Source organism: Brevibacillus centrosporus (assembly GCF_003710815.1).
GTDB classification, from domain to species: domain Bacteria; phylum Bacillota; class Bacilli; order Brevibacillales; family Brevibacillaceae; genus Brevibacillus; species Brevibacillus centrosporus.
This window is the reverse complement of record NZ_RHHP01000041.1, coordinates 1-55,738: the sequence shown is the minus strand read 5'-3', so window position 1 is coordinate 55,738 and position 55,738 is coordinate 1. Positions and strand designations below refer to the sequence as shown.

Genomic DNA, 55,738 nt, shown 5'->3' with positions numbered 1-55,738 from the left:
TGCAGCCGGATAAAGACGTGACCATCATTTCGGCTGGAGCATCGCCTGCTCGCTTGGCAGCTTTGAAAACGGGGCAGGTAGCCGTCACGCTCATCGCTACACCCTCTGATGTGGAAGCAGAGAAAGCAGGTATGAAGGAAATCGCGGTAATCAAGGACGAGTTAAAGGGGCTTAACCATGACGTCATTACAGCAAGCGGCAAAATGATCCGTGAAAAACCGGAAGTCCTGAAAGCGTTTATGGCTGCGATGGTGGAATCGATTCAATTTGTGAAAGACCCTAAGAATCTGGATGAGGTCGTGAAAATTGGTGTGAAGGAACTGGGCTTTAGCGAGGAGGTTACACGCAAAGGCTTGGAATTCGTACTGCCCACCATTCCAGATGATGCAAAATTCAATAAAGACGGCATTGAGTTCTCACTCAAAATCGCGAAGGACATCGGGATCATCGATGATAGCCTTACGATCGACAAAGTAATCGACGAAAGCTTTTATCCGAATTGACAGCGAGAGGAGTTGGAGGAAGATGGCGCAGGCAGTTCCCGTATTGGATTTTCATCAGCTCAATGTCATTTACAACGAGGGCGAGCCCAATCAGGTTCACGCTTTAAATAACGTGTCAGCAAAGGTCTATCCCGGAGAATTCATCTCTATCATTGGGCCGAGTGGATGCGGAAAGAGCACGCTTTTGCATACACTCGATGGTTTAAATCGGCCCAGTGCCGGAAAAATCTACATCGATGGTGTGGAAGTCAACGGTCCTGGCGGAGATCGCGCGATGGTATTCCAGGATTTCGCCCTGATGCCCTGGCATACGGTATTCGACAACATTGCTTTTGGATTGCGGCTAGAGAGAAAAAGCAAAAGTGAAATCCAGGAGAAAGTCATGCATTACATTCGCATGGTGGGATTGGATGGCTTCGAGTCCAAGTATCCGCATCAGCTATCCGGCGGGATGAAGCAGCGTGTGGGAATTGCTCGTGCCTTTGCTGTGGAGCCGAAGATTCTGCTCATGGACGAACCGTTTTCCGCCATTGATGAACAGACGAGGGAAATCATGCAGGAGGAAGTCCTGAAGCTGATGCTTCACGAAAAGAAGACGGTTATCTTCATTACGCACTCGATAGACGAGGCTGTGTTTCTCTCAAACCGGATTTTCCTCATGTCAGTTCGTCCCGGCAGGATCGTGGAGGAGCTGACGATTGACATTCCTTACCCGCGTACCTTGGAGACAAAGCTATTGCCTGAATACCAAGACTACAAATCGCAAGTCTGGAACCATTTAAAAGGCGAAGTCAAAAGACAGTATCAAAGGGGGGAAGCTTGATGTCCGAGCTCAGCAAAGCGGTGACGACAGGCAGTACATCCATCCCTGCGAAAAAGAAGAGAAAAAGCATGATCTCTCCAGCCGTAACGTACCCTGTCATTACTGTAGTCATCATTTTGGGGATCTGGGAAATTTTTGGCCAAATCGGGATGATCGATACGTTTATCTTCAACTGGCCGAGTAATATTATCGCAAGCATCTGGCAGTTCATGGCAAACGGCGCTGTCTTCGAGCATTTATTGACCAGCTTCATCGAGCTCGCCATCGGATTTGCTCTGGCACTTATCGGCATTCCCATCGGTCTCGCTCTCGGATACTGGAGAAAGCTTGACTATGCGTTTGATCCGATTATCATCGCTTTGTACACGACACCTGTGATCGCACTGACGCCGCTCTTCATTCTGTGGTTTGGGCTGGGCCTGTTGTCCAAAATCATGATGGTCTTTACGATGTCGATCTTTCCGATCCTCATTAATACAACAGCAGGAGTGAAGACGACAGATACTTCCCTGATCAAGGCAGCGCGTTCCTATGGTGCCACGGAGCTGCAACTGTTTAAAGAGGTCATTTTCCCGTCCTCGATGTCCTACATCGTAACCGGGATCCGATTGGCGATTGGACGCGCTATGATTGCGGTCGTAGTAGCTGAGATGCTCGCTTCCACCCAAGGGATTGGCTATGCAATCAGGCATGCATCCGAGCTGTTTAAGACAGGGGAGTATCTAGGGTATGTAGCCGTACTTATGGTGATTTCGGTCGTTTTGAATCAGCTGCTGAAAGTGCTGGAGCGCAAAATTGCCCCTTGGCGCTTTTGAGCAGAAGCCGCATAGCTTCACAAAAGAAAAGGCGTGTAGGAACCAATGGGTTCCACACGCCTTTTTGCAGTGAGTATTACGCGCTTTTCTTTTGAACAGTCTGTGCAGGCATCAGAATCTGCTTCCATTTGATCTGGGGCATGCCGATCGCTGCGAGGATCATCAGGACCCCGCCCCATTGCGACAGCGACACCGACTCACGCAGGACGAAGCTGGACAGGAGAACGACCGCTGGCAGTTCCGCTGCACTGAGAATGGTCGCCAGTCCGTTGCCAATGCGAGGCACGCCCACCGACAAACAAAAGATCGGAATGACGGAACCGAAGAGAGCGACGAGCAGTCCGAATGGCAGCAAGCCTTCCAGTAAGCGTCCATTTATCAGAAAAGCGGGAGGATAGACGATCGAAATCATTACCGACGCCAAGCTAATTGAAATGGCACTTCGCAGGTACGGATTCATGTCCGCCAGAATCCGGCCGCTAAAAAAGATGACAAAGGCAAAGGTCGCTCCTGACAGAAGTCCGCATGCGAGTCCCGTCAAGCTGATGGTCTGCCATCCTGACTCTCCGAGGCCACTCGCAAAGACGGTTCCGATCCCGAGCATCACGATCGATACCCATTTAGCAGGAGATGGCCACTTGCGCTGCGCGACAGATTCCAAAAGGACCCCGATCCAGGTGAACTGAAAGAAAAAAACGATAGCGAGTGATGCAGACATTTGACTGACGGCTTGATGGTAAAAGAAACTGGACGATGCCATCATCAAGCTGACAGGAATGAGCTTTTGCACATATTTCCATTGGAAGCGCTGCTTGGAAAAGAACAGAGCCATGATGGACATGATCAGTCCGCCTAAGATCAATTGACTACTGCTCATCTCATAAGGGGTGAATCCAGCCTGAAAGGATAGCTTCATAAATAAGGACAGAACTCCGTAGCTGCAAGCACCCAGCAAAACCAATAGCACCGATTTCCAGTATGTCATAGGTGAAATTCCCTTCTGAAATAGTGAACTTTTATGAATAAAACCTATTGTACTACAGGTGATTTATTGGTACAATGAAAAATTGCGACTCGCTTTATCTGGTTACTATGGTAGCAAAATGCTCTGCTGCTTTGTTACCACAGCAGTGGACTAAAAGGTGAACTTCGGTACGTATGCTCGCTGTTAATACATAGCGATCTACCAGTAATTCCGTTACACTACTACCATAAGTCTGGCATACGTGGAGGCACAGAGATGAAACAAGGGGTCTTGTACGGGATTGTGGCGTACTTGGCTTGGGGAATGCTTCCGTTTTACTGGAAGCTATTTCAAAGCATGGGGTCATTGGAAATTTTGGCCCACCGAATAGTATGGTCACTCATTTTTGTTCTTTTCATTATTGTCATTACGAAGCGTTGGAAGCCGTTATGGGCGGCGGCGCCCGGAGCGAAGCTAAAGGGAGCGCTGTTCCTGTGCTCCATGCTAATCAGTGCCAACTGGCTGCTGTACATTTGGGCTGTTACCAATGATCACGTGATGGAAGCGAGTCTCGGCTATTACATGAACCCTTTGATCAGCGTATTGCTGGGTGTCATCTTTTTGAAAGAAAAGCTCGGCATCGGACAGTGGGTGGCACTGGGAATGGCTGCACTTGGGGTTATTTTCATCACGGTCGAGTATGGTCAGGTGCCGTGGGTGGCTCTATCGCTCGCTTTGACCTTTGCCTTTTATGGATTGGCGAAAAAGCTGGTCAATCTCGAGGCGATGTTCGGTCTGGCATGGGAAACCGTTTTTGTAACGCCGCTTTCGCTTATCTACCTGTTTATCATTGAAATGAACGGCACAGGTACCGCGTTTGCACTGGAGTGGTGGAAATTCGTTTTGCTTCTACTTGCAGGAGTAGGGACTGCCATGCCGTTGTACTGGTTTGCGCAAGCGACCAAGCGCCTGCCATTGTCGACGTTGGGCTTTATTCAATATTTGTCGCCGACCATCCAGCTGTTGAGCGCTGTTTTCTTGTTTGGGGAAGCGTTCACGACTACGCATTTCATATCGTTCTCCCTGATCTGGGGAGCGATCATCGTCTTTACCCTTAGCTCCATGAAAAAGAAAACGGTGAACGTACCGTTGAAAACGGATCAAGCCGTAAAAGAGCAAGCGTGATCAGAAAAAGAAAACTCCTGAACCACCGGCATTTTGCCTGGCGAATCAGGAGTTTTTTTATGAAATGGAAAAGGGATGACGGCTTACGCCTGCTTGGAACGGCGATAAGCCCCGTGGTTTGTCGGTCCCACGTATTGATTGAGTGCAAACGAATGTCGGATGGCTTCTGTGATAAAGTCCTTGGCAACATTCACGGCTTCGCGAACGGAATTTCCTTTCGCCAGCTCCGCACAGATTGCAGCGGAATACGTGCAGCCTGCACCGTGAGTGAAGGTAGTGTCGAAGCGCTCCGATTCCAGCACCTCAACGGATTGTCCATCATAGTAAACGTCAACAGCATTTCCATGTTGCAGCTTGCTGCCGCCTTTTACCACTACATAGGAAGTTCCGAAGTCGTGAATGCGTTTCGCGGCTTCTTTCATATCTTCTACGCTTTTCAGTGCGCCCAGTCCGCTCAGGATTCCGGCTTCAAAAAGGTTTGGCGTCGCTACGGTTGCGCGAGGCAGCAAAACTTCGCGCAGGCTGATCGCGATCTCTGGATGGAGGGCTTCGTCAGCACCTTTGCAAATCATGACTGGATCGACTACGACGTTTTTCAGTTGGAATTGCTCGATTTTGCGGGCAGCCAGCTCAACCAGCTCAGTCGTTCCCAGCATGCCGGTTTTCGTCGCGTCTACGCCGATCCCTGCGAGTACGGTTTCCAGCTGTTTTTCGAGCACGGCTACATCAATCGGGAACACATCATGATGCCAGCCATTGTGAGGGTCTTGTGCAACGATAACGGTGAGAGCGGTCATTCCGAATACGCCAAGCTCCTGAAAGGTTTTGAGGTCAGCCTGTTGGCCAGCTCCGCCGCTCGTATCGGAACCGGCGATTGTGAGTGCTTTACGCATGGTCATTTTTCTTATCTCCCTTTGTAGTTGAGTAGGAATGTACGATTCCCGTTCGGTGACGGACTTACGCACTGTACTGGACTGTTTTGTTATATCTCTATTGAAAAGGAAAAATACGGCGGTGTCAATAATATTCCCGTAAATGCAAAAAAACCGCTCTCCGGTTTTGCGGATAAGCGGTCGTCTTCGAATGGGTATCTTTTATTTTATGGAAGCAGCGTGATGAAAAGAGAAGCTGATGGACGTAGACATGGATTTCGCGCGTGCAGATGCCAGCTGTTTCGCTTGCTTCGCTGCTTCAAACATGCTCGGTGCCTTGATGATCTCAACCCATTTGCGTGTGGCGGTTTCAAACATAAATCGATAGATGGTCATCTTTATCTGCCCTCTCGTGTTTTCTTCACATCCTTAGTGTATCAGTGATAAGTACGAAAAAGGTTATGGGTTTGTTACATTATTTTGAAGAACATGTTGCATCCATGTGAACTTGAAAAATATTGGCAGTTGCCTGTTACGTTTTTACCGCTCTCACGTCTATAAATGTGTACCCAAATTTTCCATTTTGAGCAAGTGATGAGGGGCGTAGCAGAGATGAAAAATGCAGCAGGAGAGCTGACAGTGACAGGAGTGAATCACAGCTACGGGACAGGAAAGATAAAAGTTCCCGTACTGTTCGATATCAATCTGCACATTAGTAAAGGGGAGTTCGTTGCCCTGTGCGGTTCCTCGGGATCTGGCAAATCGACATTACTGAATTTGCTGGCAGGGTTAACCAAACCGGATGAGGGCAGTGTAATGGTCAGTGGGGAGGAAATATCGCGCTACAGTGAGAATGAGCTGTGCTTGTTCCGGCGTAAGAGCATGGGCTTTATTTTTCAATCCTACAATTTGCTTCCCAATTTGACGGCGCTGGAAAACGTCGAGCTTCCGTTGATTTTTGCAGGGGAAAGTGTCCGCAAGCGACGAGCGCGAGCGCAAGAGATCCTCGAGCATGTGGGCTTGACCGGAAGACTGGACCACAAGCCCAATGAATTGAGCGGTGGACAGCAGCAGCGTGTCAGTATTGCACGGGCATTGGTTAATCAGCCGAGTATCATTCTGGCAGACGAGCCTACGGGGAACTTGGACAGCAAAACCGAGCAGGAGATTCTGACACTCATGCGGCAAATGAACAAGGAAAACAAAACGACGTTCATCATCGTTACCCATGAGCAAGAGGTAGCTGAACAATCCGACAGGGTCATCTATTTGCAGGACGGACGTGTCGTACAAAAAAGGACAAGACCAGCGTAGATGCGGGTATGAGGTGAACGTTTGTGAAAGTAATGGATTCTTTTCGCATTGTTTGGCGAAATCTGTGGCGCATGAAATTGCGTACTGCCCTCACTTCGGTCGGGGTCATGATCGGAACTGCGGCGATCGTCGCGATGATTGCTTTGAGTCTCGGGTTGAAAGAGAATGCTGTCAAAAGCTTGGAGAATTTCGGCAATTTGACTGAGATGGACGTAGAGCCGATGTATTACATACCGGAAGAGGATCGAGTCATTCCGGATGATGAACGAAAGAAGCTGAATTTCGAAGCGGTTCAGGAATTGAAGAAAATTCCCGGTATTGCGGCAGTCATGCCGGTAAAGCGCCTCCAGGAGCAGGCAAAGCTGAAGGTGGGTCGCCGGGAAGGTTATGTGGAGCTGATCGGGGTCGATGTCAACGAGTCAGCAGCCTACCGCAAAAACGATGTAGAAAAGGGTACCTATTTATCGGGTTCTCCGCAAGAGGTCGTCATCGCCTACGATGTGCCGCGAGAAATGCGCGATGTGGAAAAGGAAAAACGGGAGGCGCGCCGCAGTAATGTCGATGCGAGAAAAAATGGCCCTTCCGCGATGCCTCCGCCGGATATGGGGGGAGGGGCCCCGACTGCGCTCAATCTCGTGGATAAGGCAGCCACGATTGTCCTGTCGCGGGAGTACCGTGTTGATGATGAGCCCAAGTACGAAAAGAAAGAGATGCGCGTAAGGGTGGTTGGACAATTGCAAAAGTCTGACAACCAGCGTTATTCCACAGCCGTCTACGTACCGATCAGCGTCGTCAAGGAGTTGAACGATTGGGTCAACCGGGGCAGGGGTGACGAGATGGCGGAAGGCTCCACACGCCGTACTCGCGAAGAAGCCAAGCAGGACCACTTTGAGTTTGATCAGCTGACGGTAAAGGTCGAGTCTCGTGAGAAGGTAGAGAGCGTTGTAAAAGCGCTAAAGGAAAAGGGCTATGAAGTGTGGTCCCCTGCCCGGGAGCTGGAGACGATCAACAAGTTTTTCTTTGTCATTCAGCTCGTATTGGGTGGTATCGCAGCTATTTCCCTTCTGGTCGCGACGATTGGTATCGTCAATACGATGATTATGTCCATTCTGGAGCGTACCAAAGAGATCGGAATTATGAAAGTAATCGGAGCTACTGTTCTCAATATTCGCTGGCTGTTTCTGATGGAGTCTGGCTTCATCGGACTGATCGGCGGATTGACGGGGCTTGGACTGGCATGGGGAGCCGTCGAGGTGGTCAACTACTTCGGCTCAGCAGGTGGACTCATGGACAATTTGAACATGGGCTACGGCAGGGGCGCCGAAGGAGAAGCCGCCGCGAAGCTCGCCGTTATTCCGGGGTGGTTAGCCCTGTTTGCCATCGGTTTTTCTTTTGTTATCGGTTTATTGGCAGGTATTTTCCCTGCGATTAGGGCTTCGCGTTTGAGTGCCCTGCAGGCGATCCGATCTGAATAAGGAAATGTGAGGAACGAGAGAATGAACAAGAAGAAGTGGATCATTATCGGGGCAGTCGTAGCTGTATTAGGTGGAGGCGGCTACTATGGATACACCGCCATGAAGGCAAAGGATGTGGCAACGGAAGAGCAGCCGCAGGAGCAGCCATCTTTTCCTACAGCGATGGTCGACGTAGGGGAAGTCAAAAAGACGATTTTTGCATCCGGTACCGTTGAGGCAAAAGCACGGGAAGAAGTAAAACCGGAGATCAGCGGCAAGGTCGAGCGCCTGCTGGTCAGCGAAGGGCAGTCCGTGAAAAAAGGGGACGTGCTGTTTACGGTAGACAGCACGGATGCACAGCTGGAGCTCCAAAAACAGGAGCTGAGCATACTCCGTGCCCAGAAGGAACTGGATGAGCTCAAGCAAAAGAAAGATCGAATCCTGGCAGATAAGATGGGGAAGGTCAAGGAAGTGCTGGTAAAGGAAGGCGATGTGGTCACGCCGGATTCCGTGGTTGCCAAGCTGACGAACACCGACTATTTGAAAATAACAGGGAAGTTTAGCGCATATGAAGCGGAGCAATTCCGGATTGGTCAAAAGGTAAAGGTATTCGTTACCGCCTCTTTGTATTACGTGGACGGGACGATAACCGATATCGATCTGGTGGGACAAAAAGAAAAAGGAATCGGCGGCGTGCACAATGTGGAAGTGCAGGTGAAAAAACCGGGTGCCCTTTATGTCGGGGACATGGGGGAAGTCCAGTTCACCGATGCCAAGGGTGTACTGTACGCGAGCCAGATGGCTACGCCGTTTGAGCTGCCTGACGAAATGGAGCTTTTGGCAGGGACTCATGGAAAGATTGGAAAGGTCGAGGTGGAGAAGGACGACGAGATCAAGGTCGGACAACTTTTGTTTAAAATGGATATGACGTCATCCGAGCTGGAGCTGCGGGAAAAAGAACTCGCACTCAAAGAATCGCTTCTGACGATGGAACAGAAGAAGCGCGAGATCGCGAAAAAGCAAGTGGAGGCGCCAATCAACGGAGTCATTACCAAGCTGAATGTAAAGGAAGGGGAGACCCCAACCTCAGGAGAGCCTGCTGTAGTGATCATGGATGCGACATCTGTCTATTTTCTTGCCGCGGTGGATGAGATTGATATTCCGGCGATCAAGATGGGACAGAGCGTGGATGTGTACGTAACTGCATTTGGCAATCGTCCATTTAAAGGCAAGGTAATCGAAATCCCGAAAGAAGGCACCAAGGAAGACAAATCGGTACGGTTCGCTGTGAAGGTCGAATTGAGTGAAACCAGTGAAATGAAGCATGGCATGACGGGTGACTGCGATATTTACGTGGAGCAGAAGGACCAGGTAAAACGGCTTCCTTTGAATGCCGTTGAGGTAATGGAAGAAGGCAAAGGCACAGTCATGATCAAGGATCCTTCAACAGGTCAGCCGTCTCCAAAAGAAGTAGAGATTGGTGTGGAGGGCTCGGACTTTATCGAGATCAAGAGCGGGTTGGAAGAAGGGGCAGAGGTACTGGTGACCAATGTCTGATCCATAATGGCATAGAAGTCACAAAAACATCCTCGGGCTGCATGTTTGCTGCATGCATAGCACGAGGATGTTTTTTTATCGAACTTCTTTTTTTAAAAGGAAGCAGGGGATAAGGGCAGCGTTTGAACCATTTTCTTCGTCAAACTCTGTAGGGGATCGGAGATGAAGATACCTTTCTCCTGACGAAATTGGCGTGCGGCGGGAGCCATGGACAGCTGGGCTGCCGACAGGATGGAATCCTCCTCGGATAGGGCTAGCATGGTTTCCCAGAGGATCTCCTGGTAAGCTTGCTGCTTGTTCTCCATGATCAGGGAAAATGCTCCATCAATCAAATGAATGCTGATCTGGGGAGTGCATCTGTGCAGAGCTGCCTGCTGCCATAATCGGTCCATGGTGGGTTTGACAGTGGCAGGATTGGTGAACAGGATGGTTTGCTTGCCTGAACGTCTGGCAGCTTCTTCTAAAAAGGGTCCATCGATGGTAAAGATCGGGATGTCTCGTTCAGATTCGTGCTCGGATGTCAGCGTGGCTGCGTATTGCGTGCATGTGATGACGATGGCGTCCGGCGTGCTCGCTTGCATCCAGGAGAGCTGACTGTCCAGCTTCGCTTCGGCTTCCGCGCGCGTTGGCGGCTGACTGTTGGCCGATTGCAAAAGCAATCCGGGATCGACGTAGTGGGCAAGCTCTACCTTCCATTGCGAAAAAGCATCATCCACAAGCGCGATATTCGAATGATGACCGTGCAGGCAAGCGACCTTTTTCATACATGTGCCTCCATATTACTTGGCTTGTGGGCAATTACACGGATGCGCTTGTAGTCGACATACCACTGACCATTCTGATAGAGCACAGGACGCAAAAGCTCGCTGATCTCGGTGCAAACCTCATCAATTTCTGCGGCGGTCAGGCCCGTGAAAAAAGGACTGCAAAACGAATCCAGCCAATGCCGCAATCCTCGGTCGCCGTCTGGCATGAGAGTGGGTCTGTCAAAATGAGAGGAGAGAACGACCCGAAACCCTTGACGTTCTAAGAGTGTCGTATATTCACCGATGCTAGGGAAGTACCAGGGAAAGCGATCGTCGGAAGAAATCCCTCTCGCACCAAGAGCGGTATGCAGGGCATCGGTAACCTGCTTGCAGTTGTCTTTTCCACCGAACTCTGCCACGAATCGTCCGCCGGGTTTCAGAGCCAGCCAAACGGATTCCACGACAGATTCCGGACGCTTCATCCAGTGCAGGGCGGCATTGGAAAAGACTGCATCGTACTGTTTGGACGAGCGGAATGTATGAGCATCAGCGATCTGAAACGACAGACCAGGGTACTTCGTACGAGCAGCTTCGATCATGGCAGGGGAAAAGTCGGTCCCCTCTACATGCGCCCCACTTTCGGCCAGCTGGGCAGTCAGATCTCCAGTCCCGCACCCGATATCCAAAATGCTTTCTCCGGAAACCGGTTGTAGCCAGTCAATCAATCCTCTGCCATAATGAGAAACGAAGTTCATTTTTTCATCGTAGTGGGTTGCGTTCCATTGGTTGGTTTGCGTCACGAGAATCCCTCCTTGACCTAGTTTTACCAGCTAGGTAGGTATTCGTCAAATCTATATAAATTATCATGTTTATAGTATTTTCCTATATCTAGGCGGCGGTAGTTGAGCGAAGGAGATGGAGGGAAGTTTTCCCTGTCAAGAAACAAAAAGGAGAAAAGGCTGAATTTGTCGAATGGTAACCAGTAGAATATGAAGTAGAGAAAGTGAGAGGACATCAATTGAAAAAATGGGTTGTATCAGCGCTTTTAGTGTGTCTGGCTACTGGCAGCCTTCTGTCAGGTGCAACGGTTTCGCCAGCCATGGGGGCGACTACAACGATGAAGCGGACCAGCCAGGCACCTGCGCCTGTGCAAAAGCCGATTCATGACATGATCGTTTTTAATGATTTTCAGGTCGCTGGCTTGTCGGCTGGTGGATGGAATTGGGTGAAAAATGACGAGTTTATCCTTCCCCCCGATACCCCGCTAGATATTGACGTGACGCAAACGACCTATGGAAGTGGAACAAATGTAAGCAGGAGCGAAGTATTCCTGGATGGTACGGAATTGACGGCCTTCCAGAATGAAAAGACAGCAGCGCAAGCTTCTTTGAAGTGGCAGATCCCTCGATTTACAATCCCTTCTGCGCAGCTATCTCCTGGCATACATACGCTGACCTTTGTCGTGACCGATGCGAAAGGGCAAAAAAGCACGGTGCATATACGGTTTCGTGTAGAAGAGCAGAATTATCCGTACATCTATGAAGGAGAAAAGGCGACAGGCGATGCTATTCCTTCCGGGGATACAGTTGCTATTTTTGGTTTGTTTGGTTCAAAGGTTTTCTCCAGTAAGATTGCTGGAACGTGGAGCTTGTCAAACAAAACGACCAATACGGAAATGAGGTCTGTGAAGGGAAGCGTGTTTTCCTCGGGTTCACTTAAAGGCGGGAAATACGAGGTGGTATTCACACCAGATGACGGCGCACTAACACCATGGATGGTCAATCTTCAAGTTGGTCCAGCGGAAGTATATATGGGGACAAATGAAACTGGACAGAAGCTATCTCCCAATCAGAAAATTAGCGCTACCAAAGCACCGGACACCATTTCGTTGTATGCCCCTTTTCCGGGGAAATGGTGGGTGAACGGTACTGGACAGACACTGACGGACTCGCAGCATTTCGATGTTGTCATCCCAGAAACGTTGGCGGGCTTGACGATTAGTGTGACATACGAGCCAAATACAGGGAAAGACGAACAGGCAATACAGATGGATACAAGCTCTACTATTCAAATCCAGGTCCCTGGTACGCCTGCGGTGTGTGAACCTACTACGGCTACTGCCAATATGGACGTATTGATGCAAAATAATGATAAATCGTCCCTGATGGTGGAACGCCGAAATTTGTATTCTACGAGTGCTACCGTAAGGCTGTATCAAAATCCCGTTCATCTCATTTGGCTTGCGACTGCTGCTGCTCATGTAGAGTTTGGAAGCGAAGAAGATGATGATGAGGGACCAGGCGTTTGGGCAGTGGATAATGTAGTAGTTGACGCATCCAAACTAAACGGGGATCACACAGCTCTCAAGCTTTCCAGTTTTAATCCGGGACGCTATAAGGTCAATTATTACAGTAAACGTGAGCCCCATCAGTCCTGGTGCGGTTACATTCAAGTCATAGAAAGTTCTCGTCCTATTTCTTCTGCACCGTCTTGTGATATTGGGGACTCTGGAGCAATCCCTTACCCGACTCCATTGAGATTGGTTTCGAAAAAAGGTCAACAGTATCAAGATGGTGACCATATTGTAGTGGACTCGAAAAGCGATTTGAACGATCTCGAAGAGTTAGTACTCATGTCGACTCATGTTGTGAATAAAGGGACGAAACGAATCATTCTGAACGCAAGTAGTAGGACGGACAGGCGTTACGTCCACGTTCCTGATCTGGTTTGGGAGGACGGGGCAACATCGCTCGGGTCGGGACAAGAGAGTAGCGGTGCGACGATACAATCCAGTAATGAAGTAAAGATCATTTATAATGACAAAGTACTCACTACGATTAAACCGTCCCGCTCTACAAGAGATGATGACAGATCAGATGATACAGGCGTCGATTCATTAAACGTCAAGCAACTTATCGATTTTCAGGATGGTAAGCCCGGCGTCTATTCGATCGAAGTGACCAACACTATGGAATATCTTACGTGCCAGGTCACATATGGCGGAAAATCCTACACGAAGGATACCGACCTATTAGAAAAGAAACAGAAAATGACTCTGAAGATCGAAGTCAAATAAACTTGTACGGAACCCTCTGCCCAGCAGGGGGTTTTTCCAATAGGAGGGTACCTTCATGACCGAGGAACAGCTAGCGGTCCTAGAGAAGTTTGGTTTTCGTGTAGAAGGAGAACAGCTGAAACATTTTAAACTGGGAATCGTAAGAGAAAAAGAGGAGTTTGCCCGATTTTCTTCGACGGAAGAGCTGCAGGCATACGTAAAGCAGATCCTTCGAAATCAATGCTTGTGGAAACGGCAGGAGTAACATAAGGAACACGATGATTTTTCCCAAGGAGGCTACAGATGGAGATAGAGACAAAGGATCAATTACTTCAGGGATTAAAAGAAGTGGAGAAATGGGAGAGCGAGCAAAAGGATCTCTGGTTTTGGGAAAAGCTTGGACGCCTACCTTTCGTTCTTCTAGATCGAATCACGCCGAATTTCGTCCGGGAAAAGCTAGGAACAGCCGTTGACGAGATGGCTGTCTTTTTGGAGACAGGCGGATCGTATCTGGTTCAAGATGAAGCGGTGTACAGCAGGTTTCGCTCGCGAATGGCAGGAGCAGGACAGCCCTCAGGTGAGGTGGCTTATGTGGCAGCACAAGCTCCAGTAAAACTGATGGATGATGTAGCACGTGAGCTGAGTGAGTCACGCTCTACGTTTGCTACCGTACAGGGGGCCACTACGGGGATTGGCGGCATTTTCACGCTTGCTCTGGATATACCGCTTTTGCTGGGTACTTCGTTGAAGGTCTTGCAGGAGATGGCGCTCAGCTACGGCTATCGTCCTGAGGAGAAGCGGGAGCGTTTGTTTGTCGTGAAATGTCTGCAGTTTGCTTCTTCTGATATCGTAGGAAAAAAGGCGATTCTCGAAGAGCTTTCGCAGTTTGACAATCCGGCGGCACAAAAGGATGTGATGGCCCAGCTGCAGGGATGGCGAGAGGTCGTGGTGACCTATACGGAGAATTTCGGATGGAAGAAGCTGTTTCAGCTGGTTCCAATCGCAGGTATCCTTTTTGGTGCCTACCTCAATCGCTCCACCGTTCAGGATGTCGCCGAAGCGGGGATGATGCTGTACCGCAAGAGGCGCATCCTGGAGCGGTTGAGACAGGCCAAAGAGCCTGTGGACGTTACAAAGTCCACTCTTCAGCCGTAATGGCATACATGTTATGGTCTTCCCAGGCACCGTTGATTTTCAGGTACCGTAAAGATTTTCCTTCATAGCGGAACCCGTTCTTTTCCAGCACGCGGATTGAGCCTGCGTTATGAGGCATCACGCCAGCCTGAACACGGTGCAATTGGGCTTTAGTAAAAGCGAATTGCAAGGCGAGCCTTACAGCCTGTGTCGTGTACCCTTTGCCATTGTGCGATTGATCGAGGAAGTAGCCCAATGTAGCGTTCTGCCATACCCCTCGCACTACGTTGGATAAAGCGACCCTTCCGATCATTTGCTCGTTTTCTTGCAAAAAAACACCGAAGGCAAAGCCGCGATCATTGGCAAAATCCCGAATAGACTGCTCGATTTGCTCCTGCTGACCTTCGCGGGTATGGAAGGAAGCAGGGCGAATCGGCTCAAAAGGCTGAAGAAACGGATGATTTCGTACACGCAGTTCGAGTAGTTCATCTACGTCTTTTTCTTGCAGAGGGCGCAAATAAATGGAATCCGTATGTAGTTGCAAGGGTTCTTCCTCCTCAAACAAAAAATGTGGGAGGAAAATTTTATCATATGCGCTTTCTGCTGTAAAGGATAGGGTCGTTGGAGCTAGCCGAGGAGCTCAACAAAGGATACGCCAAAGGCTTTGCAAACCTCGACTTCCTTAGGTGTCGGGGCGAGCTCGATTTTCAAACCCTCCAAAGGTGTTTCCGCACCGCATTCACGTGCTTTTTGCAAGAAAATGTCTACAGCGGCACCGACATGCTCATATGCGGAGTCGCATGAACCGAAAGCGGCGACTTTTTTGCCGGCAAGACTGATGGTATCCATGCCGTCATAAAAATCCATGCACTCATCCGGAAGCTCTCCATCTCCCCACGTATATGCCCCAAGTAGAATCGCGTCGTACGATTCCATCTCCTGTGCCGTTGCGTCAAATACTTCTTTTATTTCGAGCGTAGCGCCCGTGGAACGAACGCCTTCTGCGATTGCTTCCGCGATTTCTTGCGTGTTTCCTGACATGCTTGCGTAAACCATCAAAATGTTTGCCATAAAATTCAATGTCCTCCAATCAGATAATGAAAATCATTCTCAGATACAAATTAATGAAAATGATTCTCTTTGTCAATACGGATTTTTTCTTTCTCAGAAACTGTTGCCACACCGATGCGATTTTGGTAGAGTTAAGTGAAATTATCAATAAAGTTAGTCTAAATAGAGGTGCGCTGAGGAAGAGTACATCTTTTCGCAATCTGTCCGGGGGCAGGGAAGGAAGGAAAGGCTAAGGCGCCGAAGCTTTTGTTATTCCCCTGAATAACAAGGGTTGGGGTGCTCGTAAAAAATGATCATCCTGTCACGAGAGCAGAACGGCTCTTGTGGAGCGCTATTTACGATTTGCTGCCGAGATATCGAAAGCAATGAGTTGGCGCATGCACTCATTGCTTTTTTTCGTCTTCGGAAAACTTGTTTTGGAAGTGGTTTTTTAGTAAATAAGGATGTATGTGGCATGCTTATTTACATCAGGCAAACGATGCGCCCCTATGTTTCGGGAAGCGGCCTTTGCCATACATTTTTCAAATGGTTTTGACTAAAAGGAGGATCTACCTGTGAACATGATGGATGCGAATGAAATTATCTCGTTTATTCAAAAAAGCGAAAAGAAAACCCCTGTGAAACTATACGTAAAAGGAAATTTGGAAGGCATCGATTTTGGGGCGAGTGCAAAAGCATTCATTACAGGTAATACCGGCGTAGTGTTTGGTGAGTGGAAAGAAATCGAGCCGGTACTCGCTCAAAACGCTGAGAAAATCGAAGACTATGTAGTTGAAAGTGACCGTCGCAATTCCGCGATTCCATTGCTGGATACCAAAGGCATTCAAGCCCGCATCGAGCCAGGTGCCATCATCCGCGACCAAGTAACCATCGGAAACAACGCAGTTATTATGATGGGGGCATCGATCAATATTGGTGCAGTGATCGGTGAAGGCACCATGATCGATATGAACGTTGTAGTAGGCGGCCGTGGCACAATCGGAAAAAACTGCCATATTGGAGCAGGCTCTGTCATTGCAGGCGTAATCGAACCACCATCTGCACAGCCAGTTGTGGTTGAAGACGATGTTCTCATCGGCGCGAATGCAGTCATCCTCGAGGGAATCCGCGTAGGAAAAGGCGCAGTTGTAGCAGCAGGTGCAGTCGTGATCGAAGACGTACCGCCGTACACAGTAGTAGCGGGTACACCAGCGCGTGTGATCAAGCAAATCGACGAAAAAACTCGTTCCAAGACAGAAATCAAGCAGGAGCTACGTCAGCTGTAAGGGGTGCAGGAACATGGATTGGCGCTCACTCGATGAACAATACATTGTATCCACATACAAACGGTTGCCTATTGCGATTGCAAAAGGCGAAGGCAACTACCTGTACGACACCAATGGCAAAAGCTATCTTGACTTGTTTACCGGCCTTGCGGTCAATGTGCTCGGACATTCCCATCCCCGTGTTTTGAGAGCTTTGCATGAGCAGGGCGATCTGTTTTTGCATATCTCCAACGTGTTTCTCAACCAGCCAGCCATTCGATTGGCCAAGCGATTGGTTGAGAACACCATTGCGGGTAAAGTCTTTTTCACCAATTCGGGAGCAGAGGCGACTGAATCGGCGATTAAACTGATCCACAAATGGACGAAAACGGATGGGGCAGGTCGCGAAGGAATTGTTGTCCTGCGCAACAGCTTCCACGGCCGCACGCTTGGAGCGGTTCGTCTGACCAGACAAGCCCATGTCTATCAGGATTTCCCGCAACCAGCATTCCCGGTATATGAGCTGGATGCAGAAGATACAGAGGGGCTTCGAGCCATCTGTCGCGAAGCCAAACCTGCAGCTGTCTTGATGGAGCCCGTGCTTGGATCCGGTGGTGTAGTTCCCCTCACGGAATCGTTCCTGCGCGAGGTAGAAACGATTTGCCGAGAAGAAGGCATGTTGTTTGCCATGGACGAAATTCAAACAGGCATGGGTCGCACCGGTAAGCTTTTTGCTTATCAGCATGCAGGAGTGACTCCAGACCTGATTCTCTTCGCCAAAGGCGTCGGTGGCGGATTGCCTCTCGGTGGGGTGATCGCTGGAACGAAGCTGATGAACCAGTTCAAGCCAGGTGATCACGGTACGACATTTGCTCCATCGCCACTTTCAGCTGCACTTGGGAATGCAGTGATGGATGAACTGCTTGACCCGGATTTTTCCTCTTCTGTTGCTGAGGTGATTGAGTATCTGTGGTCTGGCTTGGAGGATTTGCGTTCAAGGCTTCCCGAGCAGCTTCAAGCATTGCGCGGAAAGGGCATGATGGTTGGGATCCCGCTATCTGTCACGCCTGAAGAAGCAAGCCGTCTGCAGAGCAATTTGCTCGAAGAAGGAATCTTGGTCGACGTTACGCAAAAGACGATCGTTCGATTGCTGCCGCCGCTCACACTCACCAAAGAAGATGTGGATCACTTCCTTGCCGTGTTTGCGCGCCAGCTGAAAACGTCAAGTCCGGCACAGGAGGCGTAGGCAAATGGCTACATCTACGTTTGTACAGATTCGGCGTGACCTCCATCAAATACCGGAGCCAGGGTTTCAAGAAGTGAAAACCCAGCAATATTTGCTCCGCTATTTGGAAGGCCTGCCACAGGACCGTGTTCAGATTCAGACGTGGCGTACAGGGATTCTCGTAAGAATTCCAGGGACTGATCCAAAGCGCACGATTGCATGGCGTACAGATATGGACGGGCTCCCGATAGCTGAGGAGACGTCCTATCCTTTCCGTTCCTTGCATGAAGGCTTTATGCACGCTTGCGGTCATGACATGCACATGTCGATTGCCCTTGGATTAGTGACGCATTTTGTTCATCATCCGATTGCGGACAATTTGCTGTTTCTCTTTCAGCCTGCAGAAGAAGGCCCTGGTGGCGCTTTGCCGATGATGCAGAGTGAAGAGTTTGCTCTTTGGAAACCCGATTGCATTTTTGCCCTGCACATCGCGCCAGAGTATCCGGTGGGACAGATCGCGACGAAGCCGGGCATTCTGTTTGCCAATACGTCCGAATTGTTTGTGGATCTGGTGGGAAAAGGCGGACATGCGGCGTTCCCTCATCAGGCGAATGACATGGTCGTAGCTGGTAGCCATCTGTTGACGCAGCTGCAATCGATCGTTTCCCGGAATATCGACCCTCTAGATTCGGCTGTCATCACAGTCGGTAAAATCGAGAGCGGAACGAAGCAAAATATTATCGCAGAGCGGGCCAGACTCGAAGGTACCATCCGTACGTTCTCGATGGAATCCATGGCTCGGGTAAAAAGTCGCATCGAGGCACTGGTCAAGGGGATAGAAGCGGGCTTTGCGTGCACGGCTACCATCGACTATGGCTGCGGCTATTGCCAGGTTTATAATGAAGAGGCATTGACGGAGGAGTTCATGCAATGGGTTTCCGAGGAATGCCCAGACGTGACCCTGATTCATTGCAAGGAAGCGATGACCGGAGAAGACTTCGGATACTTCCTCAGTGAAATTCCTGGCTTCTTGTTCTGGCTTGGAGTCAATACCCCGTACGGCCTGCATCATTCCAAGATCGAGCCTAGTGAAGATGCCATCGAGGTGGCGATCCATCTCGTCTCACGTTACTTCACCAAGCTGTCTGAGAGACCATAACCTGTTTTTCCATACGAAGGAGCAGCTTAGTAGAGGCTGCTCCTTTTGTTGTCAAGGGTACTTCCTTCTTATTCACACCTCTTGTGCATAAGTCTTTCCTCCTGATTGTTTTGAACTTGTGGATACTGTGGATATTGTTGAAAAAAGTTCGAGCAAGACCACAACTTTTTGCTTGTTTAGGCGTATAAACTAGTAAGAAAAAATTCGGAATAACAAGCGCTGCCGCGCAAACATACAGGAGGACTAAGACATGAAAAAAGCATGGTTGTCGGCCTTGTTGTCGTTGACTGTTGTGGCTGGAGTAGGAAGCACTGCTTTGGGCGAGGGCTCCATGAGAGTATTCATGGGCGGAGAACGTATCGTGAACAGTATGGGATCGTCCAATGCCAATTCGGTGGAGGATTTGGTCAATAAAATGGGCGGGTTCGCCAATTACGATCAAGGCTCCGGGAAAATGGAAATTATTAAGCCAAACGTGAATATTCTGGTGTTAGAGGGGATTCAGCAAACGCGGAATAAAACCGTCGTTTTCAGCAACCCGATCAAGGGCTACAGCGATAAAAATGTGCCGCGTACCTTTAATGCGTTTGTAGAGGTTGACAATGCGCCCGTCGCCAAGGATTTGCGTATGCAGCTCGTCTTGATTTCACCAGAAGGGAAAGAAGTAGACAAAGGGAAAGAATGGAAATACTCCACTCAGAATGCGAATAGCTTCTATTTTTCTGAGCCATTCGTATCGACGAAGCTGGAAACCTATGGAACGTATACGATTCAGGTCCGGATGAAAACCGAGCAATTCAAGTCGTACATCGTTGTCGGCGAGAACACGTTTACAGTTGGAAGATAAAATAATAGCTTGTTTGCGTTCCCACGTGGCTTGTTCGCATGGTATAATAGGTGGAAAAGCCGATATACATGGTGAAAGCGAGTACATGAAAGAAAGGAACGATGGGAGCGAATGGAGACAAATCCCCCGCGATCATCCACAGACGTAGAAGGCCCGAGTATACGCATCGCCTGGAAGGATGATCATTCTATCCAGGCAGAGTGGAACATGACGAAGGAGTTTGAGCAGGAAGTGGAAAAGAAATTTGCCATCCCTTTTGCTGAACTGCCCTTTGTCTTACGCCTTTTCGATGTGACTGACCGCAAAGAGATCCGCGATGACGGAACTGACCTTTACACTGATTTTGATATCAACCACCGTTCGTCCGAGTGGATTCTTTACGGAGTTACGCAAGGATTGGAATATTGTGTTGATTTGGGCATTCGAATGGTTGATGGAAGGTTTTTTTCACTATCGCGATCTCAAATGATTTGATCAACGTGCTCATGAATAAGGAAGACCCTCTGAAAAGAGGGTCTTTTTGTGTTGCTCAAGGCATTTGCCGCTGTTTATCGAGCAAGCGAAGGGCTACAGCGAGTACGGCCCAAACAGGCATCGGCTCATCCAGCTTGCTTAGCCATTCAGGGGAAGTGAGCAGGCCTTCCTTTAGAGCCCGCGTTCCCAGGTCGACTTTCCAGGCTGGATAGCCGGAGGGCTCTTCGGGAGCAAACTGGTCGTATTGGCTCAGATCGTATGTCCGGACGAGGGTGGTTAGCTTTTCTGCATATTTAGAGTCAGTGGCATAGCCGGCTTTCTGAAGCGCTTCTGCGGCTTCCTCGGGGGTTGCAGCCATGATTACTTTTTTGTACAAAGGTTTTTGCAAAAAGTCGGCATGATCGTCCAGAGACTGCTGGTAGTTGTAATAGGCCTTGAATTGCGCGGTTTGCGTGACGATCTTCCCGTTTACCTCTTCTTTGGTAACGACATTAACAGAGCCTGCTGTTCCAGTCCCTTTGATGCCAAATAAGTTATAGGAGGATCTGCCTGTCGTCGAATCGATCGGCACCTTTTTCCCCCATCCCGATTCCAGGATCGCCTGCGCAATGGTAATGGAAGGGAGGACATGATGCGTCAAGTACGTTTGCCTGGCGGAACCAGCCACCAGATTAATGAATTCCTGCGCTTCCATAAGTCACCTCACCTCTCTTGTTTGACGAGTAAAGGTTCTCTTTTCTTACTACCTTATGGAAATGTACTGGCAAGGGAGATACAAAAAAGAAAAAACAGCCGATTGACTCAGCTGTTTGGTGGTTGTGCTATGGTTTTCGCGGTTGAAAATACTGAATTCGTTTGTTGAACAAATGCAGTTCAGCCTTGTAATCCTTGGCCAGATAACGGCAGTACTCATTGGCTTTATTTTTGTCCCCGTGCGTAGCTGAATCCGGTAGTGAGATTTGAATGTAGTGCATCTCTTGCCCGTTTACTTCAGTGGAGCCGATCCCGACGACAATCGCTTTGTACATGTTCGGGTCTTTTCCTTTGAGCAGGAACCAGGAGCCTTTGCCCTCCGCTCGTTCCTCCAGGGTATAAGGAAAGGCGGCCTCGGCATATGACCAGCCGAGCTGCTGGCCTGTTTTGGTTGTCATGTCGACATATCGAGTAAACTTTGCTTTCACGTCCTCTATATCCGCGTGCGTAGCAGTAGATCCTTCTACGAAATAAATGTAGGCCGATTGAAGTTTCACGATTGCACTCACTCCTAGTACCGAGAATGTCTGCGTTTAGTTTAGCATTGCTTCCACTCTTTGACAATGCGCCAATTCTTAAGTAAAAATAATTGCGTGTCTTTTCTGAAAAGTGTAAAATATAATTACTGTTTATATTGGAATGCATGAAAGATAAAGAATCACATGGAGGAATAGTCCCTATGCAGGAGGTCTCAATTAGAAACGTATTTGAAGCGCTTAACACTATGCGCGCCATCGACGTGGTGAATAAAGAGGACTGGGAGCGAGCAGCGAAGGAAGCGGAGCTGGATTCCTCCGTGCAATTAAACATCCTTTGGATCATCTATTGCTACGAAGGCGTACGCGTCACACAAATTGCCGACTGGACCTTCTGGCATCCTTCATCAATTGTGATTCATATCAAGAAGTTGATGGAAAAAGGGATGGTAACGATCGAAAAGTCGGAGTTGGATGGTCGTGTTGTCCATGTTTATCCAACGGAAAAAGGAAAATCGGTCATCGAAGCCAGCCGTAGAAGCGTGCCATCTATTTTTCGTTTGACGTATGCATTGGAGAAAATGGAGGAACGCTACAGTACAGCGGTAGTAGAGTTATTCTTTGAATGTCTTTCCTTTGTCGCGCAATCCTTGCACGGGGCAGAAAAGGTTCGCTGGATTCAGGAAGGCGAAGATCGCATTCCGAATTCCAAGCACTTGATCAGTTAAGGAGCAGGTGTGGCAAAAAGGTGGGTTTTCGCGTATACTTATTAATACTCCGAATATTTACATAATGAATATTCGGGCCAAACTTCAGATGAGGAGGGATTGCTGATGGAGCACTACGACCACTTGTACGAGGAGTCGGAGAACGCCAATGTACGTTTTCTAGGATTGGTCTCGGAAGGAACTCGCCATGATTTTGGGATTGTGTTTACGAACAAGTTTTATGGAAAGCCATTGGTGATCTGTATGCAGACGGGGCAATCTACCCTTCTCGGTTCAGAGGATGTCGTAAATCCTGGATATCTGCAAAAGATTTTCCGGCTCGATTCTGAAAGCGAAGCGGAAACCCTCGCTCAATTTTTCCAAGAGTACCTACCTACTATCCCTTTTGAAGAAAATCAGTACTAGCAAGCGAGCAGAAGACTTTCTTCTGCTCGTTTTTAATGTAGATCAGGTATCATGGCAATGAAGGGAAACAAAAAGATCAAGTGGACAGGGGAGAGACAAATGAACAGTCATCAATGGCTGGTCCCCGCTCAAAAAGGATCAATGGTACTGATCCATGGGACGGGAGAGCACTATGGTCGATACGAGCATGTGGCTGCTTTTTTCAACGAACGGGGATGGAGTGTCTTCACCGGTGACTTGCCTGGATGGGGAAGGTCTGCTGGCAGGAGAGGACATATCGAGTCCTTTCAGCAATACATAGAGGCTGTCGAGGATTGGATGACAAAAGCTCGCAGTGCGACTCCTGCCGGGCAGCCATTATACCTATTGGGGCATAGCTTGGGAGGACTTGTAGCCACAAGATATGTTCAAATGAAAGGGGACGCTGATGGGCTCACAGGCCTAATTCTGACTTCTCCATGTCTTGAACTGAAGCTGCAGGTTCCTGCTTGGAAGGCGCAGCTTGCTCGCATGCTGGATCAATTCATGCCGACGTTGGCGATGCCAAACGGGGTGAAGGCGGACATGGTCTCCAGAGATTTATCCGTTCAGGCAGCCTATGTAACAGATCCATTGAACTATCCCAAAGTAAGTGTCAGATGGTTTCAAGAATTGCTGCGAGCCATGGAAAGTGCTTGGGCGGATAGAGATCACATCAACGTGCCTGTTCTTGTCCTGCAGGCAGGGGATGACGCCATCATCAATGCAGATGCGATCGAGCGCTTTACGGGCGGCTTGCGTGCTCCAAATTCGTTTCATCGCTTTTCTGGCCTGCGTCACGAAGTGCTGAACGAGCCCGAGAAAGAACAGATCATGGAGCAGATGGAAGCATGGATGGAGCAAATGGCAAAATTAAATGTGACATACTAATCGACAAAAGATGTGTTAAATTACCGTATTGACTCCTAATGGTGTGTCATATTAAGATGTATATAACATCACATTATCGAGGATATGACCATCACTCATGCTGCTTTCGGCAGTGTGACAGCGGAGGGGAATATAGATGGGAACAATTGTATGTCAGACTTGCGGAACCATCATCGAGCACTTTGAATGCAACTCGGTGAAAACGCTTTATGCGGTATGCAGCTGCGATTGCGGGCACAGTGAAAAACAAGAAAGAGAATAGTTTACCGACTACAGGCCCACTGCGCAAGGCCTGTTTTTTTTGACATCCTACTCCTCATGGGGGATAATAGAGAAGAGTGAAAATCGTTGCAAGAGGAGGAATAGTTTCATGAAGCGTAGACCCGTACAGGGGTTGATGGCCGCGGCTTTACTGGTCACCTCTCTGTGGAGCGCGTCACCGGCATTTGCCAGCAGCAGACTTGGCGAAGAAGTCAAAATTGACGTGAGCCAGCCTGAGGTTGATAAAGCAGGATTTGACATTTCAGCTGACTATGCCGTGTGGATGGTTGAAGGAGAAAAAACCATCACTTTATATGATTTGGATGACAATTCAGAAACGCAAATTGGCAACAAATCTTCTGCCAAGACAAGCCCACGTGTAGATGGAAATTACGTCGTTTGGATTGACTCTCGCGATGGTGGAACAGACGTGTACATGTACGACGTTTCCAAGAAGAAAGAATCGTTGGTTTCGAGTGGGTCCAAAGTGACGCAGCTCGAGATCTCTGGAAAAAACATCGTATGGGACGACAAGAGTGACAAAGGAACGGACATCTACCTGTACAACATAACTTCCGGTGATGTGGAGCAGATCACCAATAGCGGTGAAGCCAGCAATCCTTCTGTGGGCGATACATACGTTGCATGGCAAGATGAGCGCAATGGCAACTACGATATTTACACCTACAATCTGAAAACCAAAGCGGAAAAAGCCGCTGTAACAGCAAAAGGGGATCAGGTAAACCCGTCTATCTCTGAGGATGTCATCATTTTCGAAGATCAAAGCGGGGAGTATAATCAAGTCAGCTCTTATGACATTGCAAAAAGCAAAACAATCAAGCTGACAGATGATTCCAGCAACAAATCCTTGCCGCATATTTTTGACACAGATTTTGTAGTGATTGATAATGGAGATCTATACTTCGGTGAAGCTACCAAAACAGGTAAACGAAAAGCAGCAAGCTCCATTTACGATAAACTGCAGCCGCGTATCTATGATGATTATGTTTTGTATGCGAAAAAGGACAAAGATTCGAAGATCCGTTTGAACCTCTACGATATTGACGAAAAAGAATCGATTCCTCTGGGAGAGGTCTCTGGTGAACCTAGTCAACCTGCTGCGCATGATCGGTACGTGGTTTATATATCCGAAGGCAACAGAAGCGATTCCGTCATTCTGTATGATGTAGAAAAAGGGACTTCCAAATCGATTACAAAAGTGGATGCTTCACCTTCTCGGCCACTTGTCAGCAATCACTATGTAGTGTGGTACGATGACAGCGAAGATGCTCTCTTCTCTTACAACATTGCTAAAGGTACTACGAAACAAGTAACAGACGAAGATGACGATCAGCTTCCAGATGAAAAGTTGTATAAACTTGATGGAGACAATTTGTTGTGGGTGAATATGGATGGCCGACCTGAACTGAATGTAACCAACCTTGATTCCGGGAAAGACACCGAGATCACGACATTGAAAAAGGACCCATTGAGCATTGACCTCTATGGCAACTTTGTCACATGGGTACAGGAAGAAAGCTCGAATAAAGCCAGCGTCTACTTGTATGACATCGACGAAGAAGACGATACACAAATCCGTAAAAATGTTCAAGTAAAGGAAGCAAAGCTGGGAGATAATTTTGTAGTGTGGAGCGAGTACACAGACACTACAAAACCATCTTGGGATATCTACTCCTACGATATTGACCGTGGCAAGACAGCCTCTTTGCTTCGATACAATGATCGAGATCAGATCAATCCACAAACCTCACGAAATATGATGCTTTTTGAGGACAACCGCCTCTCTCCAAACAGCAAGACTTTCTATTTTGAACTGTACGATGTGGAAGACGGCTCTTACAGCGATTATTCTTGGGACGATGAAGCGGAAGTAGAGGAAGCGACAATCGGCGGCAACCGTTTGGTATGGATCGACAAACGTGACGATGATCCATACGTATATACGATGGCTATTTCAGATCCAAGAGATGATGATGACGGAGAAGAACCTTCCAATCCTGATCCAGAACCTGAGCCAGGGGATTACAAGGAATATGGCATTTTGGGTTTGATGAGCGATGGAACACTCTCCGAAAAAATGAACGAAGCTGGTTTTGACGATTTTGTATTTGTATTCTACCCAGGAACGAGCAAAGAAAAGACCATGTCCTTGTCTGATGCCTTTAAGGATATGGACAATTTCGCTGATTTGTTTGTTAGCACCGACCTTAACGAAATCAACGTTCGGGTCTATAAGTAAAAAAACAGGTAGTAAGTGGATACTTTCCCTTACTACCTGTTTTTTATTGTTCGATTTTCCATTCAATCGACAGAAAAACAAGAGCTGCTGCCTTTAATGGCAACAGCTTCTTGCTTCATTATCTTCAACTAAATGGTGACGTTAACCCGAAATCGCCGTTTGACGCTTCACGACTTTAATCGTCTTCAGTGTTTCATCCTCAGGACCTTGTACAGGCAGTCCGACACGAATGTTTTCCTGAATGTAGGCGATGTTCTCTTCGGAGATAACTTCCCCAGGCAGGAAGATCGGAATCCCTGGAGGATATACCATGATGAATTCGGTAATGACTCTTCCTGCGGCTTCCACAAGCGGGATGGTTTCTGTCGGCGCATAGAATGCTTCACGCGGCGTTGTAGACAGAATCGGGATATTCGGCAAGGAGATGGTTGGCATATCCTCTGCTTGAACATGGGCGAATTCAACAGACAAATCGCGCAGGGCGTTTACCAGGGTCTGAATCGATTCCTCTGTGTCACCTGCCGTTACAAAGCAAAGGATGTTGTACAGGTCGCTCATTTCCACTTCAATGTTGTATTTTGCACGCAGCCAGTTTTCGACTTCCCAGCCAGTGATGCCCAGATCGCGAACGTGAATCAGCAGCTTGGTCGGATCCATCGCGAAGGTAGCGGGCTTGCCGAGAATTTCCTTCCCTACACAATAGATGCGCGGAATGTCATTGATCCTATCACGTGCTTTATTCGCCAGCTTCATGGCTTGTTCTGTCAGCAAGTGTCCGTTCAATGCGAGATGCTGACGAGCCATATCGAGGGAAGCCAAGAAAATATAAGAAGTGGAAGTCGTTGTCAGCATACTCATGACCGTTTTGACACGATCGACATCGACGAGTCCTTCCCGTACGTTCAGGATCGATGTTTGTGTCAAGGAACCGCCCAGCTTGTGCACGCTCGTTGCAGCCATATCGGCGCCGGCTTGCATCGCGGAGATCGGCAGCTCCTCGTGGAAATGAATATGCACACCATGTGCTTCATCAACAAGTACTGGGATTTCGTAATTATGCGCAGTCCGCACGATCTCGCGCAAATCACCAGCGATCCCAAAATAGGTCGGGTTGATTACCAGCAGGGCAGCTGCGTCCGGGTGGGTTTCCAGTGCTTTTTGCACGGCTTTCACTGTGATCCCGTGGGAAATGCCCAAGCGCTCGTCCATCGCAGGATGAATGAAGATCGGAAAGGCTCCTGCAAAAATAATCGCTGACATGACAGATTTATGCACGTTCCGCGGAACGATAATTTTGTCTCCAGGGCTGCAGGTAGCCATAATCATTGCCATGATCGCACCGCTCGTCCCCTGTACGGAAAAAAAGGTATGGTCAGCGCCAAACGCCTCGGCTGCCAGTTCCTGTGCTTCCTTGATCATCGCCTTGGGATGATGCAGGTCATCCAGTGGCGCGATATTGATGAGGTCTATCGAGAGAGCGTTCTCCCCGATGAACTCGCGAAATGCCGGATGCATGCCCATACCCTTCTTATGGCCCGGAATGTGAAATTGAATCGGGTTCCGGTTGGCGTGCTCCAACAACCCGCTGAACAAAGGAGTTTTCATTTGTCTCACTACGATCGCCTCACTTTACAAATAAAGAATAAAAGGGGAAAAAACAAACAAATTGAGTATAGCAAAAAAGGGGGGGAAAGCAAGCGAATTTTTATTCATAATCCCCAAGTCCAGCAGGAGTTTGCTCACATTTTCGAGAAGTTGTATCGTAATGGGGTGAAAAGATGAAAACAAGAGTAACTGAATTGCTACAGATCAACTATCCGGTCGTTCAAGGTGGATTGGCCTATTTAGCATACGCAGAATTGGCTGCAGCTGTGTCAAATGCAGGTGGATTGGGACAAATTACCGCCATGTCGCTCCCATCAGCTGAGGCGCTGCGAGAAGAAATCCGCAAAGTGCGAACCATGACAGACCGACCATTCGGTGTAAACTTTGCGATCGGCCAATACAATCAATCCTACGAGCCGTATGTGGACGTGGCGATAGAAGAAGGCGTCAAAGTCATTTCCGTTACGGGGGGCAACCCGGAACCGCTCATCCGAAAGCTCGATGGACACGATATCAAAAAGCTGGTGCTGGTTGCATCCGTTCGGCAAGCGCAAAAAGCAGAGTCGATCGGGGCGGATGCAGTGATGGCAGTTGGCCAAGAAGGCGGCGGACATCTCGGCAGGGATGACATCGGTACATTTGTTCTGATCCCTCGTGTAGCTGACTCGGTAAGTATTCCTGTCCTCGCCAGTGGCGGCATTGGGGATGGACGCGGCATTTTGGCTGCGCTAGCTCTAGGGGCGGATGGGGTTGAGATGGGAACTCGCTTCATTGCAACCAAGGAGTGTGTGCATGCCCATGCAGCGTACAAGGAAGCATTGCTGAAAGGGACGGAACAAGATACTGCCGTCATCAAAAGAACCTTGGGCGCACCAGCTAGAGTTGTTCGCACTGCAGGCTCCGACAACATTTTGGAGCTGGAAAAAGAAGGAGCAGGCTACGAGCAGCTGAAGCCATTCATCAGCGGTCAGAACAACTGTCGTTTTATTTATGAAGGCGATGATCAAAAAGGCTTCGGATGGGCGGGGCAAGTCATTGGTCTCATTCAGGATGTACCTTATGTCCAGGAATTATTTGAACGGATGTTTAAAGACCTGGATCAGCGTATGGAGCGTCTGCAAGCGTACAACAGTCGCTAAGTCACGCCGTTTTTTCAGGGAAAAACAAAAGAACAGGCACTTGCTTTTCGAAAGAAAGCGGACCTGTTCTTTTGCATATATAACTTAACAAAACATATCGGGAGGCGGTTTATGCACGGGAAAGACTGAGGTTGTAAAGCTTGGTTAAGACAGTGAAGGCCGCTTCCAAGCGAGCGAGCAAAGCATCTTTGTCAGCAAGCACAGGATCATGGCGATCAATGGTAATGCCGCAAAGCAGCTCGGCTTTTTTGACCTCTGCCAGCCTGTCCACCAGCTTTTTGACACCTTCCTTGCCGAGGGTTGACTGCGGTGCACTGTCAGGCTTTGTGTGATCGGGTGACCAGTGGAAATCATCGGGAACGATCGCCAGAATGTCATCGAGATGCGCATGCAAGGCACGACTGATTTCCTCTTTTGCAGGAGCTTCGTATATGACCGCATACCAGACAAACAAATGTGTACCCCACAAGCCAACTTGAAAGTGTGGGTGCTTTTTGTATCCGCGTTTATCAGCTGCCCAAGCAACCCATGTATCAACGGGGGGATTCACGGTTCTCCGTGCATGCTTGGCCACATGAAAAAACATCTCAGATCCGGTAGCAACGGATAAAGCCGGGGCAAAATGCTGACCCAGTGCTTCCAATTTCGGACGAATGATGCCTTTGATTGCTTCCATCCGCTGATCAAGGCCATCAATGGCAAAAACATCAAAATCTTCTTGCTGAAAAGCTGTAATTGTCGACATTCGGGCGAACACCTCTTAGGTAAGCTTCATCGCACGCCACGTAAGAAAAGGGCGAACGTCCCTGTCAAGGGAGCTTGGAATCCTCCATATGATATCATACCACGAAGGAAAAAAATACATGCCGGGATATGAATAGCAAAACCGTCGCCTGAATAATATGATATACCACTCACTCCCTTACAGCGAAAATTTAGTCTGAGTATTCTGTTAATGGGAGGGGCCCTGATGAGTCTCGGCATTGAGTTGGAATATTACGATCTGGCTGTCTGGTTTGATCGTAAGACGTTACACGCGCTGGTGCAGGCCCTGGTGGAAGCAGGGGTGAGCGTCACGTGGAAAGAATCTCCCGAGCAGTTTCACCTCCTCGTGAACACCACAGACGGTAAATCGAACTGGAAAATGCAGCGGATAAGCGGTTCTTACAAGCTGCAGCTAACAGGCTTCCCCATGTCGGACTCACGAGTGGCTAAGATTTTGAACCACTTTGTGGAGAAGGCAAAGGGGCATGCCATCATCAGAATCCGCTTGGAAGACAGTGTCCTGATGAAGCACATCCGGTACGGTGAAGCCGTCAGAATAGTGGAAATAAAAGGAGCTGAGAAAAAAGTGATCTTCGAAAAATCTTGCAATGTGACGATGGATCAGGTGATTGCCGCCTTGAAGCGACGTGACTCCGAAGAAAGAATTCCTGTATTGCGCCTGGAGCTGGATTATGAGCTTGCGACTTTGTATGATGCTCTGAAAGCAGAAGACAAAGGCCAGGTGAAACAATCCAAAGAACGCTTGAAACAGCTCCGCCGGGAAATGCTGCTGCTGGAAGCGTAGGTAGACTGGAGGATAAAGGGCGAACGATGCGTTTGACAAATAGGCATAGGGAATGAAAAAAGCGACATCTCGCAGACGAGGGTGTCGCTTTTTTTGGTTCAAAAGCGATCTCCCTGCTCATTCCATGGGTGCAGCGAGGAAGAAACGTGTTAGCAATTCGTGAATTTCGGCAGACTATGTTTGAATGACAGGCGATACGGCGTTACAATAGAAAAGGATTTTGGCACCCTATGCACCAGAAAGGAAGAAAATGTTTCATGGAACCATTCCTATTACAAATCCCGAATGTCGGGCTCCTGCTCTTGGCCGTCATTGCGCTGAATGTCGTGTTGCTCTTTGTATGCATCATGCAATCGGTCCGTGTCAGTCGACTTCGCAAATCAATCAACAGGCTCATGACTGGAGTAGGTGGAGCGAATCTGGAGGAAGGGATGCATCGATTGCTCGATCTCGTGGACGAAGTGAAAAAGCAGCACAATGATCAGCAGTTCATGATCAATCGTCTGTCACAGAGACTTTCTGCACAAAATGGAAATGTTGCCGTGATTCGCTACAACGCGTTTGGGGATGTGGGGAGCGATCTGAGTTTCTCGATGGCGATCCTTGATGATGCACAAAACGGAGTCGTGATCACGAGTATTTTCGGGCGCGAGGAGTCGCGTGTATACGCGAAGCCGTTGGAAGCAGGCACCTCTGTGTACTCGCTTTCAGAAGAAGAACAAGCAGTTATAAAAAAAGCGATGAATCCGCCTGTGGGGGCATAAACCATTCCGAATTTCTCTGAAATGGGAAGCATATGAATGAATCAGAGAGTTCTTTTCGATTATTGGCGTCTCAACATACAAAATTCAGCTTTTTTGCGAAAATTCATCACCTTTTCGCTCAAGACTTTTTTAGTCGCTTATTGTATAATAAAGATGTCAAGGATGGTTTTTTCGTAAATACAAAAAGTAGGTGATCCGCCTTCATTACCCAAATCGATTTTCGATTCGCGGGGCAAGGCCAGGTTCTACAGCGTTCCTTCGTTGACACTTAGCGTAACTCCTTTGATTCGGATGATTGTTCGGTCGATCTTTGGCCCATGCAAACCAAAAGAATTGAGGAGATATTATGGCACAGCGTTTAGCGACTAACTACGCCAAGGCCTATTTTACGGTGAATGAAGAAGAGCTGAACCAATTCGTCTCGCTCTTCACCAATGAACACATTTCAGTCGATGTCAAAGTTTGTGACAATGGGGATCGGGACGTTATTCTGACAGACAAAAACGGCGAAATTCAACTGAGTTTCACCAGATCTGGCAATCGTTTTCAGTGCGACAGTTCATATCTGATTCGAGATTTTGGGCTGGCTAATGCCATGCGAAAAGCGATGAAAACATTCCGAGGCTATGGAATTGTTCACCGGATTTACGATGGTTTCACAGTGGTGTACCACTATGACCAAGGATCAGTCGTGAGCATTCACGAGGTTTCCGGTGACGAGGAAATGTCCATCTTTGAAAATACCTCGCCGAGCGTGGCCAATGAGCTGGAGAGCTTGTTCCAGCAAGATGGCAGCGAACGGGAGATTGAGTCCTTATATCAAGAGACGGACCGATGGCTGGATCTGCGTAATTGGGCAAGTAGCAATGCCCCCGAAAAGCTTACTGCGATTGATTGCCGATTAGCCTCGTTGTCAAAACGTCTGTTTGAACTGGAAGTCTAAATGTTGATTGAACGCCAAAAATGGGTGCAGATGCGCCCGTTTTTTATTTTCCTGTAATTTATCGAAATAGGGTATTGTCAAATTAGGCAGAAGCGTGGTATTGTTGTTTTCGTTGGAAACAGGATTAGGAACCAGGATTCACTTTAAAGGGTGGATAACAAGAGGGAAACCGCCCCCGTTAGTGAATGACGCAGGTCCTAGCGATGTTTAACATTACACACTGCTAGGAAGGGGGAACCGAAAGATGGAATACTCGACTTTCGGAAGACACGTTGCTGTTGACACATGGGGAGTTCAGTTTGACTTGTTGAACGACGCAGAATTTTTGAAAAAAGAAATGATTGAAGCTGCTGAGGCATGCGGTGCTACGGTACTAAGCGTGCAAGCTAAGCAGTTTTCTCCTCAAGGTGCTACCGTGCTGGTTCTTCTCTCGGAAAGCCACCTGTCCATTCACACGTATCCTGAGCGTGGATTTGCGGCTCTGGATTGCTACACGTGCGGTGAGACGGTAGATCCACAAGTTGCCATCGATTACTTGGTATCCGTGCTGAAGCCGGAGAAAACCTACGCGAAGAAGCTCGTTCGCGGTACAGGTGAACTGCAAGTAGTTGAGCCAGAAATGAAACTGGCTGAAGTGGCAAGCAAGTAACAAATGTAAGTATTCAAGAGGTGCGGATGGATTCCGCACCTCTTTTACGTGAAAGGCTGATGGGATGAATGGAGATTCCTTACCGGAAGGGAGCGGTAATGGTTTGACCCAAGTCCTTGAGCAATACAACGAAATCCTCAGCCGCTGTGCGAACGGGATGAGTGACCAAATTGTTGCCCGGGACCATTGTATGGTTAGGAGCTGCAGGATGGGTACGCTCTGAAGCTTCCCGATAGATGGATTCGTTAATCCCGCGTATCCGTGTGAACATCGCCGGCTCTGTCGTTACCCGGATGTTCATGTTAGGAGATACCGAGCGAGCTGCGGAATGAACCTGCTGTTCGATGACTTTTCGCTGCTCGTGAGCCATGTTGTCTCTCACACGAATGCCGATGACAGCATCTTTTCCATTGCAGACGACAGTAGCTCGGTCTACGCCAGGGACGTCGTCTGCCACTCGAGTGAGCTGTTCCGCTTTGTTTTGGTCAAAACCGTTTGCCGTATAACCATTTCGGTAATGGTAGGCGTTTGTATTTTGTGTATAGGCATTGTTGCCGTGAGCAAGACTGTTACGCATATCCGCTGGCCGCTGATACTCTGTGTTTTGCGTGTGCGTACCCGTATTCGGTGTCCCTTTGCTTGAGTTGGAGCTTGCGCAGCCAGTCAGAGACGATAGTGCCAGTACACCTGCAATGGCAATTGACCATTTTTTATCCATGGGGAACCCACCTCCTTTCCTTAGTATGACGAAATCAATAATCTCTACTCAGGAAGGGATTCCCGTAAAAAACTCCCCATTGTGCCGAGTTTCACGAACTGCTAATATGAAAGGTATGCATAACAGAGGAGGTTCACATGAAGCGTCTTGACATACGCAACATCGCGATTATTGCCCACGTTGACCACGGGAAAACCACACTGGTTGACAAACTGTTAATTCAATCGGGCACATTCCGTAGCAATCAGCAGGTAGAGGAGAGAATGATGGACTCCAACGACCTGGAGCGGGAGCGCGGAATTACGATTCTGGCAAAAACCACATCGGTTAAATACAATGAGTTTACCATCAACATCCTGGATACCCCGGGCCACGCAGACTTCGGCGGCGAGGTAGAACGGATTATGAGCATGGTGGACGGCGTTCTGTTGATCGTCGATGCGTTTGAGGGCTGTATGCCACAAACCCGCTTTGTTTTGAAAAAAGCGCTGGAAGCAAAAGTTACGCCGATCGTCGTTGTAAACAAAGTGGACCGCGACAATGCTCGTCCACAAGAAGTGATCAACGAAGTATATGACCTGTTCATTGACCTGGACGCTACAGAGGATCAATTGGACTTCCCGATCGTATACGCTTCGGGCTTGCAAGGAATCGCTGGTATGGAACCAGACAAGCTGGAAGGCGACCTGCGTCCGCTGTTTGACACCATCATCGAGCACATGCCTGCTCCAGATGCAGATGAAAACGCGCCGCTGCAAATGCAAGTAACCATGCTCGACTACAACGACTTCTTGGGTCGTATCGGGATTGGACGTATTTACCGCGGTACGATGAACGTGAACGATATGGTTTCGGTAACAACCCGTGAAGGTGTATTGAAAAAAATGCGTATTCAAAAGCTGTTCGGCTTCTCCGGTCTGCAGCGCGTGGAGCAAAAAACAGCAAAAGCGGGAGACATTGTCGCGATTGCAGGTTTGGATGATATCAACGTTGGGGAAACCGTTTGTGACGTCGATCATCCAGATCCATTGCCATTCTTGAAAATTGACGAACCTACTCTGCAAATGACGTTCCTCGTGAACAACAGTCCGTTTGCTGGACGGGAAGGCAAGCACGTAACTTCTCGCAAGCTGCGTGATCGCCTGATGGAAGAGCTCGAGACAGATGTATCTCTTCGTGTAGACGAAACGGATTCCCCAGATGCTTTCATCGTATCTGGACGCGGCGAATTGCATCTGTCCATCCTGGTTGAAAATATGCGCCGCGAAGGCTTTGAGCTGGGCGTGTCCAAGCCGGAAGTAATCGTGCGTATGATTGACGGCCAAAAAATGGAGCCGGCAGAGATGCTGGTGATCGACGTGCCAGAAGAGTACACAGGTCCTGTTATGGAAACCCTTGGCCAACGCAAGGCTGAGATGGTAAACATGGTAAACAACGGTTTTGGACAGGTTCGCCTGGAATTCATCATCCCGTCCCGTGGTCTGATCGGCTACCGTACCGAATTCATGACCATTACTCGTGGTTACGGAATCCTGAACCACTCGTTTGACAGCTATCGTCCGCTGGTTCAAGGTCCGGTAGGTGGACGTCATGCAGGGGTATTGATTTCGCATGAAACAGGTACAGCTACCACTTATGGTCTGATGTCTGTGGAAGACCGTGGAATCATGTTTATCCAAGCCGGTACGGAAGTATATGAGGGAATGATCGTGGGCGAGCATAACCGCGACAATGACCTGACGGTAAACGTATGTAAAGAAAAGCATGCGACTAACGTTCGTTCCGCGACAAAAGACGAGACAGTGAAAATGAAAACTCCTCGTATCTTGACGCTGGAAGAGGCGCTCGAGTATCTGAACGATGATGAGCTCTGCGAAGTGACTCCTCAATCTGTTCGTCTGCGTAAGAAGCATTTGAACAAATCCGACCGTGAGCGTTATGAAAAACAAAGACGTTGGGAAGCTCAACCACAAGCGTAACCAACCAATAGAGAAAAGCCGTTTGCCTGTTTTGCCGGGACAAACGGCTTTTTCTTTTTGCAGCAACCCACCGATTATTTTTTCGGGCAATGAAAGGGGGGGTGGCGGAGGAGGTGGACAAAAAGTGTCGGAATAGGCACTTGTTGCTCCTGCAAACTGAAAACGTTTTCTCATAGCAATTGACTGTCTTCAAGTGCCGCCTATATCGAGCTCCGTTTACGGTCATCTGTGCCTCACAATGCATCTGCGACCAGTTATGATTCCATTTCACCTGCTCCCAATGAACCTCTCGCATCTCTTCTAGCACGGTTGTATATATCAAGGTTTTCCCAGGCTTCTTGGCATATTTGATTTGCGGGTAAATGACGGCATCGTTTTTCGAAGCGACAGCTGGCGTGCTGAATATGGAGGAAGAGACGTGGCACGGGAGAACATCAGATTCAGAGCTGACAGGGAGTTAGATGCTCGGGCTCTGAAGGGATAGTCTCAGGTGCAAATGGGGTTAATGATAAATCCTCTACGGGCTGCTTGGGATCGGAACGTAGAAGATGTTTTGGCACCTGCGTTTTCCTTTGACGGCTGCCTGGTAGCTTGGTGCTTCGTTTATCTGCTTTCGCATGAGAAGTCACCCGATCCGGTAAAGGACGGTGGGTGCCACCGAAAGAACGAAGAGGAGGAGCGGTGTTCGATTTAGGGGAATTTGCACGTTTCGATGTGATCACCGTCCTTTTTATAAAATGAGGTTTTTGTGCGGATGTCTTACTACAATCCATACGCACTTGCCGGTAATTCTGTATAGTCGCCTGTCGTGGGAAATCCAACAAATCTTCCGGATTAGGCAGAAAAAAACCCCTTCGATAGTAGGCGAAGGGGCGTACGCGTATCAGATTGGTCAATCAAGCTTGCAGCAGAGCTTCGATATCGCCTGCAATCTCTTCTGGCTGGACGCGCGGCCCAATTCTTTTGGCCACTTGCCCTTCTTTCGTGACGAGAAATTTCCCAAAGTTCCACTCGATATCCTCACCGTTTCCTTCCGGAGCTTCAGATTTCAAGCGCTGATACAAAGGATGGGTGTTTGGACCGTTTACGTCTACCTTGGCGAAAAGGGGAAAAGTAACGCCGTAATTTCTATCGCAGAATTGAGCGATTTCGTCCTCACTGCCCGGCTCTTGACCTGCGAACTGGTTGCACGGGAAGCCGAGCACAACCAAGCCTTGCTCCTGATAACGCTCATAGAGCTCCTGCAGGCCTTTGTACTGTGGTGTCAGACCGCATTGGCTCGCGGTGTTTACGATCAACAGCACTTTACCTTTGTACTTCGCAAGTGTTGTTTCTTCCCCGGAGATCGTTTTTACTGCTACGTCATATAGGCTCATTGTTTTCCCACCTTTTTCTATTCTCACAGCCATCATAACATGTCCATTTGCTCGCGAGCCAGCGATGAGGTGTAACAGGTTTTGACAGAAAATACGCCACCTGATAAAGTTAAATGGATAGATTTTGATAGTAAAGGGTACAAGCACGAAAGTACGAAGCCGCGGAGAAATCTGCATCCACGGCTTGCACGAGACATCTGGTCGTGTGCGAAACAGGAGGAATTATTCGAATGGATTGGATTCAACTAGCGTCAACCTACGTTCCTGCCGACCCGGATCAGCTTTCTGCCTTTGACAGCTTTCGTTTATGGGCGGATCACAATCGGGCCTGGATTTTGTTTGTGCAATTGGTTTTAGTCTACTATCTTGGCTTCGCGACAAGGATTCGCATGCCGATCCTCAAAACGATATTACTCTACGTCCTCTTGTTTGCAGGAGCATTGATATTTGCCATCCTGGATGTTCAGCTTCCGGTTAAGAGCGCAATGCTAGTAGCCATTTTGATTCTCGTGATCGTGAAGCTTAGAATCAAACCAGAACAAGCGCAGAGAAAGTGAGTGTAATGAAGTGAAGCGAGATGACGCCCTCTTTAATTGGATACAAATACAAGTCGTTGCAGATGCACGTCCAGATGATCGGTCGGCGCAAGATACGGCCTCGTTTTTTTTGGAGCTGTTGCGCGAGGATCATCAAATGACGGGACTGGGCTACCGGATCGAGGGTGCCTGGTATATCGTCTTTGGCCAAGTGGCTTCGGTCGAGTGGGAAGGCCGCTTTCCCGCAGAGCTCGTGGAGGCACTGCTCCATGCTATCGAAAGTGAGCCGAAATACAATCAATAAGCTAGTGTGCGAAACCTTCCAGAGAGGATCTGGAAGGTTTTTTTGCGTTTCCTTTCTAGGTCAAAAGAAGCGGTTTTCTTGTTTATGCAACCTATTGAACGCGTATATCGTCTGTAAAAGTGCTTTACGTCAAGCAGGAGATTATTGGCATACGAAGAGGGGGAACTACTATGAAAAAGATAACGAAAAAGCCTGTATTGGCGGTAGTGGCGGCAGCTGGGATTATTGGGGCATTGACTCCGATTTTCGCGAATGCCAGCTCGTTTGGATCACCGAGTGCAACCAAAGTGGTCATGAACGAGGCAGGAAAGGAAGTCACCCGCTACAACCTGAAGGAATTGGCGAAAAACGATCCAGAAACGTTGAATATGCTGCTCAAAACTCAGGCGGAGCATCTGTACATCATCGTGGATGAACTAAAACTGAATACAAAATTGCAATCATATATGGAAGAGAACAAAGAAGAGTGGGAGCGAATTTACAACCAATACTACAGCGATATTTGGCTGGAGGTTCGTTTTACGGATGAAAAAGAGGAGATCGTCAGCGTCAGTGGACAAACCAAAAGCAATAAGGTTTACATCAAAGGCATCGTGACAAAAGATGTTACCAAAGTCGTTGTAAAAAAACCGAATGGCGATAATATCGAGGTCGTTCCGACTAGCGAGCATTCCTTTACCGTGACCTTTGCTTCTCAAGACACAGCAAGTGAGCAATACGTTACGGTCAGTGCGTACGCTGGCAGTGCGCTGGTGGATAGTGAAAAAGTGAAGGTAATCCCGCAAGCGGAGGAAGAAGCAGCGCTGATCATACATAGCTTGGCCGTGCTCGACGCGAAAAAAGGGGAACTGAAAGTCAAGGGGATCGTCAAGCAGGATGTAGATAAGGTTGTCGTGACGATCGATGGGGTAAAAGGCGAAGGAAAAGTGAAAAAGCTGTGGGATGGTGTGGGCAGCTACAGCATTACGCTGAAAAACGTCAAAGGCACGACAGGCAAGGCTACGCTCGATGTTTACGTAGACGATGAGAAGCGTGATTCCGACACATTGGACATCGAGGTTATCAATGCGCCGGCCAAAGAAGAAGTGAAAACCTACGCGCTATCCGGAGCAGCTGCCCTGGATCTGAAAACCAAAAGCATCCAAGTGAAAGGCAATGTCGTAGGTTGGGCCAAAAATAGTGGAATCAAGCTGATGGTGACGAAGCTTGATGGCAAAAAGCAAGAAGTGAAGCCAAATGACAAAGGGGAATACACACTCAAGCTTCCTCTGAAAAACCTGAGCTTTCAGGAGGATGCTGTTCGTCTGGAGCTGTACGTCAACGATAAGCTGGTGAAACAGGCTGCGTTCGCAACAAACAACATCAAGGGCTTAGCTGACATTTTGAAGCGGGAAGCTGAAAAACGCGACGATGAGGACGAAGCAAAGGATAAAAAGGGAAAAGGGAAGCTTGACCACTATCCGAATGGGAATGCGTATGGCTTTTGGAAAAAGCAGGGCGAGTGGTCGAAGCAAAATGCCGAGGAGTATGATCGCGAACGAGGTGATGATGCCGGGAAAGACCGTGATGACGATTAATCATGGGTCTCACGGCTGCTTGTAGGATTGTACGTAGTCTACCAAGTCTTTTATGTAATCGCCAATAATCGGTATGGATAAGAACTGAGACAGGAGCGAGCCAAGCAGCGCAAGCACGATGGCAGTTCCTAGTGTCAGACCCAGACCCCGGGCAAGGCCTGCGAGGAAATTGATCCAGAGCAGCTTGCGCGGGGCTGTATAGTTTTGGACGATGTCTGCGAGACGAATATCTTCGAGAAACATGGCGATTTTATCCATACGCTCGTTTAGTTTGCGCACCTCTTTGATTTCCTGCAGCAACTGGTCAATTTGGGTAAGCAAGCGGTCAGTGGGAGTCATCAGGTAGCCTCCATTTCTCAGTCGTTTGGATTTCTTCCAGTTTAGGGAAAAAAAGAGGGAGAAGCAAGACAAAGAGGAAACGTTTGCCTAAACCTTTTCCAGGAGGGTACAATAAGCGTACGTTACGTTTACAAGGAGGCAAGCAAAATGGCTGAAACCGTTTCCCGATCCCTGTCAGAAGAATTGTATGGGCTCTTGCAAAAGGAGCGTTTTGTCACGCTGGCTACCATCGATCACGAGTCGGGTTCTCCTGCCCTCAGTTCCTTGTCCTGGACTTATGCGGCGTCTAGCGATTTGATCCGCTTTGCTGTGGATAACCGATCGCGCATCTTAACCAATATTACAAAAGAGCCGCAGGTTGTTTTGCATCTGATCGGGGCTGGCTCCTCTTATGCGATCAACGGTCGGGCGGTCGTAAAATCGGAAAGGCTCGAAGGTGTTCCACTCAAGCTGGCTATGGTGGAAATAGCCATTGAAGCAGTGCGGGACATCATGTTCTATGGTTCTCGTATTTCTGTCGAGCCGCAATATGAAAAAACATACGATAAAAATGCAGCGGCCAAGCTGGACAATCAAGTGATGGAAGCTTTGAAGAACGCAAACTAGCGAAGGGGCTAGGTGGAAAATCCTGTTGACAAGGAAGATGCCCATCCGTTAGTATTAGGATCAATCAAATTGAATAGCAATCTTCTTATCCAGAGAGGCGGAGGGACTGGCCCGATGATGCCCGGCAACCAATCACCTGTATTTATACAGGGAGATAATGGTGCTAATTCCTGCAGAGTTATCAAACTCTGAAAGATGAGAAGGTCTTGCTTACGGCGACGTAATCAAAGCCTTCTTTCAGAGGAAAGGGGCTTTTTTTCATGCCCCTCTTACACTATTGGAGGGAGAGAAAACAGATGCATTTGGAGACAAAACTTGTTCAAGCGGGTGTAGGGAAAGACGAAAAGACGGGGGCGGTTAATTTCCCTGTCTACTATTCAACAGCTTATCGCCATCCGACGTTGGGGGAAAGCACAGGGTTTGATTATACGCGAACAGCGAATCCTACTCGGGTGGTTCTGGAAGAGGCGATTGCGGCAGCGGAATCAGGCGATGGCGGCTTCGCGTGTGCTTCCGGAATGGCGGCTATCCACACCGTCATGGGCTTGTTTTCCCAAGGAGATCATTTGATTGTCTCACTAGACTTGTACGGGGGGACATATCGACTGTTTGAACAGGTTTTGTCCCGATACGGATTGACGTTCTCGTATGTAGATTTGCGTGACTTGGCAGTGCTGGAATCAGCTGTGAAGCCTGAAACCAAAGCCATTTTTGTGGAGACACCGACAAACCCCCTGATTCAGATTACGGATATAGGAGAAGTGGCGCAGCTTGCAAAACAGCACGGTCTCTTGACCATCGTAGACAATACGTTCATGACTCCCTATTGTCAACGTCCACTTGAGCTGGGAGCAGATATCGTCCTGCATAGCGCGACCAAGTATCTCGGCGGACACAATGATGTGCTGGCAGGTTTGATCGTAACAAAAGGGCAAGAGTTATCGGAAAAAATCCGTTTTTTGCATAATTCCATCGGAGCGGTTTTAGGTCCACAGGACAGCTGGCTTCTGCTTCGGGGGATGAAGACTCTGGCCTTGCGGATGCAACGCCATCAATCCAATGCCTTTGCCGTGGCGAGCAAGCTGAAAGAGCATCCAGCCGTAACGGAAGTCTTTTATCCTGGGCTGGTGGATCATCCGGGACACGAGGTGCAGTTGAAGCAGTCGAGTGGATTTAGTGGCATGGTTTCCTTCCGGGTGCGCTCAGCGGATCAAGTGAAGCCGTTTTTGAAGCATTTGCAAATCGTATCCTTTGCAGAAAGTCTGGGTGGGGTTGAATCGTTGTGTACATATCCGGCGACGCAGACACATGCGGATATCCCACTGGAGATTCGCGAGTATGTCGGGGTATGTGACCGTCTGCTCCGCTTGTCTGTAGGCATTGAGCATCCGGATGACCTGATTGCAGACTTGTGCCAGGCGCTGGATGCGAGCTTGACGCTTGGGGGGAGTGTGCGATGAATTTTGCCACCAGAGTGCTGCATGGCACATCGTGCTTTGATCCGGCTACAGGCGCGTCGTCGGTACCGATTTACCAGGCTTCTACGTTTCATCAGGCTGATTTGGATCAGCCAGGCAAATTCGATTATGCGCGGTCCGGCAATCCGACCCGCGAAGCCTTGGAGCACGCGATTGCAGGTCTAGAGGGCGGAGAGAGAGGCTTCGCTTTTGCTTCCGGTATGGCTGCCATTTCCAGCGTGTTCATGCTTTTTTCCGCTGGGGATCATGTCGTCGTTGCAGAGGACGTCTATGGAGGGACTTTTCGCTTCTTGACGAAAGTGCTGTCCCGGATGGGGATAACCGTCACGTTCGTTGATGCCTCACAGACAGAAGCCGTCAGGGCTGCGATCCAGCCGACGACAAAGGGCATCTATTTGGAGACACCGTCCAATCCTACACTAAAGGTGACAGATCTATCGGCTGTGTGTCAAATTGGGAAAGAAAACGGGTTGTTGGTCATCGTGGATAACACGTTTTTGACCCCGTATTATCAGCGCCCGCTGGAGCTGGGGGCAGATATTGTCATTCACAGCGCGACAAAATTCATCGGAGGTCACAGCGATGTCGTAGCTGGTTTGGCGGTTACACGCGATACAGCGCTGGGAGAACAGCTCTACTTTATACAAAACGGCATGGGGGCGATTCTCGGCGTACAGGACTGCTGGCTGGTCATGCGCGGTCTGAAAACATTAAAAGCGCGTCTGGATGTCAGCACACGTACTGCAGAAAAAATCGCGCATTGGCTCCAGGCACATCCTGCCGTCACGCGCGTCTATTACACGGGTCTGGCTGACCATCCTGGCCATGAGATCCAGGAAGCGCAAGCCAGTGGTCATGGTGCTGTGCTTTCCTTTGACGTAGGGAGCCGCGAACGGGCAAAAGCGCTTTTTGATCGGGTGAAGCTGCCGATCGTCGCTGTGAGCCTGGGGGCCGTTGAAACGATTCTCTCCTACCCGGCAGCGATGTCGCATGCGGCGATGCCAGCAGAGGAAAGAGCACAGCGCGGGATTACCGACGGGCTGATCCGTCTATCGGCTGGACTCGAAGATGTGGATGATTTGATTTTGGATTTGCAGCAAGCATTGGATTCCCTGCCTTCTTTGGAGGCGGCGGCGCCATCAGAAAAGGCATTCTCCCGGGCGTAAAAGCCTGGGCGAATGCCTTTTTTTGCTGCATGTGTTTAAGGTGCACCTGTTCGATTGACGTTGATATTCTTGTTCCCGGTTGGATGTGAGTTGTTGCTCTTGTTGATGCGCTGCTCATTTTCTTGTGACGGTGTTTCTTCACGATGGCGTACATCACGAGGCAGTTGAGGAATGATGCGTCCTACGATATCCGCCAGTTCTTCGACAAAACCGGATACAGGATGACCGCGGCGAATATCTGCCGTCATTTCTCGGAGGCGCTGGACGATATCAGGGTCAGCCGTTACAACCGCATTGGCCCCCTGAGGATCCTCCTTGAGCGCTTCGGCAACGGTGTACTTGATGACTCCCACTTCTGGCCGGTCCAGACTCGCATCCACATCGATACCTACGACGGCAATTTTTCCGATCACGACAGCAGTCGCACCGTTTACCTTTTTCACACGAGTCGCCAGCTGGACGAGGCGATCCGCTGTCGCTTGCGAGGATTGATTATACGTCGGCTGCGGCGCAGTTTGCTGAACGCGCTGCGTATGGGGCACTTGTTGATTGGGCGGCGGCGCAGCCTGGTTGGCCGGCGGTTTATTGCCTGACATGCATGCGGTGAGCAACACGCAAATACCAAGGTAGTAGGTAACAGTCCGTTTCACAGGCATTCTCCTTTTCCCAGCAGTTACGAGTATTTTGTTCCGGCCAGCTTGTTTTCATTCTGGGAAAGGTCCGTCTATCTGTGTATCCGTCAACATAAACTGTAGTACATCACGTCGCCGCACCAGAGCATCCCTCCAAAAATTGCATAGGGTATATAAGATGGGTAATAGGAGGCGAGATTTTGAAGAAAATCTACGTACTGGACACCAACGTACTCCTGCAAGATCCACGGGCGATGTTTTCCTTCGCCGACAATGAAATTGTTATACCCGCAGTGGTGTTGGAAGAAATTGATTCCAAAAAGCGGTACATGGATGAAATAGGCCGCAACGCACGGTACGTTTCGCGGCTTTTTGACAGCTTCCGTGAGCTGGGACACTTGCACACAGGGATCACGCTGGAAACGGGCGGACTCTTCCGAGTGGAGCTGAATCATTCTTCGCTGCATCAGCTGCAAAAACAGTTTACCGAAATGACGAACGACAATCGCATCCTCGCTGTCGCATTGAATCTGCAAGAAGAAGAAAACCTTTCTCCAAACCCCCGCCCCGTCATTCTCGTCAGCAAGGACGCGTTGATGCGTGTCAAGGCAGATGCGCTGAGCCTGACAGCGGAAGACTTCCTTTCTGATCGCGTGGTAGGTGAATTCTCCAGCATTTATACGGGGTATCAGAAAATGATGGTCGCCTCCGAGATCATTAAATCTTACTATGCGACGCGAAGGCTGCAGCTTGCCTCTTGTTTTCCAAAATACCGATTTTATCCTCATCAATTCCTGGTATTGAAGGATGAAATCAACCCATCAATATCCGCTATCGGCAAGGTTGATCCAGATGGCAAAGCATTGGAGATGCTCGTATCGGATGACGACCCGATCTGGGGGATACGAGCGCGGAACGTTCAGCAGCGAATGGCGACAGAGCTATTGCTTCGAGACGATATCCCGCTGGTCACCATGACTGGCAAGGCCGGAACAGGAAAAACCCTGCTGGCATTGGCCGCAGGACTTTTGCAAATTGAGGATCAGCAGAAATACAAAAAGCTTCTGGTTGCAAGACCGATTGTTCCACTCGGAAAAGACATCGGCTACCTGCCTGGCGAGAAGGAAGAAAAGCTGAGGCCATGGATGCAGCCGATTTACGATAATCTGGAATACTTGTTCAATACGAAACGTCCTGGAGATTTGGATAAAATTTTGGCGGGCATGGGGAGTTTGCAGGTAGAGGCATTGACCTATATTCGGGGGCGCTCCATCCCAGGGCAGTTCATCATTATCGATGAAGCGCAAAACCTGACGAAGCATGAGGTGAAAACGATCCTGACCCGCGTTGGCGATGGCTCCAAGATCGTGCTGATGGGTGACCCGGAACAGATTGACCATCCGTATTTGGATGAGAGTAACAACGGCTTGACCTATGTCGTGGAGCTGTTCAAGGATCAAAAGCTGGCGGGGCACATCAAGCTGGAAAAAGGCGAACGGAGCGTACTGGCACAGCTCGCTGCCGATCTTTTGTAAAAAAGGTGTATAGCTTTTGAGAAATGGGATCATAATAGGTTTGTCGAGCCCGATGATTCATGGTTTAAACGGCGTAAAGCCTTGCAGGAGGCGAATATCCGTGGATACACATGAACAAGCAGTCGGCGAAAGTCGCGTTGGTGGAACAACCTAGATTCTTACGGTAAAGCAAACTCTCTCGTGGAGGTTGAAGTGCCAAAGAGAATAATCGGTAAAACCCCATAAGCAATTGGGCTCGACAAGGACCGCTCCCTTATTGGGGGCGGTTTCATTTTTGCGAAAAGCGCGGTTAGCAAAGGATACAAAAAAAGCCCGGATTGTAATCCCGGGCTTTTGCTTTGCAGGCATGCCTATTTTCCTGTAGTGGTTGCTTTCTTCAAAGCGCCCAGCGCGTTCATATGCATACCTTCATGGAACAAGGAAAAAGTAAACAGTTCGCCAATGGTGTTCATAGTTCCTTTGTTACCGAGCTGGAATGGCTGTGACAGCTTTTCATCCAAACGATCAGCAAAGGTTTCTTTAATGCGAGCCTTTTGCTCCTCCAATTGCGCAGCGAGAGTTGCCAACGAAGGAACGTCGCCTTCCCAGTTTGCAGGCTTGGTACCTGGCGCAAACAGTGCTGCATAGTTTGCAGGCAAGTTCGGACAGCTTGGGCCGTACATGAAGAGGTCTTGAGTAACCAGGATGTGACCGAAGTTCCAGCGAATGTTGTTGTTAAAGCCTTCAGGTATGACGTCTGCCACCTCTTCAGAAACACTGTTCAATGCGGACAGGGTGATGTTGCGTACCAGATCGTAGGAATCCCAGATGTAAGAGCTGTTAGACATAGAAAAAACCCCTTTCCTTAAAATGGTGGTATGCGTCCATGTTACCTTAAAATCCGCCCCAGGAAAACGGTTTCGTTCATGATTATCCGCTTTCTCCCATACAAATGTACTAGGGGGTGGAGTGGTGTGGTGAATTTGGACTCATCTATAGCGTTTCTTATTTATGTAACGGCGGTATCGAGTGCAGCAGCTGGGGTAACAGAGGCGTGCAAGTCGGTCATTCCATTTCTGGCAACGGATTACGAGCCCAAGGAGGATTGCTGGGAAGATGTGAATCATGCAGCCAGGCTGAATCACTACAAACGCTTTTTCAATCTGCTCATCTCTGTTGTAGCTGCCGGCATCATTTTCGGGGTGATGGGCATAGACCCTGCCCTCATCCTGACTGGAGCAAAGACGGCCTATGTAGAGCATTCGTGGAAGCTGGGAACCTGGATCTGGGGAATCGTAGCCGTGTTTGGCTCGCCATTTTTCGCTTCCCTCTTGAAAATTGTAGAGGGCTATAAGCAGAGCATGAATAGCAACCAACCACCGAATCGCCCGCGGGAGAAAGTGACGGGGCCACGGAGATAACAACCATTCTTGCCGCATAGACAGCAGTGCGGTAAGATAGCGGGGTACATACTGGCGAAAAGGTGGGCGTCATGAAGTATACCCGATTTATTCAAATGATGGTGATGTTCGTATTGGCAGTTATTTTCCTGCAGGCATGCTCTGGAAATGAATTTGATGCAGAAAATCCAAAAGAGTATGGGATTAATGGAGTCTATTTAGGTCAAAACGTCAAGGAAGCAATCGAAATTCTAAGGCCGACCAAGGCTGATTTCATGGATATGGTGACGAGGCAGACATACACGGTGGATCAAATGGCGGCAGGAGAGGGAGACGCCGTCATGGGGATGCTGCTGATCGACCGGACCCAGCTCATTTTGAAAGTGCAGAAGGGCCAGCTTCAATCCATCATGCTAAGCGGAGTGCCGCAGGAGGATGCGCAGAAGTTTAAAACGATCAGAGGGCTGGCCATGTATGACGCTTCCGAAAAGCTGACCCAATTATACGGGATGGGAACTGGCGAAAAGGAAGTTATCTATCAGGGAAAAAGCTACAAGGCGAGCTTTGGACTCGCCAATAACCTGGTGGCCTGGATGCGTTTTGACAAGCTTTAGAGCGAATACGAAAGGAAGGTGGTTCGATTAGGAACGCACCTTCCTTTTTGCTTTATTCTTCGCGATGGACCCATTCCAAAGATACCTGGTAAGCCCGCGCAATCCCTTCCACCAGTTCAGTCAGGGAGCCGTCGATGATGTAGGAAGGAGCGGGAGCCGCAGGGGAGCCGGGAATCTGGCCTACCAAATGTTCTCTCAGCTGTTCGCGCGCTGCCCAGCGATCCGGTTCACTTCCGAGATTTTCCGGCAGCGTGAACACAGCTATACGATCTGCATAAAGATAAAGATGCTCGTTTTGACTGATGAAGCCTCTGTCATCCAACGACTCGATCTTTGCGGTCGAAGGCATGAGGAGAAGAGGGAACACGTCTCCGAGCATATTGGGCTTGCGCAATACTTCTTCCAGCTTGTCGCGCTCGTCCTCGTTTTCCACGATGAAAAGCAATTGATCCCGGTCAAATACATTGACATGATCGCCAATTTTATGTATGACTTGAGCATAGAACCCAGGCAGCTTTCCTGCTGGTATTTGAATTTCTACGCCGTACATAGAACGCATACGATCCACCACCTAAGAGCTTTTTTCTTATCGTATCAAAAATATGAGGAGGTTCCTATGAGCGAACAACAACTTTCGATCCAAGTCTTTCCACTCGGAGATTTTCAAACCAATGCGTATGTTCTCACAAACACGGGTACAGGTGAGACGATCGTCATTGACCCGGGGATGAAGCCCGAGCCCATGCTGCAAGCTATCAAGAATAAACAGGTGGTAGCGATCTTGCTTACACACGCCCACCTCGATCATATCGGAGGGTTGAATGATGTTCGGGCATTGACTCATGCACCTGTCTACATCCATCCCTTGGAGCAGGATTGGCTGACAGATCCGGATTTGAATGGTTCCAGCCGCTGGAATTTACCCGAGCCGATTGTATGCGAGCGAGCGGAAAATGAGCTGGCAGACGGACAAACATTGGAGATTGCAGGCTTCACGATTCAGGTCATGCATACCCCGGGACATTCCCCAGGCAGCTGCTCTTTCGTCATAGGCAGACATTGCTTTGGGGGGGACGTTTTGTTTGCGCAGAGCATTGGACGTACGGACTTGCCAGGCGGGGATTACGAAACACTCATGATCAGCATCCAGGACAAATTGTTCGAGCTCAATGACGATACGATCGTGTATCCGGGACACGGACCGAAAACGACGATTGATTCCGAGAAAAACTTCAATCCTTTCGTGACAGGGTTGTTACGATAAGTTTGAAATAGGCCGCTGTTTGGTAGCCCGTGAGAGGATTTTCGTAGCAGGTGGCGAAAAGGGAAGGGTCACAAAGGAAAAAGGAGACGTATGTATGACTGAAAAATGGTGCCGTTGGGCTGTGATCCTGGCGATTGGCTGTGTAAGCATGACGGGTTGTGTCCCGCCCGTTGCCAATCAGGAAAGACCCTCCACCACTCCTGCTGAAACGGCGGCTCCGACTCTTCCCGTTACGCCTTCAGAGGAACAAACAGCACAGACTGAAAAGCCGGAAGAACCACCTGCTACAACCCCTGTGGAAGAGCCAACCTCCCGTTTTCCCGAACAGCGCCTGACGGTGATGGCCGTAGGGGATATCATGATGCACCAGGAGCAGCTGGATGCTTCTTGGAATCCGGGCAAAAAGGAGTATGACTTTCACTCGTTCTTTACGAATGTGGTGCCGCTTTTTCGGGAGGCAGATTGGGTGATCGGCAACCTCGAGACGACAATGAGTGGCAGGGAAGCTGGATATTCCGGATATCCCATGTTCAATTCGCCGGCTGAACTGGCTACCACGCTAAAGGACGTCGGATTTACTGCCGTATCGACCGCCAATAATCATTCGTTGGACCGCAAAGAGCCAGGAGTTTTGAAAACCATCCAGCATCTTGATCAGGCTGGCATTCTGCATACCGGTACTTTTGCCAGTCCAGCAGAGCGGGATGAGCCCTTGCTGCTGAAAAAGGATGGGTTTACACTTGCACTACTGTCGTATACCTACGGAACGAACGGGATTCCCATTCCTGCCGGCAAGCCGTATTTGATCAATCTGATCGATCCTGCTCTGATCAAGAAAGACATCGCCCGGGCACGCGAAAAAGGGGCAGATCTGGTAGCGGTAGCGCTTCATTTTGGAGTCGAGTATCAGCGCCTGCCAAATGAAGCGCAGAAAAAAACGGCGGAGCTGTGCATTCAGTACGGCGCGGATCTGATCCTGGGAGCCCATCCACACGTTGTACAGCCCTATGAATGGAAGACGGTAACCCTGGAGGATGGCAGAGAGCATAAAGGCCTGATTGCCTACTCTCTGGGCAATTTCATTTCTGCTCAGCGTTGGGATTACAAGGACGTGGGAGCAATTCTGCGCATGACGCTGCACAAAAGCGAGACAGGAGTAGCGTCCATCGAAAGCGCCGAGATGATTCCGACCTACGTGCATTTCTTTCGCAAGGCAGGGAAACGCAATTATGTCATTTATCCCGTTCCCCAGACGTTAGCCATGCTCGAAAAGGGAGAAAAATATCCGACCCTTACGAAAGACGCCATCGCGTATATGCAACGCCTAGATCAGGAAATGGCTGTGCATGTGAGTACAGTTGTATCAAAGAAAAAAGCCAGCTAAAGGGAGCTGGCCTTCTTTCTTTTTCCTATTTGCTGCCAAACCCGAAAGGCAGATTCAAGCGCAAATGAAGCTTTAGCTCCTCGTCTTGCATCGAGATGCCTTCCACTTGAATGTTCGGGGAAATCAATCCGGGGTAGAAGCCGAGATCATACATTTTTTCCATATCATCAACAGTGGATGGTGGTAAGGCAAAACCATCAAAGTACAGCTCGGAGATATGGAACTTCAATTCAGAAGGAGAGACGAGCTCGTACGTGCCGACCAGCCGAAGCTGCATGTGATCGTAGGTACCGTCCACAATCAGTTTGTTGTCATCAAAGGAAAAGTGGGATTGCTTGAACAGTTCGTCTTTATTCATCAGAAACTGGTTGAAATCATCCTGATTGATGACGAGTGTATGCGAGAGTAGTCCATCTGACTGAATGCGATCGGGCGTGGCGAGCTCAGGCACTTGCACCATGACATCAGCGAGAACGCCGAAAAACGTCTGAAACGCGGGCAGTCCCCGTTTTTGCCAATCAGCGATGAGATGATCCATCAGGGCTTCGACGGTTGTGGGGTCGTCCAGTTTTTGTACGTTTTTCTCTTTCTCAGCCTGAATGGCAAGCATCTCAGACAGCTGCGCTTCGTATTTTTGCCGCAGCTCCTTCAGCTGTGCGAGGCGGTTGTGCTCTTCTTCCTGCATGGTGACTAGCTTGGTTCGTTCCGTCTGATACATTTCCAGCCGCTGCATATCCCGGTCATAGAGAATTTGAATAAAATCAAACATCAATAAAAACTCGTTGAAATTTTCCGCATTGAGCAGCAGTGTCAGAAGATTGGCGCGCTCGCCTGTATAATAGGCCCTCGCCACTTCCCCTGCATGGCGATGCATGGCTTCGATAACCAGCTTCTGTCGTTTCAGATCAAGCTCGAGCTGAGCAATATCTCCTTGGGTCCGTGTCTCCTCTTTTTTGATGAGGGTGAGGGTACGCTCCAATTCTTTTTGAGTAAAATGCTGCTGCAAGATCAGCTGCTCCAAAGAAACGGGCTTCTCCTCCTCGGCGAATACCGTCAGCGGACATACAACTAGGAACAAGATGAGCAGAAATTTGCGCATGATTTCACCTTTTGTATCGTGATGGGAAGCGGTGTACGAGATGAATGCACCTATTCTCTCCACATTGTATGACTTCTTTTCGTATTATAGCCTTATCAGGTTGAATTTGAATAGCAGGAGAAGAGTCTATATGGATCTATATGCCGTCATTCACAGGGAAATTGAGAGTCGTTCCGAGAGGGCCATTCCCTTTGCGCGTTACATGGAGCTGGCTTTGTACCATCCGGTTTACGGATACTACATGTCGGACAAACCAAAGGTGGGAAAAGACGGCGACTTTTTTACAAGCGCCTCGGTCCATCCTGTGTTCGGAGAAACGCTGGCAGATGTAGTAGCGGATATGTGGCGTATTTCGCAGATGCAAGCACCTGTCCTCGTCGAGATTGGGGGAGGAACAGGAAGACAGTGCTGCAATATACTCGATCGGCTGCAGCAGGAAGCACCAGACCTGTATCAGGCGATGAAGGTCATCCTCATTGAAACGAGCCCGTATCATCGAAAGCTGCAGGAGGAAGCGCTGAGCGCTCATGATGTGCCAAAGCACTGGTATTCTTCTCTCGCTGAAGCTGCGGACAAGCAGTCGATTGAAGGGGTCATTCTCTCAAACGAATGGCTGGATGCTTTTCCGGTGCATATCGTGGAAAAATCAGCACGAGGCTGGCAGGAGGTGTGGGTGAGTAGTCAGGAATCGGGCTTTGGAGAAGAAAAGGGCGCGGTTACACCCGCACTGGCTGCTTTTTTAGAAGAACAGGATTGGAAATTGCCAAATGGAATGCGCATAGAGATCAATCTGGGCATGGAGCAGGCGGCGCGGGACGTAGCGCGGCTCCTGAACCGAGGCTTTGTTGTGACCATCGACTACGGAGATCGCCAAGAGGATTTGTATCACCCTAGCCGAAAAAATGGAACGCTGATGTGCTACTATCGTCATCAGGCGCACGATAATCCTTTTGCGCATCCAGGAGAAGAGGATATAACGGCTCACGTGAATTTTTCAGCGTGGGGAGATTTCGGAGAGCGAGAGGGATTAAAGGAGATCGCCTATCTGCGGCAGGACAAGTTTTTGATCAGGAGCGGTCTGCTGCACAAGGCCGTGGCTCATCAGGACCGAGATCCGTTTACCAGCGTGGCGATGAAACGCAACCGGGCCATCCAGCAGCTGATCGATCCAGCAGGCTTGGGAGGCCGATTTCGCGTTATGGTTCAGTCCAAAGCGATCGAGAATCACACAGGCTTGCGTTTTCTCGAGGAAGTTTGGCGATAAAACAACAAATAAAAAAGATGCTCTGTAGGGAGCATCTTTTTTCGTTACAGCATCATTTGAAGCATAGCGTGTTCTCCACCGCCAACTGGCATGATGAAGAATGTGTAGTACGTGAACCCTACAAAAGACAGGAACATAAATCCAAAGAAAATGTTCAGGTACACTCGCTCAGTCAAAGCCATGTAGCTCAGTGCTACGAAGAAGGCTGTCAGACCGAAGAAAATCAGCGCCATTGGGTACAAGCCGCCCCAGAAAGACATCAGCGCAATGACGATGGTCCAAAAACCGAGAACGCGATACATACGATCCATCTGTGTCCCCCCTTTTTGCATAGAACGGTAAGATTTACAAGATTCCTTCCTCATTATATAGGACGGGCGAAGGTGTGTAAACGGGAAGGTATGACGGTTTTTTGGCAGATAGGAAAATACAGGGTGTCCAATATCAGTATTGTATCACTGTATAATTACACGATTTGCATCCGCCAATCATGGATTCATCCTCACGTAATTCAATTTTCCCCAAGTACGATTCAAATATCCCCATTAAAAGAGCGTTATGCATTTGGCACACAGCGGTAGGGTGCTTCTTGGCTGTATCCGAGAACGTGCAATTGTTTACACGAAAACGAAGAACCCCATCCTGAAGCGCTTCAATATCCGGTTTCAATCCTTGGGCAACAACCAATCGCTGAATGTGGCTCAGTTTTTCTTCCATAGTAGCAGTCGCAAGCTTCAAACCACTTTTCGCTACCGCCCGTTTTGCCATCTCCGTGCCGATGCGATATCCCATTTTGATCAATGCGGCTTCGCCTGCTTCGCCGAGCGAAAGTAAGCTCTCAATCGCGATATCGGCTAGCAGCTGATAGTCACGCGGCGGAAACTGTAGGCTTACCACCTGATCGGACAACGAATACAATCGGCTGGGACGTCCTCCCTTACCGCTTTTGTCCGAAACGGCGGAAAGCAAGTGAACGTCCTCCAATTTCGTTAAGTGAAGCCGAGCCACGTTGGGGTGGATTGAAAAATGTTCGGCTACATCTGTAACAGTAATCGGTTCTTTGCTATAAGCAACATATTGGTAAATGGAAAAACGGGTGGGGTCAGCTAAAGCGCTGGTTAACTTTTGAGCGTCGCAATCCATGCCAGAACCCCCTTCATAAGCAAATCATCATAAGTGTATCCGATTTTCCTTAGATTGTTAAGGTTGTAGTGTGCAAGAGACGCATATCCGTGCAATTTTTTGCGTCTAGTTTTTAGATTAACTACTATTGACATAGTGTTAATAACACATTTATAATCCGTAGTAAGGAAGGTTTCTTTATTAGCTTACTTTTTGCAAGTAGTTGTTTCCATCAAATGGGAAGAACGAAAGAAATACTTGTTCGAAATGAACGAATTGCATAGATGAGATGGAGGGGTAACCGATGGCAGTTGCTGAACGTACACAGACAAGTAAATTAACGTTTTTCACGTATCCGAGCTGCACATCCTGTCGCAAGGCGAAAGCTTGGCTGGCAGAGAATGGTGTCAACTACGAAGAGCGTCATCTGTTTAAAAATCCACCGACAGCTGAAGAGCTGCTCGATATTATCAAAATGACGACGAACGGTTTGGATGAAATTCTGTCCACGAGAAGTCAACGCTTTAAAAACCTGGACGTAGACATCAACGACATGTCGGTAAAAGAGCTTTTGGAAATGCTGAGCGAAGAGCCGCAGCTGCTGAAACGTCCGATTTTGACTGATGGGGAAAACCTTATCGTGGGCTTTAACTCATCGGCAATGAAAAGCTTGCTGTCCTAAAACAGTCCTATAGGTATGGAAGAGGGGGGGGCTATGTGCCGCCTTCTTTTTTTGCGAATTATCCTGCACGGCACGATGAGCTTATGTTTTCTAATCTCCGTAGGATTTTGCGCTAACGGGAGGTAAAATAGAAGGTGGGAAACGTCGGAAAAGGATGGGAAACGATCATGGAAACATTACGTGTAGGGAAACAGGACGGTGTAGCTACCATTACACTGCATCGGCCAGAAGTACATAATGCGATCAGCATGGAGCTGGTGGATGAGCTAACTGCTGTGCTAAAGGATTGCGAAACGGATACCCAGGTAAAAGTATTGATTGTAACGGGAACGGGCAAAAGCTTTGTCTCCGGTGGGGACTTGAATCAGTTTATCGCTGTTCGTGGATATGAACAGTCGTTCCCACTCTTACACAAAGTAACGGGACTGCTCTCGGCTATCGACCATTTTCCTAAGCCGGTCATCGCTATGGTAAATGGAGCAGCCGTAGGTGGGGGCTGTGAATTTGCCGGTGCATGCCATTTTCGATTTGCCAGTGATCAAGCGGTTTTTGGTTTCGTCCAAATCAGCATGCATATCACCACGGGCTGGGGCGGTGGAAGCCGCTTGCTGGACAAGCTGCCTGAATCCAAGGCCCTTGCCTTGCTTTTGACAGGCGAGCGGATGAGTGCCCTTGAAGCGAAAGGATACGGCTTTGTAGATGAAGTGTATCCTGTTGAAAAGCTTCAGGAGGAAGTGGAGAGGTTTGCACGGAAAATTGCTGCACAGCCATTGGTAGGGATCGAGGGCTATATGCGCATGCTGCACTGGAAGCGCAATGGGCTACCGCAAGAGGAGCGGATCCAAAAAGAAGTTAGCCAATGTGCGAGCATTTGGGGAACGGATGAACATGTAAGCGTCGTGCAAAAATTTCTGCGTAAACGTTAGGCTGCGAGAGGGTCAGGTTTCTTCCGTTTAAACATTTATTTGCTTGGACATACTTTTTCTAGTAGAAAGCGATTCTACAAGAGTAGGGAAAAGCATAGGATGAAACTACATCATCCTTTTTAAAGGTAACGGGAGGGACTCATATGGTAGCTTCCAGACAAGACGCATGGACCGAAGACGACGATCTAGTGTTGGCGGAAGTCACCTTGCGCCACATTCGCGAAGGCGGCACCCAATTAGCCGCATTTGAAGAAGTGGGTCAAAGGTTGGGAAGGACAGCTGCTGCATGCGGCTTCCGATGGAATAGCTGCGTCCGCAAACGATACGATGCCGCTATCTCTATTGCAAAAAGCCAGCGCCAGCAGTTAAAGAAAATGGGAAGAATCTCCGCACCAGCACCAGCTGTAGTAGCAGAGGTGGAAAGTGTCACTACCCCTCCAGCACGTCAAGCCCCAAGTCCGGTTGATTTCGACATGAGAGAGCTGGACGAAGAGCAGCAGATTGAATCCGTTATTCGTATGTTGGTCAATCAAAAAGAGTTGTCTCGTCGTGTCAAGCAACTGGAACGAGAATTAGAAGGAAAAGAATTGGAAATAAAAGAGTTGACAGAAGCAAACGAGCGTGCTAGGAAAGAGCTCGATCAAGTGCAAGGCGTGAACGAAGATTACCGGGCACTCGTACAGATCATGGATCGAGCACGCAAGCTTGCCTTTTTGCAAGAGGAAGATTCCAACAAGGCTATCTTTAAGATGGATGAGAATGGAAATCTGGAGCGTGTGGAGAAGTAAAGCGAGAGCGGATAACGAAATAAAAAAGAAGCGGGCTTCCACCGCTTCTCAGATTGTTGAGAAAGC

General features: G+C 48.9%; 61 protein-coding genes and 2 riboswitches (1 of these 63 cut by a window edge). Of the genes, 41 read left to right on the top strand and 20 right to left on the bottom strand.

The features are described from left to right. The 3 genes in view from EDM55_RS26370 to EDM55_RS26360 are tightly spaced (at most 22 nt apart) and all read left to right on the top strand, a layout consistent with a single transcriptional unit that may run on beyond the window. Positions 1–503: the 3' portion of an ABC transporter substrate-binding protein gene (locus EDM55_RS26370; RefSeq protein ID WP_122961755.1), read on the top strand. Its footprint begins 565 nt before the window's first position; only the last 503 of its 1,068 coding nucleotides appear in the window; the start codon falls outside the window, past its left edge; its stop codon occupies positions 501–503. A gap of 22 nt (positions 504–525) precedes the next feature. Beyond that, the gene (locus tag EDM55_RS26365; RefSeq protein WP_092267682.1) at positions 526–1,326 is read left to right on the top strand and encodes an ABC transporter ATP-binding protein; all 801 of its coding nucleotides are present in this window, start codon (positions 526–528) and stop codon (positions 1,324–1,326) included. Next, on the top strand, positions 1,326–2,141 hold the full coding sequence (locus tag EDM55_RS26360; RefSeq protein WP_092267683.1) for an ABC transporter permease: 816 nt from the start codon (positions 1,326–1,328) through the stop codon (positions 2,139–2,141). The genes EDM55_RS26365 and EDM55_RS26360 overlap by 1 nt, the downstream gene beginning before the upstream one ends. A 76-nt stretch (positions 2,142–2,217) precedes the next feature. On the opposite strand, the gene EDM55_RS26355 is transcribed toward EDM55_RS26360, so the two are convergent. Then, complete coding sequence (locus EDM55_RS26355; RefSeq protein ID WP_122961754.1) at positions 2,218–3,126, bottom strand: EamA family transporter; 909 nt, start codon at positions 3,124–3,126, stop codon at positions 2,218–2,220. Between the two features lie 255 nt (positions 3,127–3,381). On the opposite strand from EDM55_RS26355, the gene rarD reads away from it, so the two are divergent. Continuing rightward, positions 3,382–4,290 carry an EamA family transporter RarD gene (rarD, locus tag EDM55_RS26350; protein ID WP_092267685.1) on the top strand — a complete coding sequence of 303 codons (909 nt, stop codon included), beginning with the start codon at positions 3,382–3,384 and terminating at the stop codon, positions 4,288–4,290. An 83-nt stretch (positions 4,291–4,373) separates the two neighbouring features. Here the strand turns inward: rarD and pdxK are convergent, their stop codons facing one another. Both pdxK and EDM55_RS30480 read right to left on the bottom strand, forming a co-directional pair. Further along, positions 4,374–5,189, bottom strand: coding sequence for a pyridoxine/pyridoxal/pyridoxamine kinase (gene pdxK, locus EDM55_RS26345; protein ID WP_092267686.1), 816 nt, complete (start codon positions 5,187–5,189; stop codon positions 4,374–4,376). Between the two features lie 195 nt (positions 5,190–5,384). Further along, positions 5,385–5,558, bottom strand: a complete 174-nt coding sequence (locus tag EDM55_RS30480) for a hypothetical protein (protein WP_170184436.1) — start codon at positions 5,556–5,558, stop codon at positions 5,385–5,387. A 216-nt stretch (positions 5,559–5,774) separates the two neighbouring features. Here EDM55_RS30480 and EDM55_RS26340 point away from each other — a divergent pair, with 216 nt between their 5' ends. From EDM55_RS26340 to EDM55_RS26330, 3 genes are read left to right on the top strand one after another with little or no spacing between them, the layout of a single operon-like run. Next, the gene (locus tag EDM55_RS26340; RefSeq protein WP_122961753.1) at positions 5,775–6,476 is read left to right on the top strand and encodes an ABC transporter ATP-binding protein; all 702 of its coding nucleotides are present in this window, start codon (positions 5,775–5,777) and stop codon (positions 6,474–6,476) included. A gap of 23 nt (positions 6,477–6,499) precedes the next feature. After that, complete coding sequence (locus tag EDM55_RS26335; RefSeq protein WP_092267688.1) at positions 6,500–7,951, top strand: ABC transporter permease; 1,452 nt, start codon at positions 6,500–6,502, stop codon at positions 7,949–7,951. Positions 7,952–7,972: 21 nt separating this feature from the next. Next, complete coding sequence (locus tag EDM55_RS26330; RefSeq protein WP_122961752.1) at positions 7,973–9,487, top strand: efflux RND transporter periplasmic adaptor subunit; 1,515 nt, start codon at positions 7,973–7,975, stop codon at positions 9,485–9,487. A 92-nt stretch (positions 9,488–9,579) separates the two neighbouring features. Here the strand turns inward: EDM55_RS26330 and EDM55_RS26325 are convergent, their stop codons facing one another. Together EDM55_RS26325 and EDM55_RS26320 are read right to left on the bottom strand one after the other, a co-directional pair. After that, a complete protein-coding gene (locus EDM55_RS26325) occupies positions 9,580–10,251 on the bottom strand; it encodes a hypothetical protein (protein ID WP_092267690.1) in 672 nt (223 codons plus the stop codon). Next, positions 10,248–11,033, bottom strand: coding sequence for a class I SAM-dependent methyltransferase (locus EDM55_RS26320; protein WP_174769308.1), 786 nt, complete (start codon positions 11,031–11,033; stop codon positions 10,248–10,250). Before EDM55_RS26320 ends, EDM55_RS26325 begins: the two co-directional genes overlap by 4 nt. A gap of 218 nt (positions 11,034–11,251) precedes the next feature. Between EDM55_RS26320 and EDM55_RS26315 the strand changes: the two genes are divergently transcribed. Genes EDM55_RS26315 through EDM55_RS26305 form a run of 3 tightly spaced genes read left to right on the top strand, consistent with a single transcriptional unit; the run spans position 11,252 to position 14,443 of the window. Beyond that, positions 11,252–13,309, top strand: coding sequence for a hypothetical protein (locus tag EDM55_RS26315; RefSeq protein WP_092267691.1), 2,058 nt, complete (start codon positions 11,252–11,254; stop codon positions 13,307–13,309). A gap of 55 nt (positions 13,310–13,364) precedes the next feature. Further along, a complete protein-coding gene (locus EDM55_RS26310; RefSeq protein WP_092267692.1) occupies positions 13,365–13,553 on the top strand; it encodes a hypothetical protein in 189 nt (62 codons plus the stop codon). Positions 13,554–13,591: 38 nt separating this feature from the next. Further along, positions 13,592–14,443 (top strand): EcsC family protein, encoded by an 852-nt coding sequence (locus EDM55_RS26305; protein WP_170184437.1) that lies wholly within the window; start codon positions 13,592–13,594, stop codon positions 14,441–14,443. On the opposite strand, the gene EDM55_RS26300 is transcribed toward EDM55_RS26305, so the two are convergent. Together EDM55_RS26300 and EDM55_RS26295 are read right to left on the bottom strand one after the other, a co-directional pair. Then, entirely contained in the window at positions 14,418–14,966 is a 549-nt protein-coding gene (locus tag EDM55_RS26300; protein WP_122961751.1) for a GNAT family N-acetyltransferase, read from the bottom strand. The genes EDM55_RS26305 and EDM55_RS26300 overlap by 26 nt on opposite strands. Before the next feature lie 83 nt (positions 14,967–15,049). Further along, a complete protein-coding gene (locus EDM55_RS26295; protein ID WP_122961750.1) occupies positions 15,050–15,493 on the bottom strand; it encodes a flavodoxin in 444 nt (147 codons plus the stop codon). 155 nt (positions 15,494–15,648) lie between these two features. Beyond that, positions 15,649–15,835: riboswitch (Lysine riboswitch) on the top strand. 212 nt (positions 15,836–16,047) lie between these two features. On the opposite strand from EDM55_RS26295, the gene dapD reads away from it, so the two are divergent. From dapD to EDM55_RS26270, 5 genes are all read left to right on the top strand, one after another. Then, entirely contained in the window at positions 16,048–16,758 is a 711-nt protein-coding gene (dapD, locus tag EDM55_RS26290) for a 2,3,4,5-tetrahydropyridine-2,6-dicarboxylate N-acetyltransferase (RefSeq protein ID WP_092267695.1), read from the top strand. A gap of 13 nt (positions 16,759–16,771) precedes the next feature. Continuing rightward, complete coding sequence (locus EDM55_RS26285) at positions 16,772–17,983, top strand: aspartate aminotransferase family protein (RefSeq protein WP_122961749.1); 1,212 nt, start codon at positions 16,772–16,774, stop codon at positions 17,981–17,983. A gap of 4 nt (positions 17,984–17,987) precedes the next feature. Next, on the top strand, positions 17,988–19,121 hold the full coding sequence (locus EDM55_RS26280; RefSeq protein WP_092267697.1) for an N-acetyldiaminopimelate deacetylase: 1,134 nt from the start codon (positions 17,988–17,990) through the stop codon (positions 19,119–19,121). A 250-nt stretch (positions 19,122–19,371) separates the two neighbouring features. Beyond that, positions 19,372–19,968: a hypothetical protein gene (locus tag EDM55_RS26275; protein ID WP_092267698.1), complete on the top strand. Its 597-nt coding sequence runs from the start codon at positions 19,372–19,374 to the stop codon at positions 19,966–19,968. A 111-nt stretch (positions 19,969–20,079) separates the two neighbouring features. Further along, entirely contained in the window at positions 20,080–20,442 is a 363-nt protein-coding gene (locus EDM55_RS26270; protein ID WP_092267699.1) for a DUF4912 domain-containing protein, read from the top strand. Positions 20,443–20,497: 55 nt separating this feature from the next. Here EDM55_RS26270 and EDM55_RS26265 read toward each other — a convergent pair whose 3' ends face one another. Together EDM55_RS26265 and EDM55_RS26260 are read right to left on the bottom strand one after the other, a co-directional pair. Then, positions 20,498–21,136 carry a glycoside hydrolase family 73 protein gene (locus tag EDM55_RS26265; RefSeq protein ID WP_092267700.1) on the bottom strand — a complete coding sequence of 213 codons (639 nt, stop codon included), beginning with the start codon at positions 21,134–21,136 and terminating at the stop codon, positions 20,498–20,500. A 127-nt stretch (positions 21,137–21,263) separates the two neighbouring features. Continuing rightward, positions 21,264–21,692, bottom strand: coding sequence for a DUF1885 family protein (locus EDM55_RS26260; RefSeq protein WP_092267701.1), 429 nt, complete (start codon positions 21,690–21,692; stop codon positions 21,264–21,266). A 182-nt stretch (positions 21,693–21,874) separates the two neighbouring features. Between EDM55_RS26260 and EDM55_RS26255 the strand changes: the two genes are divergently transcribed. The 5 genes from EDM55_RS26255 to EDM55_RS26235 all read left to right on the top strand — a co-directional run bounded on the left by EDM55_RS26255 (position 21,875) and on the right by EDM55_RS26235 (position 26,234). Then, positions 21,875–22,399: a MarR family winged helix-turn-helix transcriptional regulator gene (locus tag EDM55_RS26255; protein ID WP_092267702.1), complete on the top strand. Its 525-nt coding sequence runs from the start codon at positions 21,875–21,877 to the stop codon at positions 22,397–22,399. Positions 22,400–22,504: 105 nt separating this feature from the next. Further along, positions 22,505–22,804 carry a DUF3055 domain-containing protein gene (locus tag EDM55_RS26250; RefSeq protein WP_092267703.1) on the top strand — a complete coding sequence of 100 codons (300 nt, stop codon included), beginning with the start codon at positions 22,505–22,507 and terminating at the stop codon, positions 22,802–22,804. Positions 22,805–22,903: 99 nt separating this feature from the next. After that, on the top strand, positions 22,904–23,713 hold the full coding sequence (locus EDM55_RS26245; protein ID WP_122961748.1) for an alpha/beta hydrolase: 810 nt from the start codon (positions 22,904–22,906) through the stop codon (positions 23,711–23,713). A gap of 136 nt (positions 23,714–23,849) precedes the next feature. Beyond that, positions 23,850–23,975, top strand: coding sequence for a GapA-binding peptide SR1P (locus tag EDM55_RS26240; RefSeq protein WP_092267705.1), 126 nt, complete (start codon positions 23,850–23,852; stop codon positions 23,973–23,975). A 108-nt stretch (positions 23,976–24,083) separates the two neighbouring features. Next, positions 24,084–26,234 (top strand): hypothetical protein, encoded by a 2,151-nt coding sequence (locus EDM55_RS26235; RefSeq protein ID WP_122961747.1) that lies wholly within the window; start codon positions 24,084–24,086, stop codon positions 26,232–26,234. Between the two features lie 141 nt (positions 26,235–26,375). Here EDM55_RS26235 and EDM55_RS26230 read toward each other — a convergent pair whose 3' ends face one another. Beyond that, positions 26,376–27,848, bottom strand: a complete 1,473-nt coding sequence (locus EDM55_RS26230) for an aminotransferase class I/II-fold pyridoxal phosphate-dependent enzyme (protein WP_092267707.1) — start codon at positions 27,846–27,848, stop codon at positions 26,376–26,378. Positions 27,849–28,012: 164 nt separating this feature from the next. On the opposite strand from EDM55_RS26230, the gene EDM55_RS26225 reads away from it, so the two are divergent. Then, positions 28,013–28,978 carry an NAD(P)H-dependent flavin oxidoreductase gene (locus EDM55_RS26225; protein WP_092267708.1) on the top strand — a complete coding sequence of 322 codons (966 nt, stop codon included), beginning with the start codon at positions 28,013–28,015 and terminating at the stop codon, positions 28,976–28,978. 109 nt (positions 28,979–29,087) lie between these two features. On the opposite strand, the gene EDM55_RS26220 is transcribed toward EDM55_RS26225, so the two are convergent. Beyond that, positions 29,088–29,723, bottom strand: coding sequence for a YktB family protein (locus tag EDM55_RS26220; protein WP_092267709.1), 636 nt, complete (start codon positions 29,721–29,723; stop codon positions 29,088–29,090). 225 nt (positions 29,724–29,948) lie between these two features. Here EDM55_RS26220 and EDM55_RS26215 point away from each other — a divergent pair, with 225 nt between their 5' ends. From EDM55_RS26215 to speD, 4 genes are all read left to right on the top strand, one after another. Continuing rightward, a complete protein-coding gene (locus EDM55_RS26215; RefSeq protein ID WP_122961746.1) occupies positions 29,949–30,548 on the top strand; it encodes a YkzI domain-containing protein in 600 nt (199 codons plus the stop codon). A 257-nt stretch (positions 30,549–30,805) separates the two neighbouring features. Then, entirely contained in the window at positions 30,806–31,312 is a 507-nt protein-coding gene (locus EDM55_RS26210; protein WP_122961745.1) for a DUF4446 family protein, read from the top strand. A 346-nt stretch (positions 31,313–31,658) separates the two neighbouring features. Next, positions 31,659–32,255: a hypothetical protein gene (locus EDM55_RS26205; RefSeq protein WP_092267712.1), complete on the top strand. Its 597-nt coding sequence runs from the start codon at positions 31,659–31,661 to the stop codon at positions 32,253–32,255. Between the two features lie 244 nt (positions 32,256–32,499). Further along, the gene (gene speD, locus EDM55_RS26200; RefSeq protein ID WP_092267713.1) at positions 32,500–32,904 is read left to right on the top strand and encodes an adenosylmethionine decarboxylase; all 405 of its coding nucleotides are present in this window, start codon (positions 32,500–32,502) and stop codon (positions 32,902–32,904) included. A 79-nt stretch (positions 32,905–32,983) separates the two neighbouring features. Here speD and EDM55_RS26195 read toward each other — a convergent pair whose 3' ends face one another. Beyond that, positions 32,984–33,622, bottom strand: a complete 639-nt coding sequence (locus EDM55_RS26195; protein WP_092267714.1) for a YhcN/YlaJ family sporulation lipoprotein — start codon at positions 33,620–33,622, stop codon at positions 32,984–32,986. 137 nt (positions 33,623–33,759) lie between these two features. Between EDM55_RS26195 and typA the strand changes: the two genes are divergently transcribed. Further along, on the top strand, positions 33,760–35,601 hold the full coding sequence (gene typA, locus EDM55_RS26190; RefSeq protein WP_092267715.1) for a translational GTPase TypA: 1,842 nt from the start codon (positions 33,760–33,762) through the stop codon (positions 35,599–35,601). 896 nt (positions 35,602–36,497) lie between these two features. Here the strand turns inward: typA and EDM55_RS26185 are convergent. Beyond that, positions 36,498–36,977: a glutathione peroxidase gene (locus tag EDM55_RS26185; RefSeq protein ID WP_122961744.1), complete on the bottom strand. Its 480-nt coding sequence runs from the start codon at positions 36,975–36,977 to the stop codon at positions 36,498–36,500. 230 nt (positions 36,978–37,207) lie between these two features. On the opposite strand from EDM55_RS26185, the gene EDM55_RS26180 reads away from it, so the two are divergent. The 3 genes from EDM55_RS26180 (at position 37,208) to EDM55_RS26170 (ending at position 39,394) form a co-directional block, all read left to right on the top strand. After that, positions 37,208–37,534 (top strand): YlaH-like family protein, encoded by a 327-nt coding sequence (locus EDM55_RS26180; protein ID WP_092267718.1) that lies wholly within the window; start codon positions 37,208–37,210, stop codon positions 37,532–37,534. 10 nt (positions 37,535–37,544) lie between these two features. Then, complete coding sequence (locus EDM55_RS26175; RefSeq protein WP_122961743.1) at positions 37,545–37,817, top strand: hypothetical protein; 273 nt, start codon at positions 37,545–37,547, stop codon at positions 37,815–37,817. Between the two features lie 170 nt (positions 37,818–37,987). Next, positions 37,988–39,394, top strand: a complete 1,407-nt coding sequence (locus EDM55_RS26170; RefSeq protein WP_122961742.1) for a hypothetical protein — start codon at positions 37,988–37,990, stop codon at positions 39,392–39,394. A 9-nt stretch (positions 39,395–39,403) separates the two neighbouring features. Here the strand turns inward: EDM55_RS26170 and EDM55_RS26165 are convergent, their stop codons facing one another. Further along, positions 39,404–39,733: a DUF5665 domain-containing protein gene (locus EDM55_RS26165; RefSeq protein WP_122961741.1), complete on the bottom strand. Its 330-nt coding sequence runs from the start codon at positions 39,731–39,733 to the stop codon at positions 39,404–39,406. Between the two features lie 147 nt (positions 39,734–39,880). Between EDM55_RS26165 and EDM55_RS26160 the strand changes: the two genes are divergently transcribed. The 3 genes from EDM55_RS26160 (at position 39,881) to EDM55_RS26150 (ending at position 42,983) form a co-directional block, all read left to right on the top strand. Further along, complete coding sequence (locus tag EDM55_RS26160; RefSeq protein WP_092267722.1) at positions 39,881–40,339, top strand: pyridoxamine 5'-phosphate oxidase family protein; 459 nt, start codon at positions 39,881–39,883, stop codon at positions 40,337–40,339. An 82-nt stretch (positions 40,340–40,421) separates the two neighbouring features. Further along, a riboswitch (SAM riboswitch) is annotated at positions 40,422–40,541 on the top strand. A 94-nt stretch (positions 40,542–40,635) separates the two neighbouring features. Next, a complete protein-coding gene (locus EDM55_RS26155; protein ID WP_122961740.1) occupies positions 40,636–41,799 on the top strand; it encodes an aminotransferase class I/II-fold pyridoxal phosphate-dependent enzyme in 1,164 nt (387 codons plus the stop codon). Next, positions 41,796–42,983 carry an aminotransferase class I/II-fold pyridoxal phosphate-dependent enzyme gene (locus EDM55_RS26150; RefSeq protein ID WP_122961739.1) on the top strand — a complete coding sequence of 396 codons (1,188 nt, stop codon included), beginning with the start codon at positions 41,796–41,798 and terminating at the stop codon, positions 42,981–42,983. The genes EDM55_RS26155 and EDM55_RS26150 overlap by 4 nt, the downstream gene beginning before the upstream one ends. A 35-nt stretch (positions 42,984–43,018) precedes the next feature. Here the strand turns inward: EDM55_RS26150 and EDM55_RS26145 are convergent, their stop codons facing one another. After that, positions 43,019–43,639, bottom strand: coding sequence for a YhcN/YlaJ family sporulation lipoprotein (locus EDM55_RS26145; protein ID WP_122961738.1), 621 nt, complete (start codon positions 43,637–43,639; stop codon positions 43,019–43,021). A 176-nt stretch (positions 43,640–43,815) separates the two neighbouring features. On the opposite strand from EDM55_RS26145, the gene EDM55_RS26140 reads away from it, so the two are divergent. Next, positions 43,816–45,150 carry a PhoH family protein gene (locus tag EDM55_RS26140; protein WP_092267726.1) on the top strand — a complete coding sequence of 445 codons (1,335 nt, stop codon included), beginning with the start codon at positions 43,816–43,818 and terminating at the stop codon, positions 45,148–45,150. Between the two features lie 350 nt (positions 45,151–45,500). Here EDM55_RS26140 and EDM55_RS26130 read toward each other — a convergent pair whose 3' ends face one another. Beyond that, the gene (locus tag EDM55_RS26130; RefSeq protein WP_122961737.1) at positions 45,501–45,977 is read right to left on the bottom strand and encodes a DinB family protein; all 477 of its coding nucleotides are present in this window, start codon (positions 45,975–45,977) and stop codon (positions 45,501–45,503) included. Between the two features lie 126 nt (positions 45,978–46,103). Here EDM55_RS26130 and EDM55_RS26125 point away from each other — a divergent pair, with 126 nt between their 5' ends. Next, positions 46,104–46,550: a hypothetical protein gene (locus tag EDM55_RS26125; RefSeq protein WP_092267729.1), complete on the top strand. Its 447-nt coding sequence runs from the start codon at positions 46,104–46,106 to the stop codon at positions 46,548–46,550. A 71-nt stretch (positions 46,551–46,621) separates the two neighbouring features. Further along, positions 46,622–47,143, top strand: coding sequence for a hypothetical protein (locus EDM55_RS26120; protein WP_092267730.1), 522 nt, complete (start codon positions 46,622–46,624; stop codon positions 47,141–47,143). A gap of 52 nt (positions 47,144–47,195) precedes the next feature. Here the strand turns inward: EDM55_RS26120 and EDM55_RS26115 are convergent, their stop codons facing one another. Beyond that, complete coding sequence (locus tag EDM55_RS26115; RefSeq protein WP_092267731.1) at positions 47,196–47,702, bottom strand: hypothetical protein; 507 nt, start codon at positions 47,700–47,702, stop codon at positions 47,196–47,198. Between the two features lie 57 nt (positions 47,703–47,759). Here EDM55_RS26115 and EDM55_RS26110 point away from each other — a divergent pair, with 57 nt between their 5' ends. Next, entirely contained in the window at positions 47,760–48,407 is a 648-nt protein-coding gene (locus EDM55_RS26110; protein WP_092267732.1) for an MBL fold metallo-hydrolase, read from the top strand. Between the two features lie 94 nt (positions 48,408–48,501). Then, positions 48,502–49,791, top strand: a complete 1,290-nt coding sequence (locus tag EDM55_RS26105) for a CapA family protein (protein WP_122961736.1) — start codon at positions 48,502–48,504, stop codon at positions 49,789–49,791. Positions 49,792–49,816: 25 nt separating this feature from the next. On the opposite strand, the gene EDM55_RS26100 is transcribed toward EDM55_RS26105, so the two are convergent. Next, the gene (locus EDM55_RS26100; RefSeq protein ID WP_122961764.1) at positions 49,817–50,890 is read right to left on the bottom strand and encodes a coiled-coil domain-containing protein; all 1,074 of its coding nucleotides are present in this window, start codon (positions 50,888–50,890) and stop codon (positions 49,817–49,819) included. Positions 50,891–51,020: 130 nt separating this feature from the next. On the opposite strand from EDM55_RS26100, the gene EDM55_RS26095 reads away from it, so the two are divergent. After that, positions 51,021–52,154, top strand: coding sequence for a class I SAM-dependent methyltransferase (locus tag EDM55_RS26095; protein WP_122961735.1), 1,134 nt, complete (start codon positions 51,021–51,023; stop codon positions 52,152–52,154). 44 nt (positions 52,155–52,198) lie between these two features. Here EDM55_RS26095 and EDM55_RS26090 read toward each other — a convergent pair whose 3' ends face one another. Both EDM55_RS26090 and EDM55_RS26085 read right to left on the bottom strand, forming a co-directional pair. Next, on the bottom strand, positions 52,199–52,465 hold the full coding sequence (locus EDM55_RS26090) for a DUF2626 family protein (RefSeq protein WP_055746684.1): 267 nt from the start codon (positions 52,463–52,465) through the stop codon (positions 52,199–52,201). 133 nt (positions 52,466–52,598) lie between these two features. Further along, positions 52,599–53,297 carry a helix-turn-helix transcriptional regulator gene (locus EDM55_RS26085; RefSeq protein ID WP_122961734.1) on the bottom strand — a complete coding sequence of 233 codons (699 nt, stop codon included), beginning with the start codon at positions 53,295–53,297 and terminating at the stop codon, positions 52,599–52,601. Between the two features lie 283 nt (positions 53,298–53,580). Here EDM55_RS26085 and EDM55_RS26080 point away from each other — a divergent pair, with 283 nt between their 5' ends. The 3 genes from EDM55_RS26080 (at position 53,581) to EDM55_RS26070 (ending at position 55,672) form a co-directional block, all read left to right on the top strand. Continuing rightward, on the top strand, positions 53,581–53,958 hold the full coding sequence (locus tag EDM55_RS26080) for a Spx/MgsR family RNA polymerase-binding regulatory protein (RefSeq protein ID WP_092267736.1): 378 nt from the start codon (positions 53,581–53,583) through the stop codon (positions 53,956–53,958). 134 nt (positions 53,959–54,092) lie between these two features. Then, a complete protein-coding gene (locus EDM55_RS26075; protein WP_246071027.1) occupies positions 54,093–54,884 on the top strand; it encodes an enoyl-CoA hydratase/isomerase family protein in 792 nt (263 codons plus the stop codon). Between the two features lie 143 nt (positions 54,885–55,027). Next, entirely contained in the window at positions 55,028–55,672 is a 645-nt protein-coding gene (locus EDM55_RS26070) for an RsfA family transcriptional regulator (protein ID WP_122961733.1), read from the top strand. Positions 55,673–55,738: the final 66 nt, after the last annotated feature.

Coding starts and splice junctions, on each gene's coding strand:
- EDM55_RS26150 (WP_122961739.1), top strand. CDS start 41,796: ATGAATTTTGCCACCAGAGTGCTGCATGGCACATCGTGCTTTGATCCG.
- EDM55_RS26325 (WP_092267690.1), bottom strand. CDS start 10,251: ATGAAAAAGGTCGCTTGCCTGCACGGTCATCATTCGAATATCGCGCTT.
- EDM55_RS26285 (WP_122961749.1), top strand. CDS start 16,772: ATGGATTGGCGCTCACTCGATGAACAATACATTGTATCCACATACAAA.
- EDM55_RS26235 (WP_122961747.1), top strand. CDS start 24,084: ATGAAGCGTAGACCCGTACAGGGGTTGATGGCCGCGGCTTTACTGGTC.
- EDM55_RS26090 (WP_055746684.1), bottom strand. CDS start 52,465: ATGGATCGTATGTATCGCGTTCTCGGTTTTTGGACCATCGTCATTGCG.
- EDM55_RS26165 (WP_122961741.1), bottom strand. CDS start 39,733: ATGACTCCCACTGACCGCTTGCTTACCCAAATTGACCAGTTGCTGCAG.
- EDM55_RS26130 (WP_122961737.1), bottom strand. CDS start 45,977: ATGTCTAACAGCTCTTACATCTGGGATTCCTACGATCTGGTACGCAAC.
- EDM55_RS26265 (WP_092267700.1), bottom strand. CDS start 21,136: ATGGAAGCGCAGGAATTCATTAATCTGGTGGCTGGTTCCGCCAGGCAA.
- EDM55_RS26355 (WP_122961754.1), bottom strand. CDS start 3,126: ATGACATACTGGAAATCGGTGCTATTGGTTTTGCTGGGTGCTTGCAGC.
- EDM55_RS26295 (WP_122961750.1), bottom strand. CDS start 15,493: ATGGCAAACATTTTGATGGTTTACGCAAGCATGTCAGGAAACACGCAA.
- EDM55_RS26220 (WP_092267709.1), bottom strand. CDS start 29,723: ATGTCGACAATTACAGCTTTTCAGCAAGAAGATTTTGATGTTTTTGCC.
- EDM55_RS26305 (WP_170184437.1), top strand. CDS start 13,592: ATGGAGATAGAGACAAAGGATCAATTACTTCAGGGATTAAAAGAAGTG.
- EDM55_RS26145 (WP_122961738.1), bottom strand. CDS start 43,639: ATGCCTGTGAAACGGACTGTTACCTACTACCTTGGTATTTGCGTGTTG.
- EDM55_RS26070 (WP_122961733.1), top strand. CDS start 55,028: ATGGTAGCTTCCAGACAAGACGCATGGACCGAAGACGACGATCTAGTG.
- EDM55_RS26205 (WP_092267712.1), top strand. CDS start 31,659: ATGGCACAGCGTTTAGCGACTAACTACGCCAAGGCCTATTTTACGGTG.
- EDM55_RS26095 (WP_122961735.1), top strand. CDS start 51,021: ATGGATCTATATGCCGTCATTCACAGGGAAATTGAGAGTCGTTCCGAG.
- EDM55_RS26275 (WP_092267698.1), top strand. CDS start 19,372: ATGAAAAAAGCATGGTTGTCGGCCTTGTTGTCGTTGACTGTTGTGGCT.
- EDM55_RS26365 (WP_092267682.1), top strand. CDS start 526: ATGGCGCAGGCAGTTCCCGTATTGGATTTTCATCAGCTCAATGTCATT.
- EDM55_RS26120 (WP_092267730.1), top strand. CDS start 46,622: ATGAAGTATACCCGATTTATTCAAATGATGGTGATGTTCGTATTGGCA.
- EDM55_RS26195 (WP_092267714.1), bottom strand. CDS start 33,622: ATGGATAAAAAATGGTCAATTGCCATTGCAGGTGTACTGGCACTATCG.
- EDM55_RS30480 (WP_170184436.1), bottom strand. CDS start 5,558: ATGACCATCTATCGATTTATGTTTGAAACCGCCACACGCAAATGGGTT.
- EDM55_RS26170 (WP_122961742.1), top strand. CDS start 37,988: ATGAAAAAGATAACGAAAAAGCCTGTATTGGCGGTAGTGGCGGCAGCT.
- EDM55_RS26085 (WP_122961734.1), bottom strand. CDS start 53,297: ATGGATTGCGACGCTCAAAAGTTAACCAGCGCTTTAGCTGACCCCACC.
- EDM55_RS26210 (WP_122961745.1), top strand. CDS start 30,806: ATGGAACCATTCCTATTACAAATCCCGAATGTCGGGCTCCTGCTCTTG.
- EDM55_RS26180 (WP_092267718.1), top strand. CDS start 37,208: ATGGATTGGATTCAACTAGCGTCAACCTACGTTCCTGCCGACCCGGAT.
- typA (WP_092267715.1), top strand. CDS start 33,760: ATGAAGCGTCTTGACATACGCAACATCGCGATTATTGCCCACGTTGAC.
- EDM55_RS26245 (WP_122961748.1), top strand. CDS start 22,904: ATGAACAGTCATCAATGGCTGGTCCCCGCTCAAAAAGGATCAATGGTA.
- EDM55_RS26185 (WP_122961744.1), bottom strand. CDS start 36,977: ATGAGCCTATATGACGTAGCAGTAAAAACGATCTCCGGGGAAGAAACA.
- EDM55_RS26250 (WP_092267703.1), top strand. CDS start 22,505: ATGGAGCACTACGACCACTTGTACGAGGAGTCGGAGAACGCCAATGTA.
- EDM55_RS26280 (WP_092267697.1), top strand. CDS start 17,988: ATGGCTACATCTACGTTTGTACAGATTCGGCGTGACCTCCATCAAATA.
- EDM55_RS26270 (WP_092267699.1), top strand. CDS start 20,080: ATGGAGACAAATCCCCCGCGATCATCCACAGACGTAGAAGGCCCGAGT.
- EDM55_RS26340 (WP_122961753.1), top strand. CDS start 5,775: ATGAAAAATGCAGCAGGAGAGCTGACAGTGACAGGAGTGAATCACAGC.
- EDM55_RS26105 (WP_122961736.1), top strand. CDS start 48,502: ATGACTGAAAAATGGTGCCGTTGGGCTGTGATCCTGGCGATTGGCTGT.
- EDM55_RS26160 (WP_092267722.1), top strand. CDS start 39,881: ATGGCTGAAACCGTTTCCCGATCCCTGTCAGAAGAATTGTATGGGCTC.
- pdxK (WP_092267686.1), bottom strand. CDS start 5,189: ATGACCATGCGTAAAGCACTCACAATCGCCGGTTCCGATACGAGCGGC.
- EDM55_RS26240 (WP_092267705.1), top strand. CDS start 23,850: ATGGGAACAATTGTATGTCAGACTTGCGGAACCATCATCGAGCACTTT.
- EDM55_RS26110 (WP_092267732.1), top strand. CDS start 47,760: ATGAGCGAACAACAACTTTCGATCCAAGTCTTTCCACTCGGAGATTTT.
- EDM55_RS26310 (WP_092267692.1), top strand. CDS start 13,365: ATGACCGAGGAACAGCTAGCGGTCCTAGAGAAGTTTGGTTTTCGTGTA.
- EDM55_RS26215 (WP_122961746.1), top strand. CDS start 29,949: ATGAGTCTCGGCATTGAGTTGGAATATTACGATCTGGCTGTCTGGTTT.
- EDM55_RS26225 (WP_092267708.1), top strand. CDS start 28,013: ATGAAAACAAGAGTAACTGAATTGCTACAGATCAACTATCCGGTCGTT.
- EDM55_RS26330 (WP_122961752.1), top strand. CDS start 7,973: ATGAACAAGAAGAAGTGGATCATTATCGGGGCAGTCGTAGCTGTATTA.
- EDM55_RS26115 (WP_092267731.1), bottom strand. CDS start 47,702: ATGCGTTCTATGTACGGCGTAGAAATTCAAATACCAGCAGGAAAGCTG.
- rarD (WP_092267685.1), top strand. CDS start 3,382: ATGAAACAAGGGGTCTTGTACGGGATTGTGGCGTACTTGGCTTGGGGA.
- EDM55_RS26360 (WP_092267683.1), top strand. CDS start 1,326: ATGTCCGAGCTCAGCAAAGCGGTGACGACAGGCAGTACATCCATCCCT.
- speD (WP_092267713.1), top strand. CDS start 32,500: ATGGAATACTCGACTTTCGGAAGACACGTTGCTGTTGACACATGGGGA.
- EDM55_RS26255 (WP_092267702.1), top strand. CDS start 21,875: ATGCAGGAGGTCTCAATTAGAAACGTATTTGAAGCGCTTAACACTATG.
- EDM55_RS26080 (WP_092267736.1), top strand. CDS start 53,581: ATGGCAGTTGCTGAACGTACACAGACAAGTAAATTAACGTTTTTCACG.
- EDM55_RS26155 (WP_122961740.1), top strand. CDS start 40,636: ATGCATTTGGAGACAAAACTTGTTCAAGCGGGTGTAGGGAAAGACGAA.
- EDM55_RS26100 (WP_122961764.1), bottom strand. CDS start 50,890: ATGCGCAAATTTCTGCTCATCTTGTTCCTAGTTGTATGTCCGCTGACG.